Below are 55,118 nucleotides of genomic sequence, written 5' to 3'. Positions count from 1 at the left end.
GGCGTCTCGGCGCTGATCAGCTTCGTCGGGTCGCTGACCAAGCCGGGCGGTCTCAAGGACCAGGCCGCCACGCTCAACGGCTCGTACGCCCCCGGGCGGCCCTGGCTGGACCTGGCCTGGCAGCTGTTCGGGATCGCCTCCGCGCTGGTGCCCGTCCTGCTGGTGGCGCACCTGCTGACCCGGGAGGGCGCCCCGGGCCTGCGCGTCCTCGGCTTCGACCGGACCCGTCCCGGCTGGGACCTGGCCCGGGGGGCGCTGGTCGCCGCCGGGATCGGGAGCGCGGGACTGGCGTTCTACCTGGCGGCAAGGGCCTCCGGCTTCAACCTGACGGTGGTGCCGGAGGCGCTGCCGGACGTGTGGTGGAAGTTCCCGGTGCTGATCCTCTCCGCGGTGCAGAACTCCGTGGTGGAGGAGGTCATCGTGCTGGCCTACCTGCTGCGCCGGCTCGGCCAGCTGGGCTGGTCGCCGACGGCCGCCCTGCTGGCCAGCGCGGTGCTGCGCGGCTCGTACCACCTCTACCAGGGCATCGGTGGGTTCATCGGCAACGTGGTGATGGGCGTCGTCTTCGTGCTGGCCTACCGGCGCTGGGGCCGGGTGGGGCCGCTGGTCGTCGCGCACGCGCTGCTCGACATCGTCGCCTTCGGCGGCTACGCGCTGCTCGCGGGCAAGGTGGGCTGGCTGCCCACCCCGTAGCCGTATCCATGGCCGTAGCCGTCCCGCGTCTCAGGGCCGGGCGAGCAGTTCGCCGTCGATCACGGTGACCGCCCGGCCGCTGAGCAGGGTGCGCTCGCCCGCGAGGGTGACCTCGACCAGGCCGCGGCGAACACCGCCCTGCAGGCCGGTCAGCGTGGTGCGGCCCAGGCGGGCCGCCCAGAAGGGGGCCAGGGCGGTGTGGGCGCTGCCCGTCACCGGGTCCTCGTCGATGCCGTGCAGCGGGAAGAAGCCGCGGGAGACGAAGTCGTAGCCCGCGGCCGGGTCCTCGGCGGCCGCGGTGACGATCACCCCGCGCCGGGCGCGGTCGCGCAGGGCGGCGTGGTCGGGCCGCAGTTCCCGTACGGTCCGCTCGTCGGCAAGCTCCACCAGGAGGTCGCCGATGTGCGCGGCGGTGTCGTGGACGGAGACGACCGGGGCGCCCAGGGCGCGGGCGATCTCGGCGGACGGCTCGACGGGGGTCAGGGACGAGGTCGGGAAGTCCAGGGTGAGCGCGCCGTCCGCCCCCGCGCCGGCCGTGAGGATCCCGCAGCGCGCGGCGAAGCGGACCGGGCCCGGGGCGAGACCGCCCTCGATCAGTACGTGGGCGGTCGCGAGCGTGGCGTGCCCGCACAGGTCGACCTCGCCGGCCGGGGTGAACCAGCGCAGTGCCCAGTCGGCCTCCCCGCCGGGCGGCAGGGGCCGCACGAACGCGGTCTCGGAGAGGTTGACCTCGGCCGCGACCTGCTGGAGCCAGGCGTCGTCGGGGAAGGGGCCGTCGAGGACGAGGACTCCGGCGGGGTTGCCGTGGAAGGGGCGGTCGGTGAAGGCGTCGACGATTCGGATGCGCATGGATCCGACGGTAGGGGAGCCGGCCGGGGGCGGGCCAAGGCCAATCCGGGATGACTGGCCTTGGCCGGGCGTACGGCCGCGGATCAGGTGCGGGAGAGGGGCTTGGTGCCGCCCAGGGCCAGGACGGGGGTGAGGTTTCCGTCGCCGCCGCCGCAGCGCTGAGGGTGCCGAACGGGTTCATTCCGCTCCGACTGTCGAAGATAGGTTCCGATATATCGTTGACGCATCGCGATGAGTCGGCGATAGTGAAGGAGTCGAAACGACACCAACCGCTGAGACAAGCGATGACGAAAGGAGCGCAGTGATGCGTTCACGTGGACAGCACGACCACGGACATGAGCACGGACGGGGTCACGGCCACTGCGGGCCGGACCGTCGGGAGGAGTTCGAGGGGCGGCGCGCCGCCTTCGGGCCGTTCGGGCCGCCCTTCGGTGGCGGGCCCTTCGGCGGGCGCGGCGGACGGGGCGGCCCCCGGGGCCGGGCGCGGCGCGGTGACGTGCGCGCCTCCATCCTGGCGCTGCTCGCCGACCGGCCGATGCACGGCTACGAGATGATCCAGGAGATCGGCGAGCGCAGTGGCGGGGCCTGGAAGCCCAGCCCCGGCTCGGTGTACCCGACCCTCCAGCTGCTCGAGGACGAGGGGCTCATCACCAGCCAGAGCGAGGGCGGCAAGAAGCTGTTCACGCTCACCGACGCGGGCCGCGCCGAGGCCGAGTCGGGTCCGGACGCCCCCTGGGCGGATGCCGGGCGCGGCTTCGACTTCGAGGCGATGCACGAGATCCGTGCCGCCGGCGCCGGCCTGATGGAAGCCTTCGGGCAGGTCTTCAAGACCGGCACGCCCGAGCAGCGCGAGAAGGCCCTCGTGGTCGTCAACGACGCCCGCAAGAAGCTGTACCTGATCCTGGCCGACGAGCACTGATCCCGGCCGCCGGGCCTCCCGGCACGGCGACGGCGCGCCCCGCGAGACCGCTCGCGGGGCGCGCCGTACGCGTGTCCGGGGTCAGGCGACCAGGCCCGCCAGCTTGCGCAGGGACTCGTTCAGCGCGGCGGTCGCGGAGTCCTTGAGCTTGCCCGCCATCAGGGAGACGGCGGCGCCGGTGAACTCGCCGTCGATGCGGACGGTGGTGGCCCCGCCGTCCGGGACCAGGGTGTAGCGGGTCAGTACGGCCACGCCCATCGGCCCCTTGCCGGTGATCGCGAAGAGCCGCTGGTCCTCCAGCTCGGACACCGTCCACAGGACCTCGGCGGGGAAGCCCATCATCTTCATGTTCTCGGCGAAGGTGGAGCCGACGGCGAGGGTCTCGGGACCGCCCTTCGGGAAGTTGGTGTGGGTCATGCTCCACTGCCCGTACGCGTCCCAGTCGGTCAGCTGGGCCCAGAGCTTCGCGGCGGGCGCCTCGATGCGTGATTCCGCGGTGACTTCAGCCATGCGTCCACCCCTTCTCGTCGGGTTCGTGCGGCGGAAGGTAGCCCCGGCGGGCGGAACATTCAATACTGACGACCAGTCAGATCCGGGGGTGTGCGGCCGCTCCGGCGCCGGGTACGTCTCAACAGGCGTCACCTGTGTGACGCTCCTGACCGCCCCTGCCATGATGGCCCGATGCAAGCGTCAGGGAAGAACGCCGGGCTGGGCCTCGCCCTGGTCTCGGCGTGCGCGTTCGGTGGTTCGGGTGTCGCGGCGAAGCCGCTGATCGAGGCGGGTCTGGACCCGCTGCACGTGGTGTGGCTCAGGGTGGCCGGGGCGGCGCTGGTGCTGTCCCCGGTGGCCTGGCGGCACCGCGCTCTGCTGCGGCGCAAGCCCCTGCTCCTCGCCGGTTTCGGCCTGGTCGCGGTGGCCGGCGTACAGGCCTTCTACTTCGCCTCCCTGTCGCGGATCCCGGTCGGTGTGGCCCTGCTGCTGGAGTACCTGGGCCCGGCCCTGCTGCTCGGCTGGATCCGTTTCGTGCAGCGCAAGCCGGTGACCCGGGCGGCCGCGGCCGGCGCGGCGGTGGCCGTCGTGGGGCTGGCCTGCGTGGTCGAGATCTGGTCGGGGCTGAGCCTGGACCCGCTCGGGGTGCTGCTCGGCCTCGCCGCGGCCTGCTGCCAGGCCTTCTACTTCGTCTTCGCCGACCAGGGCACCGACGGGGACGACGTGCCCGACCCGATGGGCGTGATCGCGTACGGGATGATCATCGGTGCCGTGGTCATGACGGCGATCGCACGGCCCTGGGGGATGGACTGGGGGGTGCTCGGCGGGGACGCGGCGCTGGGCGGGACGCGGGTGCCCGCCCTGGTACTGCTGGGCTGGGTGGTGCTGGTCGCCACGGTGTTCGCGTACCTGACCGGGGTGGTCTCGGTGCGCAAGCTCTCCCCGCAGGTGGCGGGCGTGGTGGCCTGCCTGGAGGCGGTCATCGCCACCGTTCTGGCGTGGGTGCTGCTCGGCGAGCACCTGTCGACCCCGCAGATCGTGGGCGGGGCGCTGGTGCTGGGCGGTGCCTTCATCGCGCAGTCCTCGCGGCCCACCCCGCCGGGCGCCGCCGATCCGTCCGTACTGGCGGCCCCGGAGCCGACCGGTTCGAAGGCGTAGGCGCAGGCGTACGCGTAGTCGTGGGAGGGGGCGGGCCTGGTCCGGCTCGGGAGCACCCCGTAAGGTGCGGTGCATGCCGACGACCGTGCTTCCGCCTCCCGCCGCCTAGCGCGGGCGGCCACCACTCGTACGAGGATCCCGCCCGGGAGTTCCCGGGCCGGTTCGCGCTGCCCGCGAAGCGATGACCTGCTTCCTTCATCCTTCACGCATGCGCGGAGACACACGTGTCGAACCATTCGCCCGCAGCCGGGCGCAGTCTGCTGTACCTCGTCGTCGCCGGAGCCGCCTGGGGCACCGCCGGAGCGGCCGCCTCCCTCCTCTTCCTGGTCAGTGACCTCGGCCCGCTCGCCCTGTCGTTCTGGCGGTGTGCGGGCGGGCTGGTCGTGCTGCTGGGGGTGCTCGCCGTACGCCGCCCCGCGCGGGTGCGGGCGCGGCGGCCCTCGGTGGGCTCGCTGATCGGGACGGGGTTGCTGTTCACCCTGTTCCAGGCCGCCTACTTCGCCGCCGTCCGCGATACCGGCCTGGCGGTGGGCACCGTGGTCACCCTGGGGGCGGGCCCGGTGCTGATCGCGCTGGGCGGCCGGTACTGGATGGCCGAACGGCTGGGGCGGGGCGGGGTGGCCGCCGTCGTCGGGGCGCTGGCCGGGCTGGCCGTGCTGGTGCTCGGCTCCGGGGGCGGCGAGGTGCGGCCGGCCGGGGTCGGCTGGGCGCTGCTGTCGGCCGCCGGGTACGCGGCGATGACCCTGCGGGCGCGGTGGCTGGGCCGGCGCGGGGCCGGTGGCGACCCGCTGGTCACCACCGCCTGGTCGGTCGGGGTGGGCACGGTGTGCCTGCTTCCGTTCGCCCTGCTGGAGGGGCTGGCGCCGCACACCGCCGACTGGGGCCGGGTGCTGTGGCTGCTGGTCTACGTCGCCACCGTCCCGACGGCGCTGGCGTACGCGCTGTACTTCACCGGCGCCGCGGCGGTGCGGGCCGCGACGGTGTCGGTGATCATGCTGATCGAGCCGGTCAGCGCGGCGGCGATCGCCGTCTGGCTGCTCGGCGAACGGCTGACCGGGCCGGTGGTGCTGGGCACCGCACTGCTGCTGTCGGCGGTGGGCGCGCTGATCGTGGCCGAGGCGCGCGGGGTCGGGGGCGGGGCCGCGGACGGGGACCCCGCTGGGGACGGAGGCGGTGCCGGGCCGGTGGCCGGGCCCGCCCCGCGGCCTCAGAGCGCGGCGATGTAGTCCGGGGTCGGGATGCCGGGGGCCAGGTCGGCGGCCGGGACGGGGGCCCCGTACGCCGGCGCGACCGGGACGACGCCCGACCAGAACGGCAGGTCCATGTCCTCGGCGTCGTCGTTGGGGCCGCCCGTGCGGATCTTCGCCGAGACCTCGGTCAGGTCCAGGCGGATCACGGCCGTCGCCGCGAGCTCCCGGGCGTTGGCGGGCCGGGAGTCGGCCGCGCGGCCCGGGACGACGTGGTTGACCAGGGCGTCCAGGGCCGTGCGGCACTCGGCCTCGTCGGTGACCTGGTGGGCGGTGCCGTGGACGACCACCGAGCGGTAGTTCATCGAGTGGTGGAACGCGGACCGGGCCAGGACCAGCCCGTCGACGTGCGTCACCGTGAGGCAGACCGGCAGACCCGGGTCCGTGCGGCCGGCCGCCAGCAGCGGGCGCGAGCCGGTCGAGCCGTGGATGTAGAGGGTCTCGCCCACCCGGCCGAAGAGGGTGGGCAGGACCACCGGCGCGCCGTCGCGGACGAACCCGAGGTGGCAGACGTAGGCCTGGTCGAGTATCGAGTGCACGGTCTCGCGGTCGTAGCTCGCCCGCTGGCGGGCGCGGCTCGGGACGGTGCGGTCGGTGGGCGCGTAGGCGTCGGCGGGCGTGGCGGTCATGGTGCGGGCTCCGTTGTATTAGTGCATAATGTGGTTTGTGCTAGGAGAGTATCGGATCACAGGCCGTCGCGCATCGGATATCGCGGCGAGCGTCGAATCGGGGGTCGGATCCGGCGCGCTCGCGCCCGGATTCCTGCTCCCGCCCATGCGGGAGCTGGCCGGGGAACTGGGCGTCAACCCCAATACGGTGGCCGCCGCCTACCGGACGCTGCGCGAACGCGGGGTCATCGAGACGGACGGACGGCGCGGCAGCCGGGTGCGGGCCCGCCCCGCGACGGCCCCGCGCGACGCGCTGCGCACGCCCGTCCCCGACGGCGTACGCGACCTCACGCAGGGCAATCCCGACGTCGCGCTGCTGCCGTCCCTGGACGGGGCGCTGGCCGCCGCCGCCCGGCGGTACGCGCGGCAGCCGACCCTCTACGGGCAGGACCCGGTGCTCCCGGACCTCGCCCGGCTGGCCCGGACGGCCCTGGCGGCCGAGGGGGTCCCGGCCGGGCCGGTGGCGGTGACCTCGGGTGCACTGGACGGCATCGAGCGGGTGCTGGCCGCCCACCTGAGGCCGGGGGACGCGGTCGCCGTCGAAGACCCGGGCTGGGGGGCGCTGCTGGACCTGGCGCCCGCGCTGGGGCTCAAGGTGCTCCCGATGGCCGTCGACGACGAGGGGCCCGTGCCGGCGGCGGTCGCCCGGGCGCTCGCCGACGGCGCGCGCGCCCTGGTGGTGACGGCCCGCGCGCAGAACCCGACGGGGGCCGTCGTCGGTGCGGAGCGGGCCCGGGAGCTGCGGGACCTGCTGGCCGCCCACCCGGGGGTGCTGCTCATCGAGGACGACCACGGGCACGGCATCGTGGACCTGCCGCTGTGCCCGCTGGGCGGGGTGACCCGGCACTGGGCGCTGGTCCGCTCCACGGCCAAGGCGTACGGGCCCGACCTGCGGGTCGCGGTGCTCACCGGTGACGAGGTGACCCTGGACCGGGTCCGGGGCCGCCAGCGGCTGGGACCGGGCTGGGTCAGCCGGCTGCTCCAGTGCGCGGTCGTGGAGCTGTGGAGCTCCGGCGCCGTGGACCCGTCGGTGGTGGCGCGCGCGTACGGGCTGCGCCGGGACGGGCTGATCGCGGCGCTCGCGGAGCGGGGCGTACGGGCCCACGGGCGCAGCGGGATGAACGTGTGGCTGCCCGTCGCCGACGAGACGGCGGCGGTCACCCGGCTGCTGGCGGCCGGGTGGGCGGTGGCGGCGGGGGCCCGGTTCCGGGTGGAGGCGGGCCCCGGCGTGCGGATCACCGTGTCCGGGCTGTCCCCGGCGGAGGTGGTCCCGCTGGCCGACGCGGTGGCCGCGGCGGCCCGTCCGGCGTCCGGCGGCCGCTTCGACTGACCCGGCCGCCCGCCCGCCCGGCAAGCGCCCGGCCCCCGCGTCGGGGGGCCGGGCCGGGGCCGGAAGCCGTCGGGGGACCGCCCGGGTTCCGGGAGGACCGTCCGGAGGGGTTCAGGCCGGGCGGCGGGGGCGGGACTGGGTGAGGGCCGCGCCGGCCAGGACGACGGCCGCGCCCACCGGGGTGTTCCAGTGCAGCTGTTCGCCGAGGACCAGCACCCCGGCGGCCGTGGCGATCACCGGGATGAAATAGGTGACCATCTGCGCGGTGGTCGGTCCGACCTCCGTCACCAGCCCGTACTGCATCTGCAGGGCCATTCCCGTGCCGAGCGCGCCCAGGGCGGCCACCGCGAGGACCGGCCACAGCGGGAAGGCGGTGGGGGCCGAGGTGAACAGGGCGCTCACGGCCGCCAGCTGGAGCGTGGACACCATGAGCTGCGCCCCCGTCAGGGCCACCGGGGAGCCGGGGGTGCCCGCCAGGGTGCGGCGTACGTAGATCCAGCCGATCGGGTAGCAGAGCGAGGCCAGCAGGGCCAGGGCGGTGCCCCTGCCGTCGATGCCCGCGAAGCCCTGCCAGGCGCCGAGGACGGTCAGGACCCCGAGGAAGCCCAGCCCGAGCCCCGCGAAGCGGCGCCGGGTCGGGCGGTCCTCGCTGAGCGCGACCAGGGAGAGCGCCATGCCCCACAGGGGGGAGGTGGCGTTGCAGATCCCGGCGAGGCTGGAGGGGATGGTCTGCTCGGCGTACGCGAACAGCGAGAAGGGGGCAGTGTTCAGCAGGAGCGCCGCCACCGTGAGGTGGCCCCAGGTCCGCCGGCCCCGGGGCAGGCGTTCGCGCCGTACCAGCAGCACGGCCAGCAGGGCCAGCGCGCCGAACAGGACCCGGCCCAGGGCGACCTGGAAGGGTGCGAACGCCTCCGTGCCCACCTTGATCAGGAGGAAGCTGAAGCCCCAGACCACCGAGAGGAGGGCGAAGCGCAGCCGCCAGTCCAGGGCGCCGGTGCCGCTCTTCGGCCCGGTGCGGGGCGGGGCGACGGGGTTGACGGGGGCGGGGGAGGGGGCCCGGCGGGAAGTGGTGGGTGCGCTCATGCGCTCACTGTGCGCCGCGTAACCTCGTAGGACAAGCGAGACTTCCTCCGATGAACCGCGTAGCATCGCTTACATGTTGAACTTGGAGCGGCTGCGCACCCTCGACGCCCTCGCCCGGCACGGCTCGGTCAGCGGCGCGGCCGACGGCCTCCACGTCACCACCTCCGCCGTCTCCCAGCAAATGGCCAAGCTGGAACGCGAGGTCGGCCAGCCGCTGCTGGCCAAGAACGGCCGCGGGGTCCGCCTCACCGACGCCGGACGGCTGCTCGCCGGTCACGCGGCCCGCATCATCTCGCAGGTGGAACTCGCCCAGGCCGATGTCGAGGCCCAGCGCGGCCAGGCGGTCGGCGAGCTGCGGATCGGTTCCTTCCCGACGGCGATGCGCGGCCTGCTGCCGGCGGCGCTGACGGACCTGCGCACGGACCACCCCGAACTGCGGGTCATGGTGCGGGAGCAGGAGCCCGAGGAGGCCATGCTGGCGGTCGTGCGCGGGGACCTCGACATGGCCCTGGCCATCGACTGGCACAACAAGCGGATGCCGGTGCCCGCCGAACTGGCCCGTGCCCACCTGCTGGACGACGCGGCCGACGTCGCGGTCCCGGCCGGCCATCCGCTGGCGGACCGCGCGGGGATCTCGCTGGCCGACTTCGCCGAGGACGACTGGATCTCCTGGAACGAGGGCCAGTTCTGCCACGAGTGGCTGGTGTTCACCCTGCGCGGCACCGGGACCGAGCCGCGCATCGCGCACATCGCCGAGGAACACCACACCCAGCTGGCCTTCGTGGAGGCCGGACTGGGCGTGTGCGTGACGCCCCGGCTGGGGCGCGGGCCGGTGCCGCCCGGCGTCAGGCTGCTGCCCGTGTCCGATGCCGTACGCCGTCACGTGTACGCCGTCTGGCGCTCGGACGCGGGCCGCCGCCCCTCCATCCGGGCCGCCGTCGAGGCCCTGCGGACGGCCGCGGCGGCGGTGGGAGCCGTGGAGGGCGTGGAGGCGTAGACCGCGGCCGGCTCAGAGCTTGCGGAAGTCCCAGGAGACGATCGCGTCGGGAGTGAGCCGGATCCAGGCGTGCCGGCCGTCGTGCGGCATCTCCTCGATGCCGAAGTTCTTCACGGGGAAGATCCTTTCCGCTTCCGCCAGTTCCGGACAGGGCTCGCCGGTGCGCGGGGCCTCGCCCACGAACACCGCGGTGCCCGACAGTTCGACCCCGCGCAGCTCGTCGTACGACTCGCCGGAGTCCACCACCACCGAGATCCGGGGATCCTTGCGCAGGTCGGACCAGCGGCGGCTGCGCGTGATCGAGTACAGCCACATCGAGGTGCCGTCCCAGGCGAACCACAGGGCTCCCACGTGCGGACGCCCGTCGGGGGAGACCGTGGCCACCCGGCAGGTGCGCTGCTCGCGCAGGAAGGCGTCCCGTTCCTCGTCCGTCATCATGATGCGGCGGCCGCGCCGCTGCGTCCCGCCCCCACGTGTCCCGTCCACCACGCCCACGCCCCTTCACATCTGACTGTGTGTCAGGAATCATGCGGGCTCCGCCGCCACCACGCCAGGGGGAGCCATGCCGGACTTCGATCCCGCCACCACCGCGCTGCTCACCGTCGAATGCCAGAACGGCGTCGTCGGCGAGGAGAGCGCCCTGCCCGAGCTGGCCAAGGAGGCCCGGGACTCCGGGATGCTGGAGCGGGTGGCCGCGCTGGTCGACGCCGCCCGTGCGGCCGGCGTGCAGGTCCTGCACGCGGTCGCCGAGCGCCGCCCGGACGGCCTCGGGGCCAGCACGAACGCGCGGCTGTTCCGCGCCGCCGGGAAGCTGCCCGTGCGCCAGCTCACCGGGAGCCGGGCGGTCGAGGTCGCGGCCCCCCTCACCGTCGCCGAGGGGGACCTGGTGGTGCGGCGGCTGCACGGGCTCTCCCCGATGGCGGGCACCGATCTGGACGCCCTGCTGCGCAACCTCGGCGTGCGCACCCTCGTCGTCACCGGAGTCTCCTCCAACATCGCGATCCCGAACACCGTCTTCGACGCCGTGAACCTCGGCTACCAGGTCGTCGTCCCCGCCGACGCCATCGCCGGCGTGCCCGCGTCCTGCACGGCCGAGGTGATCCGCAACTCCCTCGCGCTGGTGGCGGCCGTCACCACGACCGAAGCCCTCCTCGGCCAATGGACCGCCGCCGCGCGCTGAACGCGGCCGTACGCGGCCGGGGCGGCGGGCGTGGCGCCGGGATTCGTGGGTGCAGGCGGGCCATGATGGCGCGGTGCGACTTGATCACGTGTCCTATGCGGTGGCCCGCGACAGCTTCGTCTCGACCGTCCAGTGGATGGGATCGGCTCTCGGAGCCGGGTTCGTCGACGGGGGCGTCCACCCGCGATTCGGCACCCGCAACTTCATTCTCCCGCTGAGCGGCGGCACCTACGTCGAGGTCGTCACCACGCTCGACCATCCTGCCGCCGACCGCGCACCCTTCGGCCGGGCGGTCGCGCGCCGGGCCGCAGAGGGCGGTGGCTGGCTCGGTTGGGTGGTCTCCGTCGAAGACATCGCCCCGGTCGAGGCCCGCCTCGGCCGCACCTCGGCCGATGGTCACCGGGTCCGCCCCGACGGATTCGACCTGAGGTGGAAGCAGATCGGCCTGCTGGAACTGCTGGAAGACCCGCAACTGCCCTATTTCCTGCAGTGGCTGGTCCCAGAAGAGGAGCGCCCGAGCGCCGGACCGCGTACCTCCACCACCATCCACGGCGTCTCCATCGCGGGCGACGCCGTTTCCATCGCCGAATTTCTCGGCGAACCGGCCGACCATCCCCTCGACCAGATCGACGTCACCTGGGTCGAGGACGAGGCGCCGGGGCTGGTCTCGATCGAGTTCGAGACCGCCCGCGGCCCGGTCACGATCTGACCGGGCCCCGGCTGCCCCACATGCGGAGCCCCGGCAGTTCGCGGACTCGGCGGCTCTCGGCGTCACCCCTGCACGGGCCGGGCACGGAGTGCTGTGGGTGCCCCCCCCGGGCGATGTGTACGGCGGCGCCCAGGCCGTTGCGAAGGCGCTGTTGAGCGCGGTCGGGGCGTGGGCGCCGGTGGGCGCGGGCTGCTCCTGCTTCCTCCCGTGCGGTGGGCCGCCCACGGCGGGTACCGGCTCATCGCGAACCATCGTCACCGCCTGCCGGGAGGTACCGCGGCGTGCGCTCTGCCCGGCGGTCGTCCGCCCGGCCGGTAGCGGCCGCCGGCCCTCCCGGATTCCGCCCGTGCCGGGCGGCGGTCCGCCCTGCGGGAAAATCCTTGGATCGTGGTGCGCGTCCGCCCGCTAGCCTGGGAAAATGCTCACAGAAGTGATCGCGACCCGCTACGTCACGCCCCTGCGTGAGGGCGGCTCGCTCCCGGGGATCGTCGAGGCCGACGATCTCGGGACCTACGTCATGAAGTTCACCGGAGCCGGCCAGGGCCGCAAGACCCTGGTCGCCGAAGTCGTCTGCGGGCGCCTCGCCCAGCGGCTGGGCCTGCGGGTCCCGCGGCTGGTGCAGATGCAGCTCGACCCCGTCATCGGGCTCGGCGAGCCCGACCAGGAGGTCCAGGAGCTGCTCAAGGCCAGCGGTGGGCTCAACCTGGGCATGGACTACCTGCCGGGCTCGATCGGCTTCGACCCGCTCGCCTACCGGGCGGACCCGGTCGAGGCCGGCCGCGTGGTCTGGTTCGACGCCCTGATCAACAACGTCGACCGGTCCTGGCGCAATCCGAACATGCTGGTCTGGCACGGCGACCTGTGGCTCATCGACCACGGCGCCACCATGATCTGGCACCACAACTGGCCCACCGCCCAGGCCGCCTCCGCCAAGCCCTACAACGCCTCCGACCACGTCCTGGCCCCCGTCGGCCCGGACATCGCCGCGGCCGCGGCCGCGCTCGCGCCGCTGGTCACCGAGGAGCTGCTCACCGAGGTCACCGCGGACGTGCCCGACGAGTGGCTGGTCGACGAGCCCGGCTTCGGCTCCACCGACGCGGTCCGCCGCGCCTACGTGGAGGCACTGCTCCCGCGCGCCGCGACGATCCACGAGCGGATCACCATGGAGGCCGAGGTCCGGCCGAGGTCGGGCCCGCCCGGCTGGCTCGCCGAGCGCCTCCCGCCCCAGCCCCACCCGACCGAGAAGAAGAGCGGCGACGAGTGACCGAGCGGGACGTCTTCGAATACGCGCTGGTGCGCGTGGTGCCCCGGATGGAGCGCGGCGAGTGCTTCAACGCCGGGGTCATCGTCTACTGCCGCGCGCACGGGTACGTCGCCGCGCGCACCCACCTCGACGAGGCGAAGCTCGCCGCGCTGGATCCGCGGGCCGACGTGGCCGGGATCCGGGCGGCGCTGCGCGGGGTCGAGGGGCTCTGCGCGGGCGGAGAGTCGGCCGGGCAGGCGGCGGGCGACGATCCCGGCCGGCGGTTCCGCTGGCTGATCGCGCCCCGCAGCACGGTGGTGCAGCCCGGTCCGGTGCACACCGGTCTGACCGCCGACCCGGCGGCGGAGACGCGGCGGCTCTTCGACCTCCTGGTCCGCTGACGGTCCGGCTTCGACGCGGAGCCCCCGGGCGCTGCCCGGGGGCTCCCGCGCGCCACGCACGGCATGCTGGCGTTGACACCCGGTGCCGGGGCTCCTAGCGTCTCCTCAGCTGAAGCTACTAAGCGGTTGCTCACCTCTGGGCGGCCGTCTCTCAAGGGCGAGGAGATCCAGCATGTCCACCACCGAGCAGCGCGTAGCGATCGTCACCGGGGCAGCCCGGGGCATCGGCGCCGCCACCGCCGTGCGCCTGGCCGCCGAAGGCCGCGCGGTCGCCGTGCTCGACCTCGACGAGGCGGCCTGCAAGGAAACCGTGGAGGCGATCACCGCGGCCGGCGGCAGGGCCCTGGCGGTCGGCTGCGACGTCTCCGACAGCGCCCAGGTGGAGGCGGCCGTCGAGCGGGTGGCGAGCGCGCTCGGTGCCCCGACCATCCTGGTCAACAACGCCGGCGTGCTCCGGGACAACCTGCTCTTCAAGATGAGCGACACCGACTGGGACACGGTCATGAACGTGCATCTGCGGGGCGCGTTCCTGATGGCGCGGGCCTGTCAGAAGTACATGGTGGAGGCCAAGTTCGGCCGCGTCGTGAACCTCTCCAGCAGCTCGGCGCTGGGCAACCGCGGCCAGGCCAACTACGCCGCCGCCAAGGCGGGTCTCCAGGGCTTCACCAAGACCCTGGCCATCGAGCTCGGCAAGTTCGGCGTCACCGCCAACGCCGTCGCCCCGGGCTTCATCGTGACGGAGATGACCGCCCAGACTGCCGCCCGGGTGGGCATGGGCTTCGAGGAGTTCCAGGCCGCCGCCGCCACCCAGATCCCCGTCCAGCGCGTCGGCCGCCCCGACGACATCGCCAACGCCATCGCCTTCTTCACCGGCGAGGCCGCGGGCTTCGTCTCCGGCCAGGTCATGTACGTGGCCGGCGGCCCGCTCAACTGACCCGTCCACGAGAGGCAGGGCGTACGGCATGACGTACAACGGCATCGACAGCGGCAAGGTCGCGCTGATCACCGGCGCGAGCCGGGGCATCGGCCACGGCATCGCCGAGGCGCTGGTGGCCCGGGGCGACCGGGTCTGCATCACCGGGCGCAACGAGGACGCGCTGAAGGAGGCCGTCGAGCGGCTCGGCGCGGACCGGGTGATCGGCGTGGCGGGCAAGGCGCACGACGAGGCGCACCAGGCCGTCGCCGTGGAGCGGACGATGGAGGCCTTCGGCCGCGTCGACTTCCTGGTGAACAACGCGGGAACCAACCCGGTGTTCGGGCCCATCGCGGACCTGGACCTCGGCGTGGCGCGGAAGGTCTTCGAGACCAACGTGATCTCCGCCCTGGGCTTCGCCCAGCGGACCTGGCACGCCTGGCAGAAGGACAACGGCGGGGCGATCGTGAACATCGCCTCCATCGCGGGCGTCTCCGCCTCGCCCTTCATCGGGGCGTACGGGATGAGCAAGGCCGCGATGATCAACCTCACCCTCCAGCTCGCCCACGAGATGGCCCCCCGGGTGCGGGTGAACGCCATCGCCCCGGCCGTGGTCAAGACCAAGTTCGCGCAGGCGCTCTACGAGGGCCGGGAGCAGGAGGCCGCCGCCGCCTACCCGCTGGGCAGGCTCGGTCTGCCGGAGGACATCGGGGGCGCCGCCGCATTCCTTACATCTGCACAAGCGGAATGGGTAACTGGACAAACTCTCGTCGTCGACGGGGGAATGTTCCTCAATGCCGGAGTGCACTGACCGATAAACGGACGCATTTGCCTCCCGATGGGAGGCAAATGCGTATCGAATACGCACGAAATCGGTCAAGTGCCTCACGAAACCTGCCCATTGGATTTGTGACGCACTGAGGTAGGGTCTGCCGCACCCCTGGCTGATCGAGGAGCGTGCACGTGTTCAACCGGACCAGATGCCTGCAGATCACTGCGGCCCTTGCGTCCATATCCCTGCTCGCCGGATGCGGTCTTCTCTCCGACGACAGCGGTGACCAGGCGAAAAGGATCGTCGTCGGCACGACCAGCGCCCCGAGCACCCTCGATCCCGCAGCGGCCTGGGACGGCTCCTGGGAGCTGTACCGGAACATCTACCAGACCCTGCTGGCGTTCCCCACCGGCAGCACCAAGCCCCAGCCGGACGCGGCCCAGAGCTGCGACTTCACCGACTCGGCGAACGAGTCCTACCGCTGCACCCTGCGCAAGGGCCTGAAGTTCTCCAACGGCGAGCCGCTGGACTCCAAGGCGGTCAAGCACTCCCTCGACCGGATCATGACGATCAACTCGCAGGTCGGCCCCAAGGGCCTCTTCGCTTCCCTGGAGAAGATCGAGACGCCGGACCCGCTGACGGTCGTCTTCCACCTGAACACCCCCGACGCGACGTTCCCCTTCGTGCTCGGCTCCCCGGCCGCCTCGCTGGTCCCGCCGAAGGAGTACCCGGCCAACAAGGTGCGCTCCGACGGCAAGGCCACCGGATCCGGCCCCTACGTCCTCACCTCCTACGCGGAGAACTCCGAGGCCGTCCTCGGCCGCAACGGCAGCTACCAGGGCTTCGCCAACCGCCGCAACGACGGCGTGACCATCCGCTACTTCGGCAAGTCCGACGCCATGGTCGCGGCCCTGAAGTCCAAGGAGATCGACGCCACCTACCGAGGCCTCTCGGCCCCGGAGATCAGGGACCTGCAGAGCACCGCCTCGCACAACGCGGGCGTCCAGGTCGTCGAGAACGTCGGCGCCGAGATCCGCTACCTGGTCTTCAACCCCAAGGACCCGCAGGTCGCCAAGCTCCCGGTGCGCCAGGCCATCGCCCAGGTCGTCGACCGCGGCGCCCTCGTCACCAAGGTCTACCAGGGCACCGCCGAACCGCTGTACTCGATGGTCCCCAAGGGCGTCGTCGGCCACAAGACGCCCTTCTACGACCTGTACGGCCAGCCCGACGTCGCCAAGGCCAAGAAGCTCCTCACCGCGGCCAACATCCCCGTGCCGGTGGACCTGACGTTCTGGTACACCACGGACCGCTACGGCGGCTCCACGGCGGACGAGTTCACCGAGCTCAAGCGCCAGCTGGACGAGAGCGGCCTCTTCAGGATCACCCTGCGGAACAAGCCATGGAAGGACTTCCAGGTCGGCTACAAGAACGGCGAGTACCCCGTCTTCGGCCGCGGCTGGTTCCCCGACTTCCCGGACCCGGACAACTTCATCGCGCCGTTCGTCGGCAAGGACAACGCGGTCGGCACCCCGTACGAGCCCACCGAGATCCTCAACGACCTGCTGCCCAAGTCCCGCCGCGAGGGCGACCGGTCGGCCGGCGTCAAGGAGTTCGAGACGGCCCAGCAGATCTTCGCCCAGGACGTCCGGCTGCTGCCGCTGTGGCAGGGCAAGCTGTACGTCGGCGCGCGCGAGGACATCGCCGGAGCCGAGCGGGCGCTGGACCCGCAGACCGCCATGCAGATGTGGGAGCTGTACCGCAAGACCAGCTGGTGACCATCGCGGGCGGTGCCCGGGTCGCGGCGTTGTCAGTGGCCCCCGGTAGGTTCTGAGCAGTTGCACGAACTTGTACCGGAGGTTGTCGACGTGACCCAGATGCTGCCCGAGTCCTGGCTCCCCGTTCTCGGCGGGGAGCTGGACCAGCCCTACTTCAGGGAACTCACCGAGTTCGTCGAGAAGGAGCGGGCGAACGGGCCGGTCTACCCGCCCCGGGAGCAGGTCTTCGCCGCCCTGGAGGCCACGCCGTTCGACCGGGTGAAGGTGCTGGTCCTCGGCCAGGACCCGTACCACGGCGCGGGCCAGGGGCACGGCCTGTGCTTCTCCGTGCAGCCGGGGGTCAAGACCCCGCCCTCGCTGCGCAACATCTACAAGGAGATGAAGGAGGAGCTGGGCCTGCCGGTCCCGGACAACGGGTACCTGATGCCGTGGGCCCGCCAGGGCGTGCTGCTCCTCAACGCGGTCCTCACCGTCCGCGAGGCCGAGCCCAACTCGCACAAGGCCAAGGGCTGGGAGAAGTTCACCGACGCCGTGATCCGCGCGGTGTCCGAGCGCCCCGACCCGGTCGTCTTCGTCCTCTGGGGCGCCTACGCCCAGAAGAAGATCCCGCTGATCGACGGGGAGCGGCACGTCATCGTCAAGGGCGCGCACCCCTCACCGCTCTCGGCGAAGAAGTTCTTCGGCTCCCGCCCCTTCACCCAGATCAACGAGGCCGTCGCCGCCCAGGGCCATGAGCCGATCGACTGGCGCATCCCCGACCTGGGCTGACGCCACACCGCGCCTCGGCGTCAGAGCCGGTGCCTGCGGCTAGCTTCGTGCTGACCGGACCGGAGCGGGCCGGCGGAGCGAGCCGGAGGCCGCGTTGACGGAGCAGCAGGAGGCGTCGGAGGACGCCGTCATGACCAGGATCGGCCAGGCGGTCATCCTGCTGCACGCCGGCGACCGCGAGGAGGCCCGCAACCGGCTCGGCGAGATCTGGTCCGAGATCGGTGCCGAAGGGGACTCCCTGCACCGGTGCACCCTCGCGCACTACCTCGCCGACGCCCAGGACGACCCCGCCGACGAACTGGCCTGGGACCTGCGGGCCCTGACCGCTGCCGACACCTTCGGGGAGGGCCCGCGCGAGGCGGTGCGCGTCTTCTACCCCTCGCTCCACCTCAGCCTCGCCGCCGACTACGTCAAGCTCCGCCGCCCCGACGCCGCCCGGGTGCACCTCGCTCGGGCCCGCGCGGCCACGGCCGTCCTGCCCGACGACGGGTACGGGAACGGGGTGCGGGCCGCCATCGCCCGGCTGGAGCGGCGGCTCGCGACGGAACAGGGCCCGGGGCGGCGGCCGTTCCCGGAGCAGTCCCCGTAGACGGCGGACGGGCCCGGCCGCCTCAGCCGTCCTGGACGCCCGCGCAGATGCGGGCCTCGGGGCTGTCGGGGTGCCAGTGGCCGTGCCGCCGGCCCAGGGCGCACACGTCCGCCGGGCGGACGGGAAGCTCCCGCACCAGCTCGCGCGGCACCCGGACGTCGTGCCGTACCGGATCCGGACGGTCCTGCGCGTGCCGCTGCGGCCGCCGGGCCTCCTCGGGGGGCTCCGGGATGTCCGGGACCGGAGGAACGGCCTCCACGGCCCCCGAGGGGGTACGGGGGGCGGTGCGCGCGGTGCCCCGGGCCGCGGCCGTCGGCGCGGAGGGGCGCGCGCCCTCGCGGGGCACCGCGCCCAGCGCCTCCAGCGCCGGCGCCTGGACGACCACCGGCAGCGACCCCGGCCCGCCGCGCGGCTCGTACTGGGGCGCCGCGCCGGGCGAGGGGGCCGTCGCGGGCCGCCCCGGCGCGGGGGCCACGTTCACGCAGCCCGAGACGGCGGAGACGGCACAGGCGGCTCCGATGAGCAGTTTCGCGGAGGTTCGGGTGGGAAGCACCCGCGCAACTCTGCTGTGCGAGGACCCCGTTGTGAAAACCCAGCGCCGATATTCACCCCGCACGGGTGACGGCCGAGCGGTGTCCGGAGGACACGCCTACTCGCCGGTGGCGCCGTCGATGTGCTCGCGCAGCAGGTCCGCGTGCCCGTTGTGGCGCGCGTACTCCTCGATCATGTGGGTGTAGATCCAGCGGAGGCTGAACACCTCGCCGCGGTGGTGGCTCGCGGCGTCCGACACCGCGTCGAGGGAGCGGCCCCGGGCCGCCTCCCGGGCCAGCTCGACCTCCGTGCGCCACACCTGCTCGGAGTCGGCCCAGCTGTCGGCGCCGGTGAAGTGGAAGTCCCCGTCGCGGTCCTCGGCCGTGCTGTACAGGTCGGGCAGGTCCGCGCCGAGCGCGATCTCCCGGAACCAGTACCGCTCCACCTCCGCCATGTGCCGGACGAGGCCCATCAGGCTCAGCCCCGAGGGGGCGAGCGGGACGCTGCGCAGCTGGTCCTCCGTCAGCCCGGAGCACTTCCAGGCGAGGGTGGCCCGGTGGTAGTCGAGCCAGCCGTCCAGCATGTCCCGCTCGCCCGCGGTGGTGGAGGGTTCGGTGCGGTGTGATCCGTCGGAAGTCATGGCCGCCATCCTCACCCGAACGCTCCCCCTCCCACCAGGGATTAAGCTGCGGGGGTCCCGTACGGCACATATCAGGAGGCACCCGGTGAAGGTCGGCGTCATCGGACTCGGCGACATCGCCCAGAAGGCGTACCTGCCGGTCCTCACCACCCGTCCCGGTGTGGAACTGCACCTGCAGACGCGCACCCCGGCCACGCTGGAGCGGATCGGCGCGCTCCACCACGTCCCCGTCGAACGCCGCCACGCCTCGCTGGACGCGCTCCTCGGGCAGGGCCTCGACGCCGCGTTCGTGCACGCCCCGACCGCCGCCCACCCCGAGATCGTGGCGCGGCTGCTGGAGGCGGGCGTACCGACGTACGTGGACAAGCCGCTGGCCTACGCCTTCGCGGACTCGCGGCGCCTGGTGGAGCTGGCAGAGGAGCGCGGGGTCGCGCTGTGCGTCGGCTTCAACCGCCGCCACGCGCCCGGCTACGCGCAGTGCGCCGACCACCCGCGCGAGCTGATCGTCCTCCAGAAGAACCGGGTGGGCCTTCCCGAGGACCCGCGCACGCTCGTCCTCGACGACTTCATCCACGTCGTCGACACCCTGCGCTTCCTGCTGCCGGGCGAGGCCGACCACATCGACGTGCGGGCCGTGGTCCGCGAGGGGCTGATGCACCAGGTGGTGCTCCAGATGTCCGGTGACGGATTCACCGCCCTCGGCATCATGAACCGCCTCTCCGGCTCCACCGAGGAGGTCCTGGAGGTGTCCGGCCAGGACTCCAAGCGTCAGGTCGTCAACCTCGCCGAGGTCATCGACCACAAGGGCCAGCCGACGCTGCGGCGGCGCGGGGACTGGGTGCCGGTGGCCCGCCAGCGCGGCATCGAGCAGGTCGTCGACACCTTCCTGGAGGCCGTGGCGGCCGGGCAGGTGCTCAGCGCCCGGGACGCGCTGCTCACCCACGAACTGTGCGAGCGGGTGGTGCTGACGGCTCTGGAGCAGGCGACGGCGGCCTCGCCGGCCTGACGGCCCGCGCCAGGCGGAGCGCGCAGTACGCGGCAAGCGCGGCCACCGAGGCGCCGCCCGGCCAGTTGCCGAAGCGGACGAAGGGGGTCGTGCCCCGGGCGAGGGGGACCTCGTAGACGGCCGCCGTACGCTCCCGCGTCGACAGCGGCCGGCCGATCCGCTCGCCGGACGGGCCGTAGACCGCGCTGACCCCGGTGAGGGTGGCGTGCACCATCGGGCGGCCGGTCTCGGCGGCGCGCAGGGCCCCCAGCGAAGCGTGCTGGGCCGGGGCCCAGCTGTGCTGGAACGATGACGTCGAGGACTGGGCGACGAGCACCGCGGCCCCCTGACGCGTCAGCGCGCGGCTCATGTCGGGGAAGGCCGACTCGAAGCACACCAGCGGCCCGAGCCGGGTGCCGCCGGGCAGCTCCATGACCACCGGGCCCGCGCCGCGCATCCGGTCCTCACCGGCCGCCTTGCCGACCGAGGTGGCCCAGCCCAGCACCGCGCGGGCCGGCACGTACTCCCCGAAGGGCACCAGCCGCATCTTGTCGTACCGGTCGCCGGTGGGGCCCTGTGGGCCGATCAGGACGGAACTCTTGTATATGCCGGGCCGGTCCGAGCGCCGCGCGTCCACGTTGACCAGCAGCGGAGCGCCGGTGAGGGCGGACAGGCCGGCCAGCCGGCGCGACAGGTCGGGCCGCGCGGCCAGGTCGGCGCCGACGCTGCTCTCGCCCCACACCACCAGGTCCACCCGCGACCCCGCCAGCGTCCGCGTCAGCCGTTCCTGGGCGTCGAAGCGCCGCTGCGGGCCGTCCCCGTCCCCGTCCCCGCCGCCGCCCGGGCCGTCCGTCACCGGACCCGGCTGGACCACGGCCACCCGCAGCACGCCCGCGGCCTCCGGGCGGGGCAGCCACAGCCACACCACCCCCGTCAGCACCGCGCAGCCCGCGAGGGACGCCACCGCGGGGACCCGAGCCCGCGGCGCCGCCACCAGCAGGACCAGCGCGCAGTTCACCGCCACCACCAGCAGGCTCACCAGCCACACCCCGCCCACCGCAGCGAGCCGCAGCACCGGCGCCACCTGCCACTGGCTGGCTCCGAGCAGCCCCCACGGCCCGCCCAGCCCCTGCCAGGACCGGGCCAGCTCCGAGAGCAGCCACCCCGCCGGTACGAGGACCAGCGCGCCACCCGCCCGGCCCCGGCCCGGCACCCCGCCGAGCAGCTCCCGTACCAGCAGGGCCCAGGGGATCCAGAGCAGTCCCAGCAGCGCGGCCAGCGGCACCAGGAACACGTGCAGGCTCGGCAGCAGCCAGTGGTGCACCGCCACGATGAAGCCCGCGCCGCCGAGCCAGCCCTCCAGGGCCGCCCGCCGCCCGCTGGGGGCGGTGCGCAGCAGCAGCATCCAGGGCACGAGCGCGACGTAGGCGAACCACCACAGGGCCGGCGCGGGGAAGGCCAGGCAGGGCAGCGCCCCGGCGGCCACCGCGGCTGCCGCACGCCACCACCGGGTCCGCTTCGTGTCCAAGACGCGCCTCCCTCTCCAGTGTGGGACCGCCTGCCCCGTCCTTCACGCCGGCATGTGCCGCCACTTCTCGTGCACGGTGACCCGGGTCAGGCGCCAGCCGTCGGCGGTGCGGGCCAGCGCGAAGGCGTAACGGCCGGCGGCGACGAAGTTGGGGGTGGTCACGGCGGCGCCGGAGCGCCCGTCCGCGAGCCGCATCGGGTTGAGGAAGTCCGCCCGGACCCCCGCCGTGTCCCCGGGGGCGCCGCCCCGGTCCTGCTCCAGCCGGATCAGCCGGTTGACGATCAGGTGCTGGCGCACCGGGAAGAGCTCCATGGTCCGCTCCAGCCAGTCCGCGACCTCCCCGGCCGGGCCTTCGACCCCGCCGGCCGAGGTGTAGTCGGCCCGCCCGGCGGGGGCGAACAGGGCCCGGTAGGCGGCCCAGTCCCCGTCGTCGACGGCCGCCGCGTAGCCCGACACCACCTCGTCGATGGCCAGCCGGTCCATTACCGTCGCGAGGTCCACACGCTGCGTCATCGGGACAGTGTGGGGCTGCGGGGCCGCGAGGCCAAGGGGCGTGCGGCGGCCGGATCGGGCGGGGGCCGTCAGTGACCGGAATGGGCCTCCCGCTGGCGGACCACCACCAGGAAGGCGTCGCTGGCGAGGTCCATCACCACCTCCGCCGGGACGCCCTCGCGCGTCCGCTGGGCGGCGTACTCCTCGGCGGGCCAGCTGCCCCTCGGGCTTCCGGCGGGAAATCGTTCAAGTACCACACGGCTCATGCGGGACACCCCCTGCTGCTTCCTATCGCTCCAGGCACAACGACGCAGAGGCCGCCCGGGAACGTTCCAGGGCGGCCTCCGGTTCACGCGAAGTGGTGAGCGAGGGCCCCTAGGAGCCGGACTCGCCGGCGTGGGGGCTGAGGACGCCCGCGCCGATCAGGGCGAAGAGGACGATGCCGAGCAGGATCCGGTACCACACGAAGGGCATGAAGCTCTTGGTGGAGATGAACTTCATGAACCAGGCGATCACGGCGTAGCCGACGAAGAAGGCGATGACCGTCGCGAAGATCGTCGGACCCCAGGTGATGTGGCCGGGGGTCTCGATGACGTCCTTGATCTCGAAGGCACCCGAGGCCAGTACGGCCGGGATCGCGAGGAGGAAGGAGTAGCGGGCCGCGGCCTCGCGGGTGAAGCCGAGCAGCAGGCCGCCGGAGATCGTCGCGCCGGAGCGGGAGACGCCTGGGATCAGGGCCATGGCCTGGCAGGCGCCGAAGATCAGGCCGTCCTTGACGCCCAGTTCCTTCAGCGTCTTGCGCTGGTGGACCACCCGGTGGCGGCCGCCCTCCGCGTCGCGCGAGGCCTGCCAGTCGGCGAAGCCGAGGATCAGGCCCATCACGATGAGGGTGGTGGCGGTCAGCCGCAGGTCACGGGCCGGACCCTCGATCTGGTCCTTGAACAGCAGGCCCAGCACGCCGATCGGCAGGGAGCCGACGATGACCAGCCAGCCCATCTTCGCGTCCTGCTCGGAGCGCAGCGCCTTGGTGAACAGCGAGCGGAACCAGGTGGAGACGATCCGCGCGATGTCCTTGCGGAAGTAGATGAGGACGGCGGCCTCGGTGCCGATCTGCGTGATGGCCGTGAAGGCCGCACCGGGGTCGTGCCAGCCGGCGAACGCCGCGGTCAGTCGCAGGTGGGCACTGGAGGAGATCGGCAGGAACTCCGTAAGCCCCTGGACGAGACCGAGGATGAGGGATTCGAACCAGGTCATGTCGGGGTGCGCTCGTCCTTGTGATCGTCGGGCAGTTCGGGTCCGATGCTAGGGCCCGTGCGGAGCGGCCGTGACCACAGGGGGGTGTGTGACGAGGGGACGGTCCGCCGGCCGGTCCGCGGGGGCGGGTGCGAGCCGGTGCCGCTTGCGCCAGGCGACGGCCGCGGCGAGCACCGCGGACAGCCCGATGAAGCCGGCCGAGAAGAGGAACGCGGGCGATCCGGGGGAGGCGGCGCTGGCCCCCGCGATCACGTACGCGGCGGTGTTGGGGACGGTGCCCAGCGCCGTGGCGAGGAGGAACGGCAGCCAGCCGCAACGGGAGACCGCCGCCAGGTAGTTGGCCGCCGCGAACGGCACGCCGGGGAAGACGCGCACCGCGAGCACCGACCGGAAGCCGTGCCGGCTGAGCTGGTCGTCGCCCGCCCGCAGCCAGCGTCCGCGCAGGTACGGGCGCAACGCGTCCTGGCCCAGGGCCCGGCCCAGGCCGAAGGCGATCGCCGCGCCCAGGACCGTCCCGCCGACTGCCGCCACCAGCCCGAACGCGGCGCCGAACACCGCACCCGCGGCCAGGTTGAGCAGGGGGCGCGGGACGAACGCCGCCGTGCACACTCCGTACGCAGCCGCGAACAGCAACACCCCCGTGCCCAGGGGGAGCTCGGGGGGCCAGCCCTGCGAGAGCAGCCGCTGGGGCTCGTAGCGCACGACGCACACCCCGGCGACGGCCAGCAGCACGACGAGCAGCGACAGCCGGGCGCGGGGCGCGAGGAGGAGGGACATTCCGGGAGACTAACCGAGATGTCCGGCGCCCCGCCGTAATCTGGGCCTCATGCGGCCGAACACCGAGCGACCCCCCGGCATCCCGCACAGCGCCCTGGCGGACCTCCTGCTGGAGCGGCTCACCGCCGCGTACGGGGCCGCCGCGGACCCGGTGCAGGCCGCGCCCATGGCCGCGTACATGAAGGGCGTCGCCCCCTTCCTCGGGATCCGCACCCCGCTGCGGCGTCAACTGTCCGCGGCCGTGACGAAGGACACTCCGAACCCCTCGGAAACGGACTGCGCGGCGCTCGCGCTGCGCTGCTGGGAGCTGGCGGAGCGTGAGTACCGGTACTTCGCCGTGGACTACCTGCGCCGCCACGTCGCGCGCTGCTCCTCCGCGTTCCTCCCGGTGGTCCGGCACCTGATCGTCACGCAGCCGTGGTGGGACACCGTGGACCTGCTCGCCGCGCACACGGTCGGCCCGCTGGTGGCCGCCGACCCGCGGCTGACGGCGGTCATGGACGCCTGGATCGGGGACGAGGACCTCTGGCTGGTCCGCGCCGCGCTGCTGCACCAGCTCGCCCACAAGTCCGCCACCGACGCCGGGCGGCTGTTCGCGTACTGCCACGAGCAGGCGGGGCACAGCGACTTCTTCGTCCGCAAGGCCATCGGCTGGGCCCTGCGCGAGTACGCCAAGACCGACCCGGGGGCCGTCCACGCCTTCGTCTCCCGCGAACGGGCCCTGCTGTCACCGCTGTCGGCGCGCGAGGCCCTCAAGAACCTCTGAGGGAAAACCGTTCGACGTCCCCGCGCCCGTCCGGCAGGATCGGGCCCATGTTCCGGCAGGCCTTCCCCTCAGCACCGTCCGCAGTCGCGGACGCGCCGAAGGCTGCCGTCCCCTCCGCTCCCGCCCTCTCCGCAGCGGGCTTCGTCGCAGAAGCCCCCGCCGCGTCCGGCGGCGCACGAAGCTGACCCTTCCCGGATCGTCCGGCGGACCCCGCAGGGGGAGGGTCGGCCCGCTCCGGGGGTCCCGTTCCACGCTTCGAGCCACGGGAAGAACATCATGGCCAAGACGGCCTTCACGCGCACCAAGCCGCACCTCAACATCGGCACCATGGGTCACGTCGACCACGGCAAGACCACCCTGACCGCCGCCATCACCAAAGTCCTCGCCGAGCGCGGCGGCGCCTCCTACGTTCCGTTCGAGCGCATCGACCGGTCCCCCGAGGAGGCCCAGCGCGGCATCACCATCAACCTCACGCACGTCGAGTACGAGACCGACACCCGGCACTACGCCCACGTCGACATGCCCGGCCACGCCGACTACGTCAAGAACATGGTCACCGGCGCCGCCCAGCTGGACGGGGCGATCCTCGTCGTCTCCGCCCTCGACGGGGTCATGCCGCAGACCGCCGAGCACGTGCTCCTCGCCCGCCAGGTCGGGGTCGACCACATCGTGGTGGCCCTCAACAAGGCCGACGCCGGGGACCCCGAGCTGACCGACCTCGTCGAGCTGGAGGTCCGCGAGCTGCTGACCGCCCACGGCTACGGCGGGGACACCGCTCCCGTCGTACGGGTCTCCGGGCTCGGCGCGCTGGCGGGCGACCCCCGGTGGACCGGAGCCGTCCAGGCGCTGCTGGACGCCGTGGACACGTACGTGCCCGTGCCGGTGCGCTACACCGGCGCGCCGTTCCTGCTGTCCGTCGAGAACGTCCTGACCATCACCGGGCGCGGCACCGTCGTCACCGGCGCCGTCGAGCGCGGCACCGTGCGCACGGGCGACCGCGTCAGCGTGCTCGGCGCCGCGGGGGAGCCCGTCCTGACGGTGGTGACCGGCCTGGAGACCTTCGGGAAGCCGATGGAGTCCGCCGAGGCCGGGGACAACGTCGCGCTGCTCCTGCGCGGGGTGCCGCGCGACGGCGTGCGGCGCGGGGACGTGGTCGCCGCGCCCGGCAGCGTGACGCCCCGCCGTCGTTTCACGGCGCGGGTGCACGTGCTCTCCGCCCGGGAGGGCGGGCGCACCACGCCCCTCTCCTCCGGCTACCGGCCGCAGTTCTACATCCGCACCGCGGACGTGGTCGGTGACGTGGACCTGGGCGCGGCGGCGGTGGCCCGGCCCGGCGAGACGGTCACCATGACCGTCGAGCTCGGACGGGACGTCCCGCTGGAGGCGGGCCTCGGCTTCGCCGTCCGCGAGGGCGGCCGCACCGTGGCCGCGGGGACGGTGACGGAGGTCGGCTGAGTCCGGCCCGGTGTGGTGACGGCGGCGGCCCTGCGTCAGACTGCCGTCACCACAGCGTGCTGACCGGCGAGGGGCGGCGGGGATGAGCGGCGACACGGCACTGGTGCTCGGCGGCGGGGGACTGACCGGCATCGGCTGGGAGACCGGCATCCTCTACGGGCTGGCCCGCGCCGGAGTCGACCTGACCGGCGCCGACCTCGTCGTCGGCACCTCCGCCGGCTCGGTGGTCGGCGCGCAGCTCACCTCCGGGCTGCTCACCCCGCGCGAGCTGTACGAGCGCCAGCTCGGCGACGCCGCCGGGGAGGCGGCCGCGCGGATCGGCGCGGGCACCCTGGCCCGGTACGTGCTGGCCATGGCCCGCTCCCGGGACGCCGCCGGCTACCGCAGGCGGGTCGGCGCGATGGCGCTCGCCGCCCGCACCCCGGACGAGGCGGAGCGGCGCGCCGTGCTGGAGGCCCGGCTGGTCTCCCGCGAGTGGCCCGGGCGGCGCCTGGTCGTCACCGCCGTCGACGCGCTCAGCGGGGAGCCGGCCGCCTTCGACCGGGAGGGCCCCGCCACACTGGTGGAGGCGGTGTCCGCGAGCTGCGCCGTGCCCGGGGTCTGGCCCCCGGTGACGGTGGGCGGACGCCGCTTCATCGACGGCGGGGTCCGCTCCGCCACCAACGCCGACCTCGCCGCGGGGTACCGCCGGGTGGTCGTCCTGGCCCCGCTCGCGCTCGGCGGCGGCAAGGTCCCCTCACCCGCCGCGCAGGCCGCCCGGCTGCGCGCGGACGGCGCCCGGGTGCTGCTGATCACCCCGTCCGCCGAGGCCCGCCGGGCGTTCGGGCGCAACGTGCTGGACCCCGCCCGCCGCGACCCGGCCGCGCGGGCCGGGCTGGCGCAGGCCGCCGCCCACGTGACGGCGGCCCGGGAGGTCTGGGAGGGCCCGGTGGCGCCCTGACAATGGTGGGGTGAGCGACGAACAGATCCCGGTGGTCCGGGAAGTGGGCCAGGGCACCGCCAAGCTGATGCCGGACGTGGACCGGGAGCGGGCCTGGCTGCTGACCGTGGACGGGGCCCCGCAGTCCTACGTCGACCTCGACGAGCCCGAGCACCTGGAGTTCGAGTACGTCCGCCGGCTCGCGCACGTACTGGACCGCGCGGCGGAGCCGGGAGCGCCGCTGGACCTGCTGCACCTGGGCGGCGGCGCCCTGACCCTGCCGCGCTACGCCGCCGCGACCCGGCCGGGCTCCCGCCAGACGGTGGTGGAGTTCGACGCCGGGCTGGTGGCGCTGGTCGCCGAGCACCTGCCGCTACCCGCCGGGGCGCGGGTGGACGTGCGCGCCGCCGACGCGCGGGCCTGGCTGGACCGGGCTCCGGCCGCCAGTGCGGACGTGATCGTCGCCGACGTCTTCGGGGGCTCGCGGGTGCCCGCGCAGCTGACGTCCGTGGAGTACGCGCGGGAGGCGGCCCGGGTACTACGGCCCGGCGGGCTGTACGCGGCCAACCTGGCCGACGGGGCGCCGTTCGGCTTCCTGCGGGCCCAGCTGGCGAACTTCGGGGCCGTCTTCGGGGAACTGGCGCTGATCGCGGAACCGGGGGTGCTGCGGGGGCGGCGCTTCGGCAACGCGGTGCTGCTGGCCTCGGACGCCGCCCTGCCGGTGGCCGAGCTGGCCCGGCGGTGCGCGGGGGACGCGTTTCCCGCGCGGGTGGAGTCGGGCGCGGCCCTCGCCCGATTCGCGCGCGGGGCCCGGCCGGTGGCGGACGCCGACGCGGTCGCCTCGCCGGAGCCGCCGGAAGGCGCGTTCAGCCTGGGCTGAGGCGGCCCCGGTGGCCCGGCCGTCAGGCGGTGGCGTCGGCCGGGGCGGCCCGCGGGAGCTCCGCGGGCGGGGCCGGGGCCTGCGCGAGCGGCCCCGCGGCCGGGGGCTTGCGGGTCAGGCGGCGGACGTCCGGGACGAACAGCACCGCGGCCGTGCCCGCCACCACGAGCGCCGCGCAGCCCCACAGGGCCGGGGTGCGGCCGAAGGCGGTCTCGGCGGGGCCGGCCAGGGCGGTGGCCAGCGGGAGCATGGACACCGAGCCGAACCAGTCGTAGGCGCAGACCCGGGAGAACTTCTCCGGCGGTATCTCCTGGTGCATCGTGGTCATCCAGTTCACGCCGAACACCTCGATCGCGGCGCCGCTGACGAACATCACCGCGCACAGCCCCCACACGGGCAGCGGCACGGCCAGCCCCGCGGAGGGCAGCGCCAGCGGGAACACGCACAGGGTGCCGACCAGCAGCAGGCGGCGCGGTCTCCACACCATCATCAGCAGCGCCCCGGTGATGGTGCCCGCGCCGAAGCAGGCCAGCGCCATGCCCCAGGGGGCCGGACCGCCCAGCTCGTCGCGGGCGACGAGCGGACCGTAGACCGCCTCGGCCGCGCCGACGACGGCGACGACCACGGAGAACTGGAGCACGATGCTCCACAGCCAGGGGCGGGTGCGCACCTCGGTCCAGCCCTCGCGCAGGTCGGCCAGCAGACCCCCGCCGGGCGCCCGCTCGGCGACGCGGCCCACCTCCAGGAAGGCGCGCAGCGCTCCGGCGAGGGCGAAGGCCGCCGCGTCCACGGCCAGCACCCAGCCCGGCCCGATCGCCGCGATCATCGCGCCGCCCAGGGCCGCGCCGCCGATGCCCGCGCCGTTCACGGCCATGCGGAAGAGGGCGAAGGCGCGGTGGGAGTGCTCGCCGGAGACGCTGGAGAGCAGCATCCCCTCGGCGGCCGGGTTGAAGAAGGCGGTGCCCGTGCCGCAGAGCGCGGTGAGCAGCATCATCTGCCACAGCTGGGGGTCCCCGGCGAGGACGAGGACCGCGAAGGCGGCCTGCGAGAGGCAGTTGAGGGCATTGGCGGCCACCATCACCCGGTGGCGCGGCAGCCGGTCGGCGAGCGCGCCGCCCACGAGCAGGAAGAGGACGAGGGGCAGCGTACGGGCGGCCGCCACCAGGCCGACGTCCCCGCCGGAGCCGCCCGCCTCCAGCACCGCGAACGCGGCGGCGATCAGGGCCCCGTGGCTGCCGAGGTTGGTGATGACGGCGGCGCCGGTGAGGAGGCCGTAGTTGCGGCCGGCCCAGGAGGGCCGGCGGCCGTGCGCGGACGGGCCGGAGGCGGGGGAAGGACTCACCCCAGGACTATCCCCCGCCGGGGGCCGGCCATCCAATCCGATATTCCGGTACCGGGCGGGGGCCGGCCGGCTCCCGGGGCGGGTGCGCGGTGCGGGTGCGCGGTGCGCGTGCCCGTGCTGTCCGGGGTCAGCCGGTGGTGAGGCGGACCGAGCTCAGGATCTTCTCGTACGTGGCCTGGTCGACCTCGCCCGGCACGTTCGCGGCGCCGTACAGGACCCAGCTGGTGAAGTCACCGGCGTTGTTCTTGAAGCTGAACGCGATGCTCTTGCCGTCCGAGGAGCACTTGTTCGTCTTCGGCTGGCCGCTCACGGTCGCGGTCGCCACGTGCCCCTTGAGGCCCGAGGAGCTGGTGTACTCCTTGGGGTCGGTGACCTTCACGGTGCCCTTGGGCGCCTTCTGCGCGTACCCGGCGAAGACCCAGTTGCCGGCCTCGTTGCGCGCGGCCTCGGCGGTGTCCTTGGCCCCCTGGCCGCCCTTGGTGCCGGTGGCCGCCAGTGAGGTGGTCTCCTCGTGGCCGTCCTTGTTGGAGTCGACCTTGCACCACTCCTCCTTGAAGTAGGAGGGCGCGGAGAAGGAGACGAGGGGGGAGCCGTCGTTCTTGCTCTCGTCCTCGATGCCGGAGATGTAGCCGGAGCCCAGCACCTTCCACTCGGGCGGGACGTCGAAGGCGGTGCCGTGCTTCGGGTTGATCACGACCTTCCAGCCCGGGATCACCGGCTTCACGTCGCCCTCGGCGCGCGGGTTCGAGCCCGGCGCGGAGGGCGAGGCGGGGGCCGCCGGAGCGGAGGCGGAGGCGGAGGCGGCCGGCTTGCCGTCGGCCTGGTCGTTCTTCTTGTCGTCCCGGGTCAGCACGAAGGCCGCGGTGGCGGCGGCCGTCACGACGACGGCCGAGGCCGCGACGATCGCAACGGTCCTGGTCGCGAACGGGCTCCCGCCGCGCTGCGGGGGCGGCGGGGGCTGCTGGCCCCACGGCTGGACCGGGGGCGGCGTCTGGTAGCCCGCCTGCGGGTACCCGTAGCCGGGCTGCTGCTCACCGAACCCCGGCTGCGGCTGCTGCTGGTACGGGTTCGGCTGCCCCGGCTGCTGCTGGTACGGGTTCTGTTGCGCGCCCTGCGGGTTCTGTTCGCCCCCGGGCGGCTGCTGCTGTCCTGGCCACATGGCCGGTAACGATAGTGGGAGCCGGGGGCCGGAGCCACGGCCGCCCCCCGGACAGGTCTGGCCAGACTCTCCTACCCGTGGGTAACATCGCGTTCCATGAGCGCAGACCAGATGAACGTGGGCGAACTGCTCGCCCAGACCGTGCCGATGGCGGCCACCCTCAACCTCGAGTTCCTGGAGACCACTCCGGAGCGCGCGGTCGTCCGCCTGCCGGACCAGCCCGCCTTCCACAACCACGTCGGCGGTCCGCACGCCGGCGCGATGTTCACCCTCGCCGAGTCGGCGAGCGGCGCCATCGTCCTGGCCGCCTTCGGTGACCAGCTCTCGCGCGCCGTGCCGCTGGCCGTCCGCGCCGAGATCGGCTACAAGAAGCTCGCCAAGGGCGTCGTCACCGCCACCGCGACCCTCGGCCGCCCGGTCGCCGACGTCGTGGCCGAACTCGACGCGGGCGGCCGCCCCGAGTTCCCCGTCGCCATCGCCATCCAGCGCGAGGACGAGGCCGTCACCGGCGAGATGACCGTCGTCTGGACGCTGCGCCCCAACGCCTGACGCGGACAGCGCCCCGGGACGCTCCGGGCTCCGGCGCTCCGGCTCCGGGCGGCCCCGCGCCACGACGGCGGCTCCGCGCCTCGACGGCGGCCCCGCGCCCCGGCCGCCGCAGGGCTGAACCTCGGCCCGCCGGGGCGCGTCCCGGCCGGCCCCGGCGCGTGGGCGGCGCACAGTGGCCCGGGGAGCGGTCCGGCGCGGGCCGCTCCCGTCGGCCCCAGGGAGCGCCGTTGCACCAGCCCGGGCACCAGCCCGTCTCCAGACGGTTCACGATCCGGCTGCTCGGCGCGCTGGGCGCCGCCGCCGGACCGCTGCTCGGCGCGACGGGCTGCGTGGCCACCGTGCCGCCCGGCGCCCTGCCCCGTACGCCGGCCCCGGCGCCGGCCGCCGCGGGGAGGGCCGCGGGCGGCGGGGCCGCCGCCGGTGCCCGCATCGACGCCCTGCTGGAGCGGCTCACCCTCGACGAGAAGACCGCCCTGCTGCACGGCGCCCCCGACCCGGCCCCGCTGGGCCAGGCCGGATACGTACCCGGCGTGCCCCGCCTGGGGATCGCGCCGCTGCGGATCGCCGACGGCCCCGCGGGGGTCCGCGTCACCGGGCCCGCCACCGCGCTGCCCGCGCCCGTCCTGCTCGCCTCGGCCTTCGACCCGGCGCTGGCCCGCGAGTACGGCCGGGTCCTGGGCCGCGAGGGCCGCGCCCTGGGCCAGGACGTGCTGCTGGCACCGGCGGCCGGCCTCATCCGCACCCCGTACGGGGGACGCAACGCCGACAGCTTCGCCGAGGACCCCCGGTTGACCGCCGACCTCGTCGGCGAGGTCGTCCGCGGCATCCAGGACGAGGGACTGATCGCCGCCGTCACCGGCTTCGCCCTCGCGAGCCAGGAGCAGGGCCGCGACACCCTCGACGTCATCGCGGACGAGCAGACCCTCCACGAGACGGGGCTGCGCGGCTTCGAGGCCGCGGCCGCCGCCGGAGCGGGCGCCGTGGCGGGCGCCCACCACAAGGTGAACGGCGCCCACGCCTGCGAGAACCGGCCGCTCATCGAACACGTACTGCGCGGCCTGTGGGGCTTCGACGGCTGGGTGCTGTCCGACCGGGACGCCCCCCACGGCACCGTCGCCGCGATCACGGCGGGCCTCGACATGGAGCTGCCCTCCGGCACCCGCTTCGGCGCACCGCTGCTCCGGGCGGTACACGGCGGCGCGGTCCACGAGGAGGCCGTCGACGCCGCCGTGCGCCGGATCCTGACCACCATGGACCGCTTCGGGCTGCTGGCCCCGCGCCCGCCCGCCCGGCCCGCCCGCGACCCCGCCGCCGGGGCCCGCACCGCACGCAAGGTGGCCACCGCCGGAGCCGTGCTGCTGCACAACGTCCGGGGGACCCTGCCCCTGACCGGGGCCGCCGCCCGGTCCCTGGCGGTGATCGGGTCCACCGCACGCTTCCCCCGCACCGGCGGGGGCGGCGCGCGGGTGCCTTCCGGTCGGGCCGAATCCCCGCTCACCGCGATCGAACGGCGGGCCGGGAAGGGCGCCACCGTCCACTACGCCCTCGGCGAGGACGTGTACGGACGGCCCCTCCCGGCGGCGTCCCTGACCCCCGCCGTCGGCCTGGAGGACCGGACGGTCGCCCCCGGCCGCACCTGGAGCCACGACGCCCGTTTCACCCTGCCCGCCGAGGACGAGTGGACCCTGCTCGTCCACCACACCGGAGCCGGGCCGCCGTCCGTACGCCTCGACGGCAAGGAGCTCTTCCCCGGGCTCCAGGACCCCGCCGCCCCGGGCGGCGGCCTGCCGGCGACCGCCCCCGACGGCATGGCCGTCCGCCGCGCGACCGTCCGGCTCGCGGCCGGAACGCACCGCCTGCAGGTCGGCGCCCGGGGCGGAGCCGCCGGCCGGCGCTTCCGGCTGCGGCACACCACCCGCGCCACCCGGGCCGCCGACCTCGCCGAGGCGGTGGCGGCCGCCCGCCGGGCGCACAGCGTGGTGCTGTTCGCGTACGAGGAAGCCACCGAGGGCCGGGACCGCGCCTCGCTCGGGCTGCCCGGCGGCCAGTCGGGGCTGATCGAGGCCGTCGCCGCCGCCAATCCCCGCACCACGGTGGTCCTGAACACCCCGTCCGCGACGGCCATGCCCTGGCTCGCCCGTACCGGGGCCGTCCTGCTGATGTACCACCCGGGCCAGGAGGGTGCGGGCGCCACCGCCGACGTCCTGTTCGGGGACGCGGACCCGGGCGGCCGGCTGACCCAGACCTTCCCGGCCGACGGGCGGGCGACCCCGGTCGCCGGGGACCCCGTGCGCTACCCCGGCGCGGGCGGCAGGCTGGAGTACGCCGAGGGCGTCCACGGGGGCCACCGCTGGTACGACGCGCGGCAGGTGGCCCCGCTGTTCCCCTTCGGGCACGGGCTCTCGTACACCACCTTCGCCTACGCGGATCTGGCCGTACGCCCCGAACACGGCGGCCTGCGCGTCGAGTTCACCGTCCGCAACACCGGCCGCCGCCGGGGCGCCGAGGTGGCGCAGGTGTACGTCGGCCCGTCCGCGGAGCTGCGGGCCGAACAGCCCGCGCGCGCCCTCGCCGGATACCGGCGGCTGGTCCTGGAGCCGGGGGAGTCCCACCGGGTCACCCTCGACGTGGACGCGCGGACCCTGTCCTCCTGGGACCCGCGGCGGCAGGCGTGGGTGGCGGGTTCAGGCCCGCGCGAGGTGTTCGCCGGTCGTTCCTCCCGCGAACTCCCGCTGCGGGGGAAGGCTGTGGTGAAGAGCGGATAGGCTGCCCGTTCGGCGTTGTCACGGGGGCGCGCCGGTGAGGACTCGGGAGGACGTTCCGGTGCACATCCAGGAATGGCTGGAGACGATTCCGGCGATCAGTGTCTATCTCCTGGTGGGCCTGGTCATCGGACTGGAGAGCCTCGGCATCCCGCTGCCGGGGGAGATCATCCTGGTCAGCGCGGCCCTGCTGGCCTCGCAGCAGGGCCACATCGACCCCGTGGTGCTGGGCCTGTGCGCGATCGCGGGGGCGATCGTCGGCGACTCCATCGGGTACGCGATCGGCCGCCGGGGCGGCAAGCCGCTGCTGGAGCGCCTCGGCCGGCGCTTCCCCAAGCACTTCGGGCCCGAACACGTGGCCCTGGCCGAGCGCTCCTTCGACAAGTGGGGCATGTGGGCCGTCTTCTTCGGCCGCTTCGTGGCCCTGCTGCGGATCTTCGCCGGCCCGCTGGCCGGCGTGCTGCGCATGCCGTACTGGCGGTTCCTGATCGCGAACGTCCTCGGCGGCATCCTGTGGGCCGGCGGCACCACGGCCGTCATCTACAGCGTCGGCATCGTCGCCGAGCCGTGGATCAAGCGGTTCTCCTGGCTGGCCCTGGTGGTGGCCGTGCTCATCGGGCTCACCGTGACGCTGGTCCTGCGGCTGCGCGTCAAGAAGGCGGCCGCCGCCGTCCGCGAGGAGACGGCGGCGCGGACCGAGCAGGCCGCGGCCGCGGCGGTCACCTCCGACTGAGGTCCGCCGCGGCGCCCGCGCCGGCCCCCGTACGCCGCTCAGGCGTCCGGGGTCACCGAGGCGCGGTGCTGCGCGGCCAGCTCGTTGTACATCAGGGCGTTGACCTTGATGCCCTCGCGCTCCTCCGCCGTGAGCTCCCGCCGCACCTTGGCCGGCACGCCCGCGACGAGCGAGCCGGGCGGGACCACCATGCCCTGCGGGACCAGGGCCTGCGCGGCCACCAGCGAACCGGCGCCGATCACGGCCCCGTTCAGCACGGTCGCGCCCATCCCGATCAGGCAGTCGTCCTCCACGGTGCACCCGTGCACCACGGCGTTGTGCCCGATGGACACGCGCGCGCCGATGGAGACCGGGAAGCCGGGGTCCACGTGCACCGTGCAGTTGTCCTGCACGTTGCTGTCCTCGCCGAGGGTGATCGGGCCGCAGTCGGCGCGCAGCACCGCCGAGTACCAGACGCTCGCGCCCGCGGACAGGGTGACGTCGCCGACGACGACGGAGGTCGGGGCGGTGAAGGCCGCCGGGTCCACGGTCGGCCGCCGGTCGCCGACGCCCGCGATGAGTCCTGCCTGGCCTTGGTGTGGCTGTGCCTGATGCGCCATGGTCACTTCCCTCTGGTTCCGTTGTGCCGCGCTACGGGCACCGTAGGGCACGCGCCGCCGAGGTCCGGCGATGGGGTGAAGATCACAGGGAGGCGGCCGGGCCGTCCGGGGCGGCGGCCACTACCGTGGCCGGGTGCCGAAGAACCGGAACACGTATCCATCGCTGACGGCCCTGCGCCGCCGGGTCGCCAGCCGTGCGGTGCACGCGGGCTGGCGCTGGATGCAGCGGGCGGGGGCGGTCACCGCGCAGCACCCGGGGCGGCTGCGCTTCGGCGCGATCGGCGAGGGCACCCGGCTCGGCTTCCCGCAGGGCACTGTCTTCGGCGAGCCGTGGATCCGGCTCGGCGCGCACTGCATCATCGCGGAGCAGGTCACCCTGACCGCCGGGATGATGCCGGACCTCGACCTCGGACCCGATCCGGTGCTGGTGCTCGGCAACGGGGTGGTGCTGGGCCGCGGCAGCCACGTCATCGCCGACACCCGGATCACCATCGGCGCCGACACCTTCTGCGGTCCCGGGGTGTACATCACCTCCACCAACCACAGTTACGACGACCCGCACGAGCCCGTCGGCAGGCAGTGGCCCCGCAGCGAGCCGGTGGAGATCGGGCCGGGCTGCTGGCTGGGCACCGGCGCGGTGATCCTGCCGGGGGCGCGGCTGGGCCGCAACGTCGTGGTGGCCGCGGGAGCCGTCGTCCGCGGCGAGGTGCCCGACCACGCGGTGGTGGCGGGCGCGCCGGCCAGGATCGTGCGCCGCTGGGAGCCCGAGACCGGCTGGCAGCCCCCGCTGCGCACCCCGGCCCCGGTGCCGATCCCCGACGGGATGACGCCGGAGCAGTTGCGCGGGCTGGCGCTGCTCGCGGAGGCCGAACAGGCCTGAGGGCCGGTCCGCGGGGCCCGTCCCGGGGCGCCCCTCCGGCGGGGTCAGCCCGCCGCGAGCAGGACCGTGCCCGCGAGGGCCAGTCCGGCACCCGCCGCCTGGATCCCGCGCAGCCGTTCCCTGAGCACTGCGAACGCGGCGAACGCCGTGACCACCGGGTAGAGCGAGGACAGTACGGCGGCCACGGTCACCGGGCCGTTCTGGGCGGCGACGGAGTAGGTGCCGTTCGCGGCGACGTCCGCCAGGCCGACGAAGGCCAGGGCCGGCAGCAGGCTCCACAGCAGGCGCGCGCCGGTGCCCTCGGGCAGCGCCGGAGTGCCGCGCCGGACCTGCGCCCACAGCGCGGCGCCGCCCACGGCGACGTTGGTGACCCGCTGGACGAAGAGCGCGAGGAACAGGCCCGTCAGGGTGGTGGAGGCCTGTGCGATCAGGGCCATGACCGCGCCGAACCCGAAGGCCGCGAGCAGGGTCAGTACGACGGCCTGCCGCTGCACGGGGGCTCCGCGCAGTTCGGGGCCCCCGGCGAGGACGATGCCGACGAGGGCCACCGCGATGCCCGCGACCTGGCCCGCGCCGGGCCGTTCGCCCAGGGCCAGCCCCGCCCCGACCGGTACGACGACGCCGATCGAGCCGAGCGGGGAGACCACTCCCATCGGGCCGAGGGCGAGCGCCTTGTAGAAGGCGAGCATGGCCGCCGGCCCCACCAGCCCCGCACCCACCGCGAACCACAGCTGCGGCCCGGTCTCCCGCCAGGCGCCGGTGGCGATCACGATCGTCCCGAGGACCAGGACGGCGACGACCTGGGAGACCACGACCACCGTCAGCGCCGGTATCCGGCGGGTCAGCAGCCCGCCGCCGAAATCGGCGAGGCCCCACAGCACGGCTGTGGCCAGGGCGAACAGGGCGGTCATGGCAGGACCTCGCAGTACAGTTCGGTGAACGGTGGAGTGCAGCATCGAATACACCGCAGGTTAGTTCAGTCTATTGAACTGTGTCATCCAAAATATTGGACGGAATGGTGTCGGATCTCGAACAGCTCACCCAGGCGCTCGCCCGGAACCTCAAACGGTGGCGCGGTGAGCGCGGCTTCACCCTGGACGCGCTGGCGGCCCGCGCGGGGGTGAGCCGCGGCATGATCATCCAGATCGAGCAGGCCCGTACGAACCCCAGCGTGGGCACCACGGTCAAGCTCGCGGACGCCCTCGGGGTGAGCATCACCACCCTGCTCGACTACGAACGCGGCCCACAGGTGCGCGTGGTGGCGCCGGGGCAGGGGGTACGGATGTGGTCCAGCGGGGCGGGCAGCGAGGCGCGCATGCTGCTCGGCGACGACCGGCGGGGGCCGGTGGAGATGTGGACCTACCGGCTGGAGGCCGGCGACGGCACGGCCTCCGACCCGCACCCCGCGGGCACCTTCGAAATGCTGCACGTGACGGCCGGGGAGCTGACGCTGGAGGTCGCCGACGACCGGTACGTCGTTCCGGTGGGCGGGGCCGTCTCCTTCGAGGCGAACGTGCCGCACGCCTACCGGAACGAGGGCCCGGCGGCGATGGTCATGACCATGGCGGTATCGATCCCGCCGGTCCGGGGCACGGGCGCGACCGCCTGACGCCGGCTACAGGGCGGGGATCTCGATGGCGGGGCAGCGGTCCATGACCATGTCGAGCCCCGCTTCGCGGGTCCGGGCGAAGGCGGCCTCGTCGACCACGCCCAGCTGGAACCAGACGGCCTTGGCGCCCGCCGCCACGGCCTCGTCGGCCACCGCGCCGGCCAGCGCGCTGTTCACGAAGACGTCCACCACGTCCACCTCGAACGGAACCGCCGCCAGCGAGGCGTACCCCGGCTCCCCGTGCACCGTCTCCGCCTTGGGGTGGACGGGCACGACGCGCTTGCCGTACGCCTTCAGCACCCGGGCCACGCCGTAGGCCGCCCGGTCCTCGTTGTTGGACAGCCCCACCACGGCCCAGGTGTCGCCGAGTTCGGTGAGGATCTTGCGGATGGTCGCGGGGTCGCCCTGGTCGCCGTACACGTGTGCCGCCTCCTGCTGCTCGGACCGCTCTGGTCTGCTCACCCCAACGAAAAGGACAGGTGTCCGATTCCCCGTAGGCTGGAGCGGTGAAGGCAGACCAGTACGTGACGGTGGCCCGTGAGGGGACGCACGAATCCGAGATCAACCGCTCGCGGTTCCTGTGCTCGCTCGCGCCCGCGGCGACCGAGCGGGAAGCGCAGGAGTTCGTCGCGCGCGTCCGCAAGGAGCACCCCGCCGCCTCGCACCACTGCTACGCCTACGTGATCGGCGCCGACGCCTCCGTCCAGAAGGCCAGCGACGACGGGGAGCCCGGCGGAACCGCCGGGGTGCCCATGCTGCAGATGCTGACCCGGCGCGACATCCGCTACGCGGTGGCCGTCGTCACCCGGTACTACGGCGGGGTGAAGCTGGGCGCCGGCGGGCTGATCCGGGCCTACGGAGGGGTCGTCGGCGAGGCCCTCGACGCCCTCGGCACCGTCACCCGCCACCGCTACCGGCTGGCCACCGTCACCGTCGACCACCAGCGGGCCGGGAAGACCCAGAACGACCTGCGCTCCACCGGCCGGACGGTGCTCGACGTGCGCTACGGCGAGGCCGTCTCCCTGGAGATCGGGCTCCCGGAGGCGGAGGTGGAGGCCTTCCGGGCCTGGCTCGCCGACGTCACCGCCGGAACCGCGGGCTTCGAGCTCGGCGGAGAGGCCTACTCCGAAGGATGAGCCGCGGGGGGCGGGGGAGCGGGGCGGGGACGGGTTAGCCTGGAGGGTCGCCGCGCAGCCGGGCGGCCGCACGCCCGCGGGCGGCGGATCCCCGGCGCCGCAGCGACGGGCGGGTGCGGGACGAGAGCGTGCGGGACCGGGCGGCGAGCGGCCGGCCGGCGCGCGGACACGAGGAGAGCTGGCGTGCGGGTCGGAGCGGTCGAGTGAAGTTCCTGCACACCTCCGACTGGCACCTGGGCCGGTCCTTCCACCGCGTCAACCTGCTCGGCGCCCAGGCCGCCTTCGTCGACCACCTCGTCGCCGCCGTCCGGGAGCACGCGGTCGACGCCGTCCTCGTCGCCGGGGACGTGTACGACCGGGCCGTGCCCCCGCTGCCCGCCGTCGAGCTGTACGACAGGGCCCTGCACCGCCTCGCCGACCTCGGCGTGCCGACGGTGATGATCTCCGGGAACCACGACTCGGCCCGCCGCCTCGGTGTCGGCGCCGGGCTGATCGGGCGGGCCGGCATCCACCTCAGGACGGACCCCGCGGGCTGCGCCGATCCCGTGGTGCTGGCCGACGTACACGGCGACGTGGCCCTGTACGGGCTGCCGTACCTGGAACCGGCGCTCGTCAAGGACGAGTTCGGAGCGGCCGGAGTCAGCCACGAGGCGGTGCTGGGCGCGGCCATGGACCGGATCCGGGCCGACCTGGCGGGCCGGGCGCCCGGCACCCGCTCCGTGGTCCTCGCACACGCCTTCGTCACCGGCGGGCAGGCCAGCGACAGCGAGCGCGACATCGCCGTCGGCGGGGTCGAGTCCGTATCCGCGGAGGTCTTCGACGGGGTCGACTACGTGGCCCTCGGCCACCTGCACGGCTGCCAGACGGTGGGCGAACGGGTCCGCTACTCCGGTTCCCCGCTCGCCTACTCCTTCTCCGAGGCCGACCACCGCAAGACCATGTGGCTGGTCGACCTGGGCCCGGCCGGGGAGATCACCGCCGAGCGCCTCGACACCCCCGTCCCGCGCCCGCTCGCCCGGCTGCGCGGCCGCCTCGCGCAGCTCCTCGACGATCCCGCCCTGGACGGCCGCGAGGACAGCTGGATCGAAGCCACGCTCACCGACCCGGTCCGCCCCGAGGACCCGATGGCCCGGCTCACCGCCCGCTTCCCGCACACCCTCAGCCTCGCCTTCGACCCCGAGGGCCGCGAGGAGGACGCCGCGGCCTCCTACGCCCAGCGCCTCAAGGGCCGCAGCGACCAGGAGATCGCCGAGGACTTCGTCGCCCACGTGCGCGGCGGCGGCAGCGCCGACGAGGCGGAACGGGACGTCCTGCGCGGGGCCTTCGCCGAGGTCCGCGTCCAGGCCGCCCGCGAGGAACACGCCCCGGGCGGGGAACACGGCCCGGGCGCCCAACCCGCCTCCGGGGGACGGGGAGACCTGCGATGAGGCTGCACCGGCTGGAAGTCACGGCCTTCGGACCCTTCGCCGAACCCCAGCGGATCGACTTCGACGTCCTGTCCGGCGCCGGGATCTTCCTGCTGCACGGCCCCACCGGCGCGGGCAAGACCTCCGTCCTCGACGCCGTCTGCTACGCCCTCTACGGATCCGTGCCCGGCTCCCGCCAGGCCCCCGGCACCACCCTGCGCAGCGACCACGCGGCCCCGGGCACCCCCACCGAGGTCACCCTCGAACTCACCGCGGGCGGCCGCCGCCTGGAGATCACCCGGCGCCCCGAACAGGACCGCCCCAAGAAGCGCGGCGCCGGCACCACCAAGGACAAGGCCCAGAGCCGGCTGCGCGAGCACACCGGCGCCGGCTGGAACTCCCTCAGCCGCTCCCACCAGGAGATCGGTGAGGAGATCGAGCAGCTCCTCGGCATGAGCCGGGAGCAGTTCTGCCAGGTGGTGCTGCTCCCGCAGGGGGAGTTCGCCCAGTTCCTGCGGGCCGGGGCCGAAGCGCGCGGCCGACTCCTCGGGCGGCTCTTCGACACCCGCCGCTTCGCCGCCGTCGAAACCCTCCTCGCCGAGCGCCGCCGGGCCGCCGAGGCCAAGGTGCGGACCGGCGACGAGAAGGTGCTCGCCGCCGCCCAGCGGCTCGCCCAGGCCGCCGGGGACAGCGCCGACCTGCGGGCCTGGCCGCTGCCCGCGCACCAGCCGGGCGACCCCGGCCTCGCGGAGGCCGTCCGGGCCTGGGCGGCCGTCGCCCGCTGCTCCGCCCGGGAGCGGCTCACCGTCGCCGAGTACGCGCTCGCCGCCGCCGAGGGACACCACCACGCGGCCCGGCGCGCCGCCGAGGACGCCCGGGAACTGGACCGGCTCCAGCGCCGCCACGCCGAAACCGCCCGCCGGGCCGCCCTGCTGGAGGCGGCGGCCCCCGAGCGCGAGCGGGTACGGGGCCTCCTGGACCGGGCCCGCCGGGGCGCCCTCGTGGCCCCCGCCCTGGAACTGCGCGGGGCCGCGGCCGCCGCCCACCTCACCGCCGCGCACGCCGAGACCCTGGCCCGGGCCGAACTCCCGCCGCCCCTGGCCGGAGCGGGCACCGACCAGCTCGCCGCCGTCGAGCAGCGGCTGCGGGAGGACCTCGGCGCCGTCGGGGCCGCCCAGCGCGCGGAACAGCGCAGTGCCGAGATCGGCCGTGAGCGGGCCACCCTGGAGCGGGAGTCCCGGGACGCCGAGGAGCAGCACCAGGAGTCCGCCGAGTGGCTCGCCCGCTGGGACGCCACCCGGGCCGCCCTCCAGGACCGGGTCGACGCCGCGCAGCAGGCCGCCACGCTGGCCGAGCAGCTCGCGGGACGCCTGGAGCCCGCCCGCATGCAGCTCACCGCCGCCCGTCGGCGCGACGGCCTGGCCGCCGACGCCGAGGGCGCCCGCGCCGAGCTGGCCGGCCTGCGCGAGGAGTCGTACGCCGCCCGGGAGCGCTGGCTGGAACTGAAGGAGGCCCGGCTGCGCGGCATCGCCGCCGAACTGGCCGCCGCCCTCACCGCCGGGCAGCCCTGCGCGGTGTGCGGGTCCGCCGAGCACCCGGAACCGGCCCGCCCCGCCGCCGGGCACGTCGACCGGGCCGCCGAGGACGCCGCCCACGCCCGCTCCGAGGAGGCCGAGGAGCGCAGGGCCGCCGTCGAGCGCCGCCTCGCCGCCCTGGGCGAGGCCGAGGCCGAAGCCGCGTCCGCCGCCGGGGAGGCCACCACCGCCGCGCTCCTCGACCTCACCGCCGACCTGAGCGCCCGGCACGCCGCCGCCCACGCGGACGCCGCCGCGCTGCACACCGCCCGCGAGCGCCTCGCCCGCGCCGGACGGGAGCACGACGCGCGCAGCTCCGACCGGCTCGACTCCGAACGCCGGGCCGCCGCCCGCGCCTCCCGGCGCGAGGCCCTGGACCGGGAGCAGGCCTCCCTCGAAGCCGAGCTGGTCCTCGTACGGGGCGACTCGCCCAGCGTGGCCGCCCGCGCCCGCACCCTGGAGGACCGGATCCGGATGGTCACCGGCGCCGCGAACGCGCTGCGCCGGGCCGAGGTCACCGCCGCGCGGCTGAAGGAGGCCGACGACCAGCTGGCCGACGCCGCCTTCAAGGCCGGGTTCGAGACGGTCGAGGCGGCCGCCGACGCCGTGCTGCCCGAGTACGAACGCACCGCCCTCCAGCACCGCGGCGACGCCTGGCAGGCCGAGGAGGCGATGCTCGCCGACCGCCGCGCCGAGCGGGACACCGCCGCGGCCGCCGCCCTGCCCCCGGCCGATCCGGACGGCGCCGGGGCCGCGGAGGAACGTACCGCCACCCGGCTGCGCTCCGCGGGATCGGCCGTCGACGCCGCCCGCGTGCGCTGCGCCGAGCTGGACCGGCTCTCCCGCCTGGCCGGCCAGGAGCTGCGTGCGCTGGGCCCGCTGCGCGAGGCGTACGAACGGGTGGCCCGCCTCGCGGGGCTCACCGCGGGCACCTCCGCCGACAACGAGCGCAAGATGCGGCTGGAGGCTTACGTGCTGGCCGCGCGGCTGGAGCAGGTCGCCGCGGCCGCGACGGTCCGGCTGCTGCGCATGTCGGGCGGCCGCTACACCCTCGTCCACTCCGACGCCCGCGCGAGCGGACGAGGGCGCTCCGGTCTGGGGCTGCACGTCCTGGACGCCTGGACCGGCAGCGAGCGGGACACCGCCACCCTGTCGGGAGGCGAGACCTTCTTCGCCTCCCTCGCCCTGGCGCTGGGCCTGGCCGACGTCGTCACCGACGAGGCGGGCGGCATGCGCCTGGACACCCTGTTCATCGACGAGGGCTTCGGCAGCCTCGACGACCAGGCGCTGGACGAGGTGCTCGACGTCCTCGACTCGCTGCGCGAACGCGACCGCAGCGTCGGCATCGTCAGCCACGTCGGCGACCTGCGCACCCGGGTCCAGGCGCAGCTGGAGATCGTCAAGCAGCGCGGCGGCTCGGTCGTGCGCCACCGTACGGCGGGGGTCACGGACTGATCGGACGCCGGGCGAGCGGGGACGAGTAGACGACGCTGGTGGTGACGGGTCCCAGGCCCGAGATCCGGCCGGTGATCTCCTCAAGGTGCGCCATGGAGCGGGCCGCCACCTTGAGGACGAAACAGTCGTCCCCCGTGACGTGGTGGGCCTCCAGGATGTCGGGGGTGGCGTCCAGGAAGTCGTGGAACGGCTTGTAGTTGCCGTGCGGATAGCGCAGCCGCACCAGGGCGAGGATGGCCTTGCCGAGCTTCTCGGCGTCGACCACCGCCGTGTAGCCGGTGATGATCCCGGCCTCCTCCAGGCGGCGGACCCGCTCGGTGACCGCGCTCGCGGACATGGAGACGGTGCGCGCCAGCTCGGTGAAGCTGGCCCGGCCGTCCTGCTGGAGGGCGGCGAGGATGCGCCAGTCGGTGGCGTCGGGGGAATAGTCGGTCATGGCCCAGGTCTAGCAGGGGAATCCCCGGTGGAACAAGGCGAAGGCCGTGGAAGTTCCCTTCATGAATGGATCAAGGGTTCGTAGATTTTCAGCCATGACGACGAACCCGCAGGTCACCGAAATCACCGCCACCCCCGGCGTCGCTGCCACCCCCGGCGCCGCAGGCAACCCCGGCGCCGCCGCCAACCCCGTGCTCCGCGTCCCGCCGGCGAGCCCGGCCGCCGCGGCCGCGTACTTCGCCGCGAACCTGGCCTTCCACGCGGACGTCTCCGACGTCGCCGCGGCCTTCGCGGCCCACCGCGAGCGGGGCGCCGAACTCGGCTTCCAGCTGCTCGACTCCCGCTCCACCCCCTCCTGGGACCAGGCCCACGTGCCCGGCGCGGTCCACCTGCCCACCGCGCTGATCCCCGCACAGGCCGAGCGGCTCCTCGACAAGGACCTGCCGGTGGTGACCTACTGCTGGGGGCCCGGCTGCAACGGAGGCGCCCGGGCCGCGCTCGCCCTGGCCGAACTCGGCTTCCGGGTCAAGGAGATGCTCGGCGGCATCGAGTACTGGATCCGTGAGGGCTTCGAGGTCGAAACCTGGCAGGGCACGGAGCGGCGCGCCGGAGCCGACCCGCTCACCGCCCCGACCGACTCCGACGACTGCGGCTGCTGAACCGCCCCGCGGCCGCGGGGGGGGGGGGCCCCCCCCCCGGGGGGGGGGGGGCCCGCCGGGGGGGGGGGGGGGGGGGGGGGGGCCCCCCGGGGGGGCCGCCGCGGGCCCCCCCCCCCGCGGCCCCCCCCGGGGGGGGCCCGCGGGCCCCCCCCCCCACCCCGCCCCGCCCCCCCCCGCCCGCGGGGGCGGCCCCCCCCCCCGGGGCCGCGGCCGGGGCCCCCCCCCCGGGGGGGGGGGGGCCCCCCGTCCGGGGTCAGAGCTTGGAGAGCTCGTCCACCAGGTCGTCCAGGCCGAGCGAGCCCTGCGACAGGGCCGCCATGTGCCAGGCCTTCAGGTCGAAGGACTCGCCGCGCGCGGCACGGGCGTTGTCCCGGCCCAGCAGCCAGGCGCGCTCGCCCAGCTTGTAGCCGATCGCCTGACCCGGCATCGACAGGTACCGGGTCAGCTCGCTCTCGATGAACTCCGCGGGCCGGCCGCTGTGCAGACCGAAGAACTCCTGGGCCAGGGCGACCGTCCAGCGCTCGCCCGGGTGGAACGGCGAGTCCGCCGGGATGTCCAGCCCCAGGTGCATGCCGATGTCCACGATCACCCGGGCCGCGCGCATCATCTGGCAGTCCAGGTAACCCAGGCGCTGCTCGGCGTCCTTGAGGTAGCCGAGCTCGTCCATCAACCGCTCCGCGTACAGGGCCCAGCCCTCGGCGTTGGCGCTGACCAGGCCGACGCTCGCCTGGTAGCGCGAGAGCTGGTCCGCGACGTGCGTCCACTGCGCCAGCTGGAGGTGGTGGCCCGGAACGCCCTCGTGGTACCAGGTGGAGACCAGGTCGTACACGGGGAAGCGGGTCTGGCCCATCGTCGGCAGCCAGGTGCGGCCCGGCCGGGAGAAGTCCTCCGACGGGTTGGTGTAGTACGGCGCCGCCGCGCCGCCGGGCGGGGCGATCATGGACTCGACGCGCTTGACCCGCTCGGCGAGTTCGAAGTGGGTGCCGTCGAGGTTCTCGATGGCCTCGTCCATCAGGCCCTGGAGCCAGTCGCGGACCTCGTCGACGCCGTCGATGTGGGTGCCGTGCGCGTCCAGGTGCCGCAGCGCGTCCCACGGGTCGGGGTCGCCGGGCAGGATCTTCGCCGCCTCGGCCTTCATCTCCGCGAGCAGCCGGTGGTACTCCGACCAGCCGTAGGCGTACGCCTCGTCCAGGTCCAGGTCGGTGCCGTTGAAGTAGCGCGACCAGCGGGCGTAGCGCTCGCGGCCCACCGGGTCCGGCGCGTCCGCGACGGCCGGGGCGTACACGTCCCGCATCCAGTCGCGCAGTGCGACCACGGCGGCGGTGGCCGCCGCGGCGGCGCCGTCCAGCTCCGTGCGCAGGGAGTCGGGACCGCCGGCGGCGAACGCTCCGAAGAAGTCCCGGTCGCCGCCCTCGTCCTGGCCCGCCCAGGTGGTCAGCTGGGCGACGAAGGTGGCGGTGGGCCGGGGGCTGCCGTGCAGCCCGCGCTCCAGACCGAGGGCGAGGCTCTCGCGGTAGCCCGCGTACGCGGCCGGTACGGCGCGCAGCCGTTCGGCGATCGCGGCCCAGTCCTCGTCGGTGTCGGCCGGGGTCAGGGTGAAGACCTCGCGGACGGAGTGCGCGGGGGAGTGGATGTTGCTGACCGCGCGGAGGTCCTCGTCGGCTTCGTATACGGCGAGTTCGGCGTTCAGCCGCTCGCGCAGGAGGCGGCCGCACCGGCGTTCGGCGTCGCTGTCGGCGCCGGGCAGCCGCTCGGCGGCGTCCAGCCGGGCGAGGGTGGCGCGCGAGAGGCCGGCGGCGGCCGCGCGGCCGGCGGGGGAGAAGTCCGGCAGCAGGCCGGAACTGGCGGCGATGCCGAGGTACGTGCCCGTGATCGGGTCGATGGCGATGAGGTCGTCGACGTAGGCGTCGGCGACCTGACGGGGCAGACGTGCTGCGCTGTCACTGTGGAGGGTCTCTGACATGCGGCCATCTTCGTACGGATGGGGCCCCACGTCATCACCGTTCGGCCCCGGTCTCCTGTCGGACCCCCGCGCGCCGCCGCGCAACGTTCGTGGTTCCCGGGCGGCGCGGGGCCGGCCGGGCGCGGTCCGCGAGCGGTGCGCGAGCGGTGCGCCAGCGGTGCGCGAGCGGTCAGCGCTGCTCGCGCCGCTCGTACGGGGCCTGCGCGCGCGGGAGCTCGTAGGGCAGCTGCGAGGGGACGGGGGTCGCGTCGAGCCGGGCCGTGATGACCAGGGTGCCCTCCTCGATCTGGTAGTCGAGGGGCAGGCCCAGGCCGCGCATCGCGGCGACCATGCCGGTGTTGGAGGCCTGGGTCACGGCGTACACGCTGTCGCAGCCGGCCTCGACGGCCATCGCCACGAGGCGGCGCAGCAGTTCCGAACCGATGCCGCGGCGCTGCCAGTCGTCCTCGATGAGCAGGGCCACCTCGGTCTCGTCGCCGTCCCACAGCAGGTGGCCGAGGGCGACGAGCTTGCCGGAGGCGGTGGTGGCGGCGAGGGTGCGGCCGAAGCGGGGGCTCAACAGGTGGCCCAGGTAGCGGTCGGCGTCGGCGACGGGGCCGTGGTAGCGCAGGCCGAGGGTGCGCTCGCTGCACCGGTCGTGCATGGCGCGGGCGGCCGGGACGTCGTCGCCGTCGGCGCGGCGCACGGTGATCTCGTTGCCCTCGGGCAGCGTCAGGACGTCCTGGCTGCGCGGGACGCGGGGACCGAGGCGGGCGTCGAGCTCGACCAGGGCCCGGGCGCGGGCGAACTCGGTCGGGGTGAAGGGGAGGTGGGGCCGCTCGATGGTGATGGCGCCGCCCGAGGGGTCGCGCAGCCGCATCGACGTCGACTCCAGGAGCCCCTCGACGGGGGCGTCGGCGCCCGCGTTGGGGCGGCCGGAGAGGGTGGTCGCGGGGATCGAGTGGATGGTGCAGCGGCCCAGGAGCTGGCGCAGGGCCAGGGGGAGTTCGGCCGCGTCCAGTGCGGTCCGGGTGGCCAGGCCGAGGAGTCGGGTGGGGGTGTCCACCAGGTCGTGGGCGTCGGCGCGTTCGATCCAGGTGCTGTGGCCGCCGGCCCGCGCCACGGCGCGGGTCAGGTCGCCGGAGGGCAGTTCCTGGGGGGCGCGCAGCAGGAACTCGTCGACGGTGCCGCCCTCGGGGAGCGGGTGCGTCTGCAGGTTCAGGATGTCCACCCCGTTCCCGGCGAGCGCGGTGCAGAGCGCGGCCAGGCTGCCCGGCTGGTCGCGCACGGTCGTCCGCATCCGCCAGAGGGTGGCGCTGGTGACGGCCGGGGCCACCGCGCCCGTTCCCGTGCCCGTTCCCGCGCCCGGGCGCGGCGCGGGATCGGAGGGGGCCGGGTCCGCCGGCGGCGGCGCATGGCTGTGCCTGCGGGCCCACCAGGTGTGGAAGCCCGCCGTGATCAGCAGTGCCACGGCCGAGGCCACCAGCAGGACGGGGCCTTCGGGGCCGTGCGCGACGAGGTTCGCGATGCCGTCGGCGACGGCCACGGCGCAGAACAGGGCGGCGAGTTCGACGAGGTCGCGGCGCCAGTGGTGACGGTGCGGACGGATGGCGGCGGAGGCGGGGGTACGGTCAGTCATGCCGACCACTGTGGCTCAGGGGTGTTGCGCGATCACGAACGCTCTGTGACCGACTGGTTAAGTGTCGATCTGGCCGGTTTCTTCCAGTTTTCGGCGGGATTTCCGGCGCGTTGTCCGGCGGGGACATCCTGGCCTCAGTGGGCACGCGCCTCACGCCTGTCCCACGCGACCCGGCTGGAGCACCTGGGTGAAGAGTACGCCGCCGCCCTGGCGGCGCAGCCGCACGGTGAGTTCCCCGCTGCCGCCGTCGATCTCCACCTCGCCGTAGTACGGGGGGTTCTCCGCCGGGGACATGTTGGCGACGGGCGCCGACTGCGCGTACGCCGTCCGCGGTCCGAAGGTCGCGTCGAGCCGCCCCGCCGGGAACCCGCCCGCGCCGACGGGACCGGACACGAACTCCCAGAAGGGCGCGAAGTCGCCGAAGGCCGCGCGCTCGGGCGCGTAGTGGTTGGCGGCGGTGTAGTGCACGTCGGCGGTGAGCCAGAGGGTGCCCGTGACGTGCTGGTGCTTGATGTGCCGCAAGAGGTCGGCGATCTGGAGCTCCCGGCCCAGCGGGGCCCCCGGATCGCCCTGCGCGACGGCCTCGAAGTCCACCGCCCCGTCGGGCACGACGATGCCCAGCGGCATGTCGGCGGCGATCACCTTCCAGGTGGCCCGGGAGCGGACGAGCTCGCGCTTCAGCCAGGCCAGTTGCTCGGCGCCCAGGATGCCGACCGGGTCGTCGCTCTGGCGGCCGGGCGAGTTGGCGTCCCGGTAGGTGCGCATGTCCAGCACGAACACGTCCAGCAGCGGCCCGTGCCGCACCACCCGGTACATCCGCCCCTCGGCGCGCCCGCCGCGCAGGTCGGTGACCGCGAAGTACTCGCCGAAGGCCCGGCGGGCCCGGGCGGCCAGGGTGTCGACGTCCTTGACGGTGTAGCGCGGGTCGTCGATCAGCTGGCCCGGGTACCAGTTGTTGCGCACCTCGTGGTCGTCCCACTGGGCGAGGACGGGGACCTGGGCGTAGAACTCGCGCAGGTTGCGGTCGAGGAGGTTGTAGCGGAAGTTCCCGCGGAACTCGGCGAGGGTCTCGGCGACCTTCGCCTTCTCCTCCGTGGTGACGTTGTGCCAGATCCGCCCGTCGGGCAGCGGGACGGCGGCCTGGATCGGACCGTCGGCGTAGATGGTGTCGCCGCTGAAGAGGAAGAAGTCCGGGTCGCGCTGGCGCATCTCCTCGAAGACGCGGTAGCCGCCGATCTCGGGATTGATGCCCCAGCCCTGGCCCGCGAGGTCGCCGGACCACAGGAAGCGCACGCCGCCGGCGCGCGAGACGGGCGTGGTGCGGAAGGTGCCGCGCACCGGCTCCCCGGAGCGGCGCGGGTCGTCGGGGTCGGTGAGCACGACCCGGTAGTGGATCTGCCGCCCGGGCGGCAGGTCGCGCAGGGTGGTGGTGCCCGTGAAATCGGTGGCGGGTCCGAGGAAGGGGCCGCCGTGACGGCGGACGCCGTAGCGGAACGACTCGCTCGGGGAGGTCTCCACGTACATCCGCGCGGGCCGGTCGGAGCGCGTCCAGACGGTCGCCGAGTGGGCGGTGATCTCGCCGGTCTGGGCGCCCCACAGGGCGGCCGGGCGGCCGGAACGCACGAAGGCCGGCGCCCCGGAGCCGGCCGCCAGGGCGGGTGCGGCGAATGCCGTGGACAGGGCGAGGCCGAGCGGCACGGCGAGCGAACCGCCGAGCAGGGACCGTCGGGTGTGCGGCATCGGTGCCATCGGTGCGTCTCCAGGGGCCGGCGGGGGCGGGCCGGACCAGTGTGCCGCCGCACACCGGACCGGCCGCGTCTGCCACGCGAACCGCGGATGAACAGCCGTCAGCGGGTCATGTCGGCGCTTCCGGCGGGGGAGTTGGCGGCGGCGGGGCCGGTGGCCACGGGGCCGGCGGGGGCGGGGCCGGTGGCCGCGGCCGCCCGGGCGGTGTCGCGGATCACGCGGGCCACCAGTGCCGGATCGTCGTTCATCGGTACGTGACCACAACCGGCCAGCTTCACCAGCCGCGCCCCCGGCACGGTGCGCTTGGCGCGCACGCCCTGGCGGGGCGGCAGCAGCCGGTCGCGGCTGCCCCACGCGATGGTGACCGGGATCCCCGGCACGTCGTCGGTGAACCGTACGGAACCGCCCGCGGCCAGGGTCTCCTCGAACCCGGTGGCCTCCCGCAGGGCGAGGGTCTCGGCGATCACGGCCCCGGGGGAGCGGCGCGCCGGGCGGGCGTAGATCGTGCCCGTGAGCGCGGCCCGGCCGAGCGCGCTGCCGGAGAGCCGCTCCAGGGCGGGGAGGGGCAGCGCCCGTGCCCCGGCCCGCATGGCGCGCAGGGCGCCGAAGGCGTAGCGCCGCTCCGCCCCCGACCAGAACCCGGCGGGGGACAGGGCGGTGACCGAGCGGACGAGGCCGACCCGCCCCATCTCCAGGGCCAGCAGTCCGCCGAGGGAGTTGCCCGCCACGTGCGGGCGCTCCACTCCGAGCGCGGCGCACAGCGCGCCGAGGGCGGGGGCGATGGTGGCCAGGTCGTAGGGGACCCCGGCCGGCAGCGGGCCGGAGGCGCCGAAGCCGGGCAGGTCCACGGCGATGACGTCGTGGTCGGCGGCCAGCACGTCGCCGACCGGCCGCCAGGCCTGGAGGTGGTGGCCGATGCCGTGCAGCAGGAGGAGGGGTTCGCCGGCGCCCGTGCGCTCGTAGGCGACGGTGGTGGCGCGGGGGCCGAGCGGCGAATCGATCGTGAACGAGACCGTGGCGGTCATGCTGCTCCTCGTCGGTGGGACGCGTGTGAGACAGGCTGTCAGTAACGACTGGTCCCATGATTACCGTCCGGTAGCCCTCGGTCACAACCCTCCCGCCGCCCCCGCGTCCGGGGCGGTGAGCGAGAACATCCTGTGAACGGCTTGCGACATATGCCCGATCTGCCCGGCAAAGCGGCGAGGATTGGTCTTGACCAAGGGGGAGCGCCGTCCTATCGTCGCAGGGGATAGTGCAGGAACCTTTAATAAACAAAGGCGCGGAACTGCACGGAACTGCGGCGCGGAACGGCCGCTCGGACACGGCGCTTGCGGCGATTGCAGGAGGAGTCAGGGTGGGGACCACGCAGCTCGAATCGGTGCCGGAGCCGAAGTACTTGCACCTCAAGACCGTGCTCAGCGACGCGCTGGACCAGGACTTCGCCGTCGGCGAGGTACTGCCGAACGAGCGCGAGCTCGCCGCGCGCTTCGGCGTCGCCCGCGCCACCCTGCGTCAGGCCCTGGAGCAGCTCGAACTCGAAGGCCGCCTCCAGCGCCGCCGCGGCGTCGGCACCACCGTCGCCCCGCCGCGCGTCGGCGTCGCCGTCGGCAGTACGGGACACAGCTGGCCCGGCGAGAGCGCCGATGGCTGGGAGACCGTGGACGTGACCGAGGCCGTCCCCGCCGCCGCGGTCCTGAAGCTCCTCGGCACCCCCGCCGACCAGCCCGTGCACACCGTCCGCCGGACCCGCGTCACCCAGGGCCAGGCCGTCGCCGCCGAGCTGCTGTACGTCCCCGCCGCGTCCGTGCCCGGGCTCTCCGCCATCGACGCCCCCGCCGGAGCCGCGCGGGCGCGCGGCGTACTGCGGGAGCTCCAGCGGCTGGCCCTCGACGGCCAGGACCGCTCGGTCGAGCTGGGTTCCGCCCGCGCCGACGACGCCAAGGAACTGGACCGGCTGCCCGGTGCCCCCGTCCTGCTGGTGACCACGCGCTACTTCACCACCGAGGGCACCGCCGCCGTCTCCGTGGCCACGTACCGCGCCGACACCTGCCGCCTGACCTTCGGCGACGCGGGCATGGAGATCACCGAAACCCGCGCCGCCTCCTGACCTGCGCCGGTTACTGGGCCCGCGCCGGATACGGGGCCCTCGCCGCCTCCTGGGCCCGCGCCGCACCCCGCCGGCCGGCGCCCGGTCCGGGCCCCGTCCGGGCCCGGCGCCCGCGTCGGGCAGCCGGTCCGAGGGGCGGCCGGGCAGGTCGGGTCAACGGCGGGCGGTGACCGTCTTCTCCACCGCGAACAGTTCTTCCTCCACGTGGTCCAGCGCCAGCCGCAGCGCGCCCGTCGCCACCGCGGCCTCACCGAGCAGCGACAGCGCCACCTTCGGCGGGCGCAGGCAGTACCGCTCCAGCTCCCGCCGCAGCGGTTCGAGCACCCCGTCCAGCCCCGCCGCCCAGCCGCCGACGATCACCAGTTCCGGATCCATCGCCAGCACCAGCGCCGCCACGTCGTGCACGAGCCGCTGGAGGAACCGCTCCACCGCGGCCACCGCCCGCTCGTCGCCCCGCTTGGCCATCGCGAACACCTCGGCGACCGCCGGCTCGTCCAGCGGATGCAGCGGCTCGCCCGTCGTGGAGAGCAGCCGCTCCGGCGTCACCTCGCGGCCCAGCAGGTGCAGTGCGCCGATCTCGCCCGCCGCGCCCCCGAATCCCCGGTGCAGCCGGCCGCCGATCAGCGAGCCCGCGCCCGGGCTCAGCCCGGCCATCACGAACACCATGTCGTCGGTGTCCCGCGCCGCGCCCTTCCAGTGCTCGGCGACCGCCGCCGCGTTGGCGTCGTTCTCCACCTGTACCGGGCAACGGAACGAGCGCCGCAGCCGCTCCCCGAGGGGCAGCCCCGTCCAGCCCGGCAGGGCCGTGCCGAGGCGGACGGTGCCGTCCGCCTCCACGATGCCGGGACTTCCCACGCCGACCGCCCGCAGGGAATCCCGGGGCACACCGGCTCGGCGCAGCAGATCCGCCACCGCCGTCCTGACCTTCTCCAGCCGCTCGTCGGCCGACGCGCTCTCGGCGACCTCCTTCGTCCCGGCTCCGATCACGCGGCCGTCCAGCCCGGACAGCAGCACCGCGACCCGGTGCGCGCCGATCTCTATGCCCAGTAGGTGCCCGGCCTCGGCCCGGAAGCGGAAGCGCCTCGCCGGCCGTCCCTGGCGTCGCGCGCCCTCCTCGGCCCCGGCCTCGACCACGAGCCCGGTGCCCATCAGCCCCTCGACGACCCCCTCGACCGTCGGGCGGGAAAGCCCGGTGACCCGGGTGAGGTCGGTGAGTGTCGGCGATTCGGCCGCGCGCAGTGCCCGGAGCACCACGGCCGAATTGATCCGTCTGAGCAGAGAAGGATCCCCGCCGGTCAGCTGCCCCAACGTGTGTCCTCCCAGCTAGCGGCCCTGTCAGCCGGATCGTACTGCCCGCTCGGCGCGGCGGCGAGGAGCAGCCCCCCATCCGCCGGAATCGGCCCCTCCCCTCACGCCGGGGAAACGAATCCGGACTCGTAGGCGGTGATCACCGCCTGGGTCCGGTCCCGCGCCCCCAGCTTCCCCAGGATCGCGCTGACGTGTGACTTCACGGTCTCCGTGCCGACGATGAGCTCCTTGCCGATTTCCACGTTGGTCAGCCCGCGTGCCATCAGCCGCAGCACCGCCTCCTCCCGCTCGGTCAGGGACGCCTTCCGCAGCGCGGCTCGCGCCTGCCGGTTGCCGTACTCGGCGGCCAGAGCGCGCACCGCCGCCGGGAAGAGCAGCGTCTCGCCCTCCGCCACGAGCCGGACCGCGTGGACGATCTCCGCGGGCCGGGCCCGCTTGAGGAGGAACCCGTCCGCACCGGCCCGCAGCGCCTGGTAGACGTACTCGTCGTTCTCGAAGGTGGTGACCACGAGGATCTTGGGCGGCGAATCCACCGACCGGAGGACCGCCCGTGTCGCCTCGATCCCGTCGAGCAGCGGCATGCGGACGTCCATGGCGACCACGTCCGGTCGCAGCCGGCGCACCAGGGGGATGACGGAGGCCCCGTCGGCGGCCTCACCCACCACCTCGATGTCGGACTGCGCTTCCAGAACGGCACGCAGACCCGCGCGCACCAGGGGTTCGTCGTCGACGAGCAGTACGGTAACCGGCATCCGGTCAGCGTATTCGTTCCAGCGGCAGCCGGGCGCGCACTCTCCAACTGCCCTCGTGAGGGCCGGTGTCAGCCTCGCCGCCGAGCAGCGCGGCCCGTTCGCGCATCCCGCGCAGTCCGCTCCCCCCGCCCACCGTGATCTTGGGGTGTTCCGGCATCGGGTTCGTGACTTCCAGGTCCAGCCCGTTGGCGGTCGCCTCGACCCGTACCCTCACCGGGACGGGGCCGCAGTGCCGCAGCACGTTGGTGAGCGCTTCCTGGAGGATCCGGTACCCCTCCCGGGTGACCGGTCCGGGCAACGCGGCCAGCGGTCCGCTCAGCTGGGCGTCCACCGCGGACCCTGATGCGCGGGCCGATTCCAGCAGCCGGTCCGCCTCCGCCAGGGTCGGCCGCTGCGAGGGCGGCTGCGCCGACTCCCGCAGGACGAGCAGCACCCGCTCCAGATCCTCCAACGCGGCCCGCCCCGTCTCCTCGATCGCATGCAGGGCGCGGTCGGTGAACTCCGGATCGCCGGCCGCCCGCGCCGCGCCGGCCTGGACCACCGCAACGGTCAGCGCGTGCCCGATGGAATCGTGCAGCTCGCGCGCGATCCTGGTCCGCTCCAACAGCTGTTCCGTCCGCGCCTCCAGCGCCGTCAGCCGTTCGGCCGCCGAAGGCCCCAGCAGCCGCTTCGCGAGCGCGGTGATCAGGTCGCCCAGCAGGACCACGGCCACGATCAGCACGAGCAGGGGCAGGGGTGCGAGCAGAGCGGCGGCCCAGGGCGCCAGCGTGACGGGCACGACCACGTCGGAGTGCGGGGGGCGGCCCACGGCGGTCGCGATGAGCTCCACGCTCGTGACCGGGAGCCAGACGGTGGCGAACATGGCGACGCCGCTCACGACCAGCCGCACCTCCAGCCAGAGCACGGTGCGCCAGCGGTCCGTCCAACGGGTGGACGCGGCCGCGCAGATGCCGCTCTCCTCACTGTCCCGGCGCCCCGGGGTCAGCAGGAAGTGGGCCTGCAGCCCCTCGGCCAGCCGCACCCACGGCACGAAGCCGAACGGTATGACGATGAGCAGGGGCACCCACGGGCGACCGGGATTGATGAACATCCACAGCGCGAGGAGCAGCAGCGGAACGCACAAGTGCAGCCAGCGCGTGTACGTCACCGGCCGGAGCGGCGCACGGAGGAGTCGGATCATGTCCTCATCGTGGCAGGGGCGGGGGCGGTGGGGGGGGGCCCCCCGGGGGGGGGCCCCCCCCCCCCCCCCCCGCGGGGGGGGGGGTGGGGAGGGGGCCGACCTTAGGCGCCAGAAAGCCCCCGTAGTACCTCACCCA

General features: G+C 74.5%; 55 protein-coding genes and 1 pseudogene (1 of these 56 cut by a window edge). 31 read left to right on the top strand and 25 right to left on the bottom strand.

Features of this window, described 5'->3' with window-relative positions:
• Positions 1-693 carry the 3' portion of a CPBP family intramembrane glutamic endopeptidase gene (locus ACGFXC_RS25250; protein ID WP_393716351.1) on the top strand. 108 nt of this gene lie to the left of the window's left edge, so only the last 693 of its 801 coding nucleotides appear in the window; its start codon lies off the left edge, out of view; the stop codon is at positions 691-693.
• Positions 694-723: 30 nt separating this feature from the next.
• Here ACGFXC_RS25250 and ACGFXC_RS25245 read toward each other — a convergent pair whose 3' ends face one another.
• Positions 724-1,542: a PhzF family phenazine biosynthesis protein gene (locus ACGFXC_RS25245; protein WP_393716350.1), complete on the bottom strand. Its 819-nt coding sequence runs from the start codon at positions 1,540-1,542 to the stop codon at positions 724-726.
• Between the two features lie 304 nt (positions 1,543-1,846).
• On the opposite strand from ACGFXC_RS25245, the gene ACGFXC_RS25240 reads away from it, so the two are divergent.
• Positions 1,847-2,461, top strand: a complete 615-nt coding sequence (locus tag ACGFXC_RS25240) for a PadR family transcriptional regulator (RefSeq protein ID WP_393716348.1) — start codon at positions 1,847-1,849, stop codon at positions 2,459-2,461.
• 81 nt (positions 2,462-2,542) lie between these two features.
• Here ACGFXC_RS25240 and ACGFXC_RS25235 read toward each other — a convergent pair whose 3' ends face one another.
• Positions 2,543-2,971: an SRPBCC family protein gene (locus tag ACGFXC_RS25235; RefSeq protein ID WP_393716347.1), complete on the bottom strand. Its 429-nt coding sequence runs from the start codon at positions 2,969-2,971 to the stop codon at positions 2,543-2,545.
• Between the two features lie 171 nt (positions 2,972-3,142).
• Between ACGFXC_RS25235 and ACGFXC_RS25230 the strand changes: the two genes are divergently transcribed.
• Positions 3,143-4,108, top strand: coding sequence for a DMT family transporter (locus ACGFXC_RS25230; RefSeq protein ID WP_393716345.1), 966 nt, complete (start codon positions 3,143-3,145; stop codon positions 4,106-4,108).
• 224 nt (positions 4,109-4,332) lie between these two features.
• Positions 4,333-5,334: a DMT family transporter gene (locus ACGFXC_RS25225; RefSeq protein ID WP_393716343.1), complete on the top strand. Its 1,002-nt coding sequence runs from the start codon at positions 4,333-4,335 to the stop codon at positions 5,332-5,334.
• Here ACGFXC_RS25225 and ACGFXC_RS25220 read toward each other — a convergent pair.
• Positions 5,316-5,984: a pyridoxamine 5'-phosphate oxidase family protein gene (locus tag ACGFXC_RS25220; protein WP_393716341.1), complete on the bottom strand. Its 669-nt coding sequence runs from the start codon at positions 5,982-5,984 to the stop codon at positions 5,316-5,318. The two genes, ACGFXC_RS25225 and ACGFXC_RS25220, sit on opposite strands and share 19 nt — an antisense overlap.
• 37 nt (positions 5,985-6,021) lie before the next feature.
• Here ACGFXC_RS25220 and ACGFXC_RS25215 point away from each other — a divergent pair, with 37 nt between their 5' ends.
• On the top strand, positions 6,022-7,353 hold the full coding sequence (locus tag ACGFXC_RS25215) for an aminotransferase class I/II-fold pyridoxal phosphate-dependent enzyme (RefSeq protein ID WP_393716339.1): 1,332 nt from the start codon (positions 6,022-6,024) through the stop codon (positions 7,351-7,353).
• 111 nt (positions 7,354-7,464) lie between these two features.
• On the opposite strand, the gene ACGFXC_RS25210 is transcribed toward ACGFXC_RS25215, so the two are convergent.
• Positions 7,465-8,436, bottom strand: coding sequence for a DMT family transporter (locus ACGFXC_RS25210; protein WP_393716337.1), 972 nt, complete (start codon positions 8,434-8,436; stop codon positions 7,465-7,467).
• A 73-nt stretch (positions 8,437-8,509) separates the two neighbouring features.
• Between ACGFXC_RS25210 and ACGFXC_RS25205 the strand changes: the two genes are divergently transcribed.
• Positions 8,510-9,433: a LysR substrate-binding domain-containing protein gene (locus ACGFXC_RS25205; protein ID WP_393716335.1), complete on the top strand. Its 924-nt coding sequence runs from the start codon at positions 8,510-8,512 to the stop codon at positions 9,431-9,433.
• 12 nt (positions 9,434-9,445) lie between these two features.
• Here ACGFXC_RS25205 and ACGFXC_RS25200 read toward each other — a convergent pair whose 3' ends face one another.
• Positions 9,446-9,871 carry a pyridoxamine 5'-phosphate oxidase family protein gene (locus ACGFXC_RS25200; RefSeq protein ID WP_393716395.1) on the bottom strand — a complete coding sequence of 142 codons (426 nt, stop codon included), beginning with the start codon at positions 9,869-9,871 and terminating at the stop codon, positions 9,446-9,448.
• A gap of 124 nt (positions 9,872-9,995) precedes the next feature.
• On the opposite strand from ACGFXC_RS25200, the gene ACGFXC_RS25195 reads away from it, so the two are divergent.
• From ACGFXC_RS25195 to ACGFXC_RS25150, 10 genes and pseudogenes are all read left to right on the top strand, one after another.
• On the top strand, positions 9,996-10,613 hold the full coding sequence (locus tag ACGFXC_RS25195; RefSeq protein WP_393716333.1) for a cysteine hydrolase: 618 nt from the start codon (positions 9,996-9,998) through the stop codon (positions 10,611-10,613).
• A gap of 73 nt (positions 10,614-10,686) precedes the next feature.
• Positions 10,687-11,322 carry a VOC family protein gene (locus ACGFXC_RS25190; protein ID WP_393716332.1) on the top strand — a complete coding sequence of 212 codons (636 nt, stop codon included), beginning with the start codon at positions 10,687-10,689 and terminating at the stop codon, positions 11,320-11,322.
• Positions 11,323-11,350: 28 nt separating this feature from the next.
• Positions 11,351-11,640: pseudogene (locus ACGFXC_RS25185) on the top strand (thiol-disulfide oxidoreductase DCC family protein); the annotation flags it as partial.
• Between the two features lie 100 nt (positions 11,641-11,740).
• Complete coding sequence (locus ACGFXC_RS25180; protein WP_393716330.1) at positions 11,741-12,586, top strand: HipA family kinase; 846 nt, start codon at positions 11,741-11,743, stop codon at positions 12,584-12,586.
• A complete protein-coding gene (locus ACGFXC_RS25175) occupies positions 12,583-12,966 on the top strand; it encodes a DUF3037 domain-containing protein (protein ID WP_393716329.1) in 384 nt (127 codons plus the stop codon). Before ACGFXC_RS25180 ends, ACGFXC_RS25175 begins: the two co-directional genes overlap by 4 nt.
• A gap of 172 nt (positions 12,967-13,138) precedes the next feature.
• Positions 13,139-13,900, top strand: coding sequence for a 3-oxoacyl-ACP reductase FabG (gene fabG, locus ACGFXC_RS25170; protein WP_393716327.1), 762 nt, complete (start codon positions 13,139-13,141; stop codon positions 13,898-13,900).
• A gap of 28 nt (positions 13,901-13,928) precedes the next feature.
• Positions 13,929-14,690, top strand: coding sequence for an SDR family oxidoreductase (locus tag ACGFXC_RS25165; RefSeq protein WP_351827553.1), 762 nt, complete (start codon positions 13,929-13,931; stop codon positions 14,688-14,690).
• Between the two features lie 152 nt (positions 14,691-14,842).
• On the top strand, positions 14,843-16,426 hold the full coding sequence (locus tag ACGFXC_RS25160; protein ID WP_393716325.1) for an ABC transporter substrate-binding protein: 1,584 nt from the start codon (positions 14,843-14,845) through the stop codon (positions 16,424-16,426).
• 99 nt (positions 16,427-16,525) lie between these two features.
• Positions 16,526-17,194 (top strand): uracil-DNA glycosylase, encoded by a 669-nt coding sequence (locus ACGFXC_RS25155; RefSeq protein ID WP_351827582.1) that lies wholly within the window; start codon positions 16,526-16,528, stop codon positions 17,192-17,194.
• A 94-nt stretch (positions 17,195-17,288) separates the two neighbouring features.
• Positions 17,289-17,783 (top strand): hypothetical protein, encoded by a 495-nt coding sequence (locus ACGFXC_RS25150; RefSeq protein ID WP_393716324.1) that lies wholly within the window; start codon positions 17,289-17,291, stop codon positions 17,781-17,783.
• Positions 17,784-17,805: 22 nt separating this feature from the next.
• Here the strand turns inward: ACGFXC_RS25150 and ACGFXC_RS25145 are convergent, their stop codons facing one another.
• Both ACGFXC_RS25145 and ACGFXC_RS25140 read right to left on the bottom strand, forming a co-directional pair.
• Entirely contained in the window at positions 17,806-18,336 is a 531-nt protein-coding gene (locus tag ACGFXC_RS25145; RefSeq protein ID WP_393716323.1) for a hypothetical protein, read from the bottom strand.
• 96 nt (positions 18,337-18,432) lie between these two features.
• Positions 18,433-18,954 (bottom strand): DinB family protein, encoded by a 522-nt coding sequence (locus ACGFXC_RS25140; protein WP_393716321.1) that lies wholly within the window; start codon positions 18,952-18,954, stop codon positions 18,433-18,435.
• 85 nt (positions 18,955-19,039) lie between these two features.
• On the opposite strand from ACGFXC_RS25140, the gene ACGFXC_RS25135 reads away from it, so the two are divergent.
• A complete protein-coding gene (locus ACGFXC_RS25135; protein ID WP_393716319.1) occupies positions 19,040-19,960 on the top strand; it encodes a Gfo/Idh/MocA family protein in 921 nt (306 codons plus the stop codon).
• Here ACGFXC_RS25135 and lnt read toward each other — a convergent pair.
• The 5 genes from lnt to ACGFXC_RS25110 all read right to left on the bottom strand — a co-directional run bounded on the left by lnt (position 19,890) and on the right by ACGFXC_RS25110 (position 23,990).
• A complete protein-coding gene (lnt, locus tag ACGFXC_RS25130) occupies positions 19,890-21,467 on the bottom strand; it encodes an apolipoprotein N-acyltransferase (RefSeq protein ID WP_393716317.1) in 1,578 nt (525 codons plus the stop codon). The genes ACGFXC_RS25135 and lnt overlap by 71 nt on opposite strands.
• A 42-nt stretch (positions 21,468-21,509) precedes the next feature.
• Positions 21,510-21,980: a nuclear transport factor 2 family protein gene (locus ACGFXC_RS25125; protein WP_393716315.1), complete on the bottom strand. Its 471-nt coding sequence runs from the start codon at positions 21,978-21,980 to the stop codon at positions 21,510-21,512.
• Positions 21,981-22,048: 68 nt separating this feature from the next.
• Positions 22,049-22,225 carry a hypothetical protein gene (locus ACGFXC_RS25120; protein WP_393716313.1) on the bottom strand — a complete coding sequence of 59 codons (177 nt, stop codon included), beginning with the start codon at positions 22,223-22,225 and terminating at the stop codon, positions 22,049-22,051.
• 109 nt (positions 22,226-22,334) lie between these two features.
• Complete coding sequence (locus ACGFXC_RS25115; protein ID WP_393716311.1) at positions 22,335-23,213, bottom strand: undecaprenyl-diphosphate phosphatase; 879 nt, start codon at positions 23,211-23,213, stop codon at positions 22,335-22,337.
• 48 nt (positions 23,214-23,261) lie between these two features.
• Positions 23,262-23,990 (bottom strand): TVP38/TMEM64 family protein, encoded by a 729-nt coding sequence (locus tag ACGFXC_RS25110; RefSeq protein ID WP_393716310.1) that lies wholly within the window; start codon positions 23,988-23,990, stop codon positions 23,262-23,264.
• A gap of 49 nt (positions 23,991-24,039) precedes the next feature.
• Here ACGFXC_RS25110 and ACGFXC_RS25105 point away from each other — a divergent pair, with 49 nt between their 5' ends.
• The 4 genes from ACGFXC_RS25105 to ACGFXC_RS25090 all read left to right on the top strand — a co-directional run bounded on the left by ACGFXC_RS25105 (position 24,040) and on the right by ACGFXC_RS25090 (position 28,010).
• A complete protein-coding gene (locus ACGFXC_RS25105) occupies positions 24,040-24,756 on the top strand; it encodes a DNA alkylation repair protein (protein WP_393716308.1) in 717 nt (238 codons plus the stop codon).
• A gap of 276 nt (positions 24,757-25,032) precedes the next feature.
• Positions 25,033-26,211, top strand: coding sequence for an elongation factor Tu (gene tuf, locus ACGFXC_RS25100; RefSeq protein ID WP_393716307.1), 1,179 nt, complete (start codon positions 25,033-25,035; stop codon positions 26,209-26,211).
• An 82-nt stretch (positions 26,212-26,293) separates the two neighbouring features.
• Complete coding sequence (locus ACGFXC_RS25095) at positions 26,294-27,151, top strand: patatin-like phospholipase family protein (RefSeq protein WP_393716305.1); 858 nt, start codon at positions 26,294-26,296, stop codon at positions 27,149-27,151.
• A 67-nt stretch (positions 27,152-27,218) separates the two neighbouring features.
• Positions 27,219-28,010: a spermidine synthase gene (locus ACGFXC_RS25090; protein ID WP_393716393.1), complete on the top strand. Its 792-nt coding sequence runs from the start codon at positions 27,219-27,221 to the stop codon at positions 28,008-28,010.
• A gap of 22 nt (positions 28,011-28,032) precedes the next feature.
• Here ACGFXC_RS25090 and ACGFXC_RS25085 read toward each other — a convergent pair whose 3' ends face one another.
• The gene (locus tag ACGFXC_RS25085) at positions 28,033-29,352 is read right to left on the bottom strand and encodes an MFS transporter (protein ID WP_393716303.1); all 1,320 of its coding nucleotides are present in this window, start codon (positions 29,350-29,352) and stop codon (positions 28,033-28,035) included.
• Positions 29,353-29,479: 127 nt separating this feature from the next.
• Positions 29,480-30,511, bottom strand: a complete 1,032-nt coding sequence (locus ACGFXC_RS25080; RefSeq protein ID WP_393716301.1) for a hypothetical protein — start codon at positions 30,509-30,511, stop codon at positions 29,480-29,482.
• A gap of 96 nt (positions 30,512-30,607) precedes the next feature.
• On the opposite strand from ACGFXC_RS25080, the gene ACGFXC_RS25075 reads away from it, so the two are divergent.
• The 3 genes from ACGFXC_RS25075 to ACGFXC_RS25065 all read left to right on the top strand — a co-directional run bounded on the left by ACGFXC_RS25075 (position 30,608) and on the right by ACGFXC_RS25065 (position 34,555).
• Positions 30,608-31,060: a DUF4442 domain-containing protein gene (locus ACGFXC_RS25075; RefSeq protein ID WP_393716299.1), complete on the top strand. Its 453-nt coding sequence runs from the start codon at positions 30,608-30,610 to the stop codon at positions 31,058-31,060.
• Between the two features lie 227 nt (positions 31,061-31,287).
• Complete coding sequence (locus ACGFXC_RS25070) at positions 31,288-33,825, top strand: beta-glucosidase (RefSeq protein WP_393716298.1); 2,538 nt, start codon at positions 31,288-31,290, stop codon at positions 33,823-33,825.
• A 58-nt stretch (positions 33,826-33,883) separates the two neighbouring features.
• A complete protein-coding gene (locus tag ACGFXC_RS25065; protein ID WP_393716296.1) occupies positions 33,884-34,555 on the top strand; it encodes a DedA family protein in 672 nt (223 codons plus the stop codon).
• Between the two features lie 38 nt (positions 34,556-34,593).
• Here the strand turns inward: ACGFXC_RS25065 and ACGFXC_RS25060 are convergent, their stop codons facing one another.
• The gene (locus tag ACGFXC_RS25060; protein WP_393716294.1) at positions 34,594-35,154 is read right to left on the bottom strand and encodes a gamma carbonic anhydrase family protein; all 561 of its coding nucleotides are present in this window, start codon (positions 35,152-35,154) and stop codon (positions 34,594-34,596) included.
• A gap of 133 nt (positions 35,155-35,287) precedes the next feature.
• Here ACGFXC_RS25060 and ACGFXC_RS25055 point away from each other — a divergent pair, with 133 nt between their 5' ends.
• Entirely contained in the window at positions 35,288-36,034 is a 747-nt protein-coding gene (locus tag ACGFXC_RS25055) for an acyltransferase (RefSeq protein WP_393716292.1), read from the top strand.
• Between the two features lie 44 nt (positions 36,035-36,078).
• On the opposite strand, the gene ACGFXC_RS25050 is transcribed toward ACGFXC_RS25055, so the two are convergent.
• A complete protein-coding gene (locus ACGFXC_RS25050) occupies positions 36,079-36,945 on the bottom strand; it encodes an EamA family transporter (RefSeq protein WP_393716291.1) in 867 nt (288 codons plus the stop codon).
• 107 nt (positions 36,946-37,052) lie between these two features.
• Between ACGFXC_RS25050 and ACGFXC_RS25045 the strand changes: the two genes are divergently transcribed.
• Positions 37,053-37,643 (top strand): helix-turn-helix domain-containing protein, encoded by a 591-nt coding sequence (locus ACGFXC_RS25045; protein WP_393716391.1) that lies wholly within the window; start codon positions 37,053-37,055, stop codon positions 37,641-37,643.
• A 6-nt stretch (positions 37,644-37,649) separates the two neighbouring features.
• Here ACGFXC_RS25045 and ACGFXC_RS25040 read toward each other — a convergent pair whose 3' ends face one another.
• Positions 37,650-38,063 (bottom strand): CoA-binding protein, encoded by a 414-nt coding sequence (locus ACGFXC_RS25040; RefSeq protein ID WP_393716389.1) that lies wholly within the window; start codon positions 38,061-38,063, stop codon positions 37,650-37,652.
• Positions 38,064-38,149: 86 nt separating this feature from the next.
• Between ACGFXC_RS25040 and ACGFXC_RS25035 the strand changes: the two genes are divergently transcribed.
• From ACGFXC_RS25035 to ACGFXC_RS25025, 3 genes are all read left to right on the top strand, one after another.
• On the top strand, positions 38,150-38,779 hold the full coding sequence (locus ACGFXC_RS25035; RefSeq protein ID WP_393716289.1) for a YigZ family protein: 630 nt from the start codon (positions 38,150-38,152) through the stop codon (positions 38,777-38,779).
• 203 nt (positions 38,780-38,982) lie between these two features.
• Complete coding sequence (locus tag ACGFXC_RS25030) at positions 38,983-40,206, top strand: exonuclease SbcCD subunit D (RefSeq protein WP_393716287.1); 1,224 nt, start codon at positions 38,983-38,985, stop codon at positions 40,204-40,206.
• Entirely contained in the window at positions 40,203-43,214 is a 3,012-nt protein-coding gene (locus ACGFXC_RS25025; RefSeq protein WP_393716286.1) for an AAA family ATPase, read from the top strand. The genes ACGFXC_RS25030 and ACGFXC_RS25025 overlap by 4 nt, the downstream gene beginning before the upstream one ends.
• Here the strand turns inward: ACGFXC_RS25025 and ACGFXC_RS25020 are convergent.
• Complete coding sequence (locus ACGFXC_RS25020; RefSeq protein WP_393716284.1) at positions 43,204-43,650, bottom strand: Lrp/AsnC family transcriptional regulator; 447 nt, start codon at positions 43,648-43,650, stop codon at positions 43,204-43,206. The two genes, ACGFXC_RS25025 and ACGFXC_RS25020, sit on opposite strands and share 11 nt — an antisense overlap.
• Before the next feature lie 94 nt (positions 43,651-43,744).
• Between ACGFXC_RS25020 and ACGFXC_RS25015 the strand changes: the two genes are divergently transcribed.
• A complete protein-coding gene (locus tag ACGFXC_RS25015) occupies positions 43,745-44,308 on the top strand; it encodes a rhodanese-like domain-containing protein (protein WP_393716283.1) in 564 nt (187 codons plus the stop codon).
• Between the two features lie 253 nt (positions 44,309-44,561).
• Here the strand turns inward: ACGFXC_RS25015 and ACGFXC_RS25010 are convergent, their stop codons facing one another.
• From ACGFXC_RS25010 to ACGFXC_RS24995, 4 genes are all read right to left on the bottom strand, one after another.
• Complete coding sequence (locus tag ACGFXC_RS25010) at positions 44,562-46,271, bottom strand: DUF885 domain-containing protein (protein WP_393716281.1); 1,710 nt, start codon at positions 46,269-46,271, stop codon at positions 44,562-44,564.
• Between the two features lie 169 nt (positions 46,272-46,440).
• Entirely contained in the window at positions 46,441-47,889 is a 1,449-nt protein-coding gene (locus tag ACGFXC_RS25005) for a GNAT family N-acetyltransferase (RefSeq protein WP_393716279.1), read from the bottom strand.
• 150 nt (positions 47,890-48,039) lie between these two features.
• Complete coding sequence (locus ACGFXC_RS25000; protein ID WP_393716278.1) at positions 48,040-49,638, bottom strand: alkaline phosphatase D family protein; 1,599 nt, start codon at positions 49,636-49,638, stop codon at positions 48,040-48,042.
• 98 nt (positions 49,639-49,736) lie between these two features.
• Entirely contained in the window at positions 49,737-50,660 is a 924-nt protein-coding gene (locus ACGFXC_RS24995) for an alpha/beta fold hydrolase (RefSeq protein ID WP_393716276.1), read from the bottom strand.
• A gap of 329 nt (positions 50,661-50,989) precedes the next feature.
• Here ACGFXC_RS24995 and ACGFXC_RS24990 point away from each other — a divergent pair, with 329 nt between their 5' ends.
• Positions 50,990-51,742 carry a GntR family transcriptional regulator gene (locus tag ACGFXC_RS24990; protein WP_393716274.1) on the top strand — a complete coding sequence of 251 codons (753 nt, stop codon included), beginning with the start codon at positions 50,990-50,992 and terminating at the stop codon, positions 51,740-51,742.
• 153 nt (positions 51,743-51,895) lie between these two features.
• Here ACGFXC_RS24990 and ACGFXC_RS24985 read toward each other — a convergent pair whose 3' ends face one another.
• From ACGFXC_RS24985 to ACGFXC_RS24975, 3 genes are all read right to left on the bottom strand, one after another.
• Entirely contained in the window at positions 51,896-53,050 is a 1,155-nt protein-coding gene (locus tag ACGFXC_RS24985; protein WP_393716272.1) for an ROK family transcriptional regulator, read from the bottom strand.
• A gap of 101 nt (positions 53,051-53,151) precedes the next feature.
• On the bottom strand, positions 53,152-53,802 hold the full coding sequence (locus tag ACGFXC_RS24980; protein ID WP_393716270.1) for a response regulator: 651 nt from the start codon (positions 53,800-53,802) through the stop codon (positions 53,152-53,154).
• A 4-nt stretch (positions 53,803-53,806) separates the two neighbouring features.
• Positions 53,807-54,982, bottom strand: a complete 1,176-nt coding sequence (locus ACGFXC_RS24975; protein ID WP_393716268.1) for a sensor histidine kinase — start codon at positions 54,980-54,982, stop codon at positions 53,807-53,809.
• Positions 54,983-55,118: the final 136 nt, after the last annotated feature.

The sequence above is a fragment of the Streptomyces sp. NPDC048507 genome, from assembly GCF_043199995.1.
Lineage (GTDB): Bacteria > Actinomycetota > Actinomycetes > Streptomycetales > Streptomycetaceae > Streptomyces.
This window is presented reverse-complemented; position numbering and strand designations above follow the sequence as displayed.

Excerpts from the sequence above, each read along its gene's own strand:
- ACGFXC_RS25245 (WP_393716350.1), bottom strand. The coding sequence starts at position 1,542 with ATGCGCATCCGAATCGTCGACGCCTTCACCGACCGCCCCTTCCACGGC.
- ACGFXC_RS25240 (WP_393716348.1), top strand. The coding sequence starts at position 1,847 with ATGCGTTCACGTGGACAGCACGACCACGGACATGAGCACGGACGGGGT.
- ACGFXC_RS25235 (WP_393716347.1), bottom strand. The coding sequence starts at position 2,971 with ATGGCTGAAGTCACCGCGGAATCACGCATCGAGGCGCCCGCCGCGAAG.
- ACGFXC_RS25230 (WP_393716345.1), top strand. The coding sequence starts at position 3,143 with ATGCAAGCGTCAGGGAAGAACGCCGGGCTGGGCCTCGCCCTGGTCTCG.
- ACGFXC_RS25220 (WP_393716341.1), bottom strand. The coding sequence starts at position 5,984 with ATGACCGCCACGCCCGCCGACGCCTACGCGCCCACCGACCGCACCGTC.
- ACGFXC_RS25210 (WP_393716337.1), bottom strand. The coding sequence starts at position 8,436 with ATGAGCGCACCCACCACTTCCCGCCGGGCCCCCTCCCCCGCCCCCGTC.
- ACGFXC_RS25205 (WP_393716335.1), top strand. The coding sequence starts at position 8,510 with ATGTTGAACTTGGAGCGGCTGCGCACCCTCGACGCCCTCGCCCGGCAC.
- ACGFXC_RS25200 (WP_393716395.1), bottom strand. The coding sequence starts at position 9,871 with ATGATGACGGACGAGGAACGGGACGCCTTCCTGCGCGAGCAGCGCACC.
- ACGFXC_RS25195 (WP_393716333.1), top strand. The coding sequence starts at position 9,996 with ATGCCGGACTTCGATCCCGCCACCACCGCGCTGCTCACCGTCGAATGC.
- ACGFXC_RS25180 (WP_393716330.1), top strand. The coding sequence starts at position 11,741 with ATGCTCACAGAAGTGATCGCGACCCGCTACGTCACGCCCCTGCGTGAG.
- fabG (WP_393716327.1), top strand. The coding sequence starts at position 13,139 with ATGTCCACCACCGAGCAGCGCGTAGCGATCGTCACCGGGGCAGCCCGG.
- ACGFXC_RS25165 (WP_351827553.1), top strand. The coding sequence starts at position 13,929 with ATGACGTACAACGGCATCGACAGCGGCAAGGTCGCGCTGATCACCGGC.
- ACGFXC_RS25155 (WP_351827582.1), top strand. The coding sequence starts at position 16,526 with ATGCTGCCCGAGTCCTGGCTCCCCGTTCTCGGCGGGGAGCTGGACCAG.
- ACGFXC_RS25140 (WP_393716321.1), bottom strand. The coding sequence starts at position 18,954 with ATGACTTCCGACGGATCACACCGCACCGAACCCTCCACCACCGCGGGC.
- ACGFXC_RS25125 (WP_393716315.1), bottom strand. The coding sequence starts at position 21,980 with ATGACGCAGCGTGTGGACCTCGCGACGGTAATGGACCGGCTGGCCATC.
- ACGFXC_RS25120 (WP_393716313.1), bottom strand. The coding sequence starts at position 22,225 with ATGAGCCGTGTGGTACTTGAACGATTTCCCGCCGGAAGCCCGAGGGGC.
- ACGFXC_RS25115 (WP_393716311.1), bottom strand. The coding sequence starts at position 23,213 with ATGACCTGGTTCGAATCCCTCATCCTCGGTCTCGTCCAGGGGCTTACG.
- ACGFXC_RS25110 (WP_393716310.1), bottom strand. The coding sequence starts at position 23,990 with ATGTCCCTCCTCCTCGCGCCCCGCGCCCGGCTGTCGCTGCTCGTCGTG.
- ACGFXC_RS25105 (WP_393716308.1), top strand. The coding sequence starts at position 24,040 with ATGCGGCCGAACACCGAGCGACCCCCCGGCATCCCGCACAGCGCCCTG.
- tuf (WP_393716307.1), top strand. The coding sequence starts at position 25,033 with ATGGCCAAGACGGCCTTCACGCGCACCAAGCCGCACCTCAACATCGGC.
- ACGFXC_RS25095 (WP_393716305.1), top strand. The coding sequence starts at position 26,294 with ATGAGCGGCGACACGGCACTGGTGCTCGGCGGCGGGGGACTGACCGGC.
- ACGFXC_RS25090 (WP_393716393.1), top strand. The coding sequence starts at position 27,219 with ATGCCGGACGTGGACCGGGAGCGGGCCTGGCTGCTGACCGTGGACGGG.
- ACGFXC_RS25080 (WP_393716301.1), bottom strand. The coding sequence starts at position 30,511 with ATGTGGCCAGGACAGCAGCAGCCGCCCGGGGGCGAACAGAACCCGCAG.
- ACGFXC_RS25075 (WP_393716299.1), top strand. The coding sequence starts at position 30,608 with ATGAGCGCAGACCAGATGAACGTGGGCGAACTGCTCGCCCAGACCGTG.
- ACGFXC_RS25060 (WP_393716294.1), bottom strand. The coding sequence starts at position 35,154 with ATGGCGCATCAGGCACAGCCACACCAAGGCCAGGCAGGACTCATCGCG.
- ACGFXC_RS25050 (WP_393716291.1), bottom strand. The coding sequence starts at position 36,945 with ATGACCGCCCTGTTCGCCCTGGCCACAGCCGTGCTGTGGGGCCTCGCC.
- ACGFXC_RS25025 (WP_393716286.1), top strand. The coding sequence starts at position 40,203 with ATGAGGCTGCACCGGCTGGAAGTCACGGCCTTCGGACCCTTCGCCGAA.
- ACGFXC_RS25020 (WP_393716284.1), bottom strand. The coding sequence starts at position 43,650 with ATGACCGACTATTCCCCCGACGCCACCGACTGGCGCATCCTCGCCGCC.
- ACGFXC_RS25015 (WP_393716283.1), top strand. The coding sequence starts at position 43,745 with ATGACGACGAACCCGCAGGTCACCGAAATCACCGCCACCCCCGGCGTC.
- ACGFXC_RS25010 (WP_393716281.1), bottom strand. The coding sequence starts at position 46,271 with ATGTCAGAGACCCTCCACAGTGACAGCGCAGCACGTCTGCCCCGTCAG.
- ACGFXC_RS25005 (WP_393716279.1), bottom strand. The coding sequence starts at position 47,889 with ATGACTGACCGTACCCCCGCCTCCGCCGCCATCCGTCCGCACCGTCAC.
- ACGFXC_RS25000 (WP_393716278.1), bottom strand. The coding sequence starts at position 49,638 with ATGGCACCGATGCCGCACACCCGACGGTCCCTGCTCGGCGGTTCGCTC.
- ACGFXC_RS24995 (WP_393716276.1), bottom strand. The coding sequence starts at position 50,660 with ATGACCGCCACGGTCTCGTTCACGATCGATTCGCCGCTCGGCCCCCGC.
- ACGFXC_RS24980 (WP_393716270.1), bottom strand. The coding sequence starts at position 53,802 with ATGCCGGTTACCGTACTGCTCGTCGACGACGAACCCCTGGTGCGCGCG.
- ACGFXC_RS24975 (WP_393716268.1), bottom strand. The coding sequence starts at position 54,982 with ATGATCCGACTCCTCCGTGCGCCGCTCCGGCCGGTGACGTACACGCGC.